Source organism: Caballeronia sp. INML1, assembly GCF_023631085.1.
Classification (GTDB): domain Bacteria; phylum Pseudomonadota; class Gammaproteobacteria; order Burkholderiales; family Burkholderiaceae; genus Caballeronia; species Caballeronia turbans.
The window spans coordinates 56,856-111,888 of record NZ_JALQDT010000008.1 but is presented as its reverse complement, the minus strand read 5'-3'; the positions used below and the strand labels follow the sequence as shown (position 1 = coordinate 111,888).

Annotated in this window: 55 protein-coding genes and 5 tRNA genes (2 of these 60 only partly in view); 29 read left to right on the top strand and 31 right to left on the bottom strand. The window is 63.6% G+C overall.

Annotated features, from left to right (window positions below; translation table 11 throughout):
• Window positions 1–538, top strand: the final stretch of a protein-coding gene (gene guaD / locus NCR38_RS03635) for a guanine deaminase (protein WP_061118866.1). Its footprint begins 791 nt before the window's first position; the window shows 538 of its 1,329 coding nt (coding positions 792–1,329); its start codon lies beyond the left edge, outside the window; it ends in the stop codon at window positions 536–538.
• Window positions 539–684: 146 nt separating this feature from the next.
• Window positions 685–1,122 (top strand): hypothetical protein, encoded by a 438-nt coding sequence (locus NCR38_RS03630; protein WP_061118865.1) that lies wholly within the window; start codon window positions 685–687, stop codon window positions 1,120–1,122.
• 12 nt (window positions 1,123–1,134) lie between these two features.
• Here the strand turns inward: NCR38_RS03630 and NCR38_RS03625 are convergent, their stop codons facing one another.
• The 8 genes from NCR38_RS03625 to NCR38_RS03590 form a co-directional block, all read right to left on the bottom strand.
• Entirely contained in the window at window positions 1,135–2,199 is a 1,065-nt protein-coding gene (locus NCR38_RS03625; protein ID WP_061118864.1) for a 2-aminoethylphosphonate aminotransferase, read from the bottom strand.
• Complete coding sequence (gene aepY / locus NCR38_RS03620) at window positions 2,199–3,356, bottom strand: phosphonopyruvate decarboxylase (protein ID WP_061118863.1); 1,158 nt, start codon at window positions 3,354–3,356, stop codon at window positions 2,199–2,201. The genes NCR38_RS03625 and aepY overlap by 1 nt, the downstream gene beginning before the upstream one ends.
• Window positions 3,349–5,046: a phosphoenolpyruvate mutase gene (gene aepX / locus NCR38_RS03615; protein ID WP_061118862.1), complete on the bottom strand. Its 1,698-nt coding sequence runs from the start codon at window positions 5,044–5,046 to the stop codon at window positions 3,349–3,351. Before aepX ends, aepY begins: the two co-directional genes overlap by 8 nt.
• On the bottom strand, window positions 5,043–5,819 hold the full coding sequence (locus NCR38_RS03610; RefSeq protein ID WP_061118861.1) for an NTP transferase domain-containing protein: 777 nt from the start codon (window positions 5,817–5,819) through the stop codon (window positions 5,043–5,045). Before NCR38_RS03610 ends, aepX begins: the two co-directional genes overlap by 4 nt.
• 23 nt (window positions 5,820–5,842) lie before the next feature.
• Window positions 5,843–6,859, bottom strand: coding sequence for a flippase-like domain-containing protein (locus NCR38_RS03605; protein ID WP_250476431.1), 1,017 nt, complete (start codon window positions 6,857–6,859; stop codon window positions 5,843–5,845).
• Entirely contained in the window at window positions 6,856–7,668 is an 813-nt protein-coding gene (locus NCR38_RS03600) for a 2OG-Fe(II) oxygenase (RefSeq protein WP_061118859.1), read from the bottom strand. The genes NCR38_RS03605 and NCR38_RS03600 overlap by 4 nt, the downstream gene beginning before the upstream one ends.
• Window positions 7,665–8,363, bottom strand: coding sequence for a CDP-alcohol phosphatidyltransferase family protein (locus NCR38_RS03595; RefSeq protein WP_061118858.1), 699 nt, complete (start codon window positions 8,361–8,363; stop codon window positions 7,665–7,667). The genes NCR38_RS03600 and NCR38_RS03595 overlap by 4 nt, the downstream gene beginning before the upstream one ends.
• A 208-nt stretch (window positions 8,364–8,571) precedes the next feature.
• On the bottom strand, window positions 8,572–9,288 hold the full coding sequence (locus tag NCR38_RS03590) for a DUF4136 domain-containing protein (protein ID WP_061118917.1): 717 nt from the start codon (window positions 9,286–9,288) through the stop codon (window positions 8,572–8,574).
• Between the two features lie 221 nt (window positions 9,289–9,509).
• On the opposite strand from NCR38_RS03590, the gene pepN reads away from it, so the two are divergent.
• The 5 genes from pepN to NCR38_RS03565 all read left to right on the top strand — a co-directional run bounded on the left by pepN (window position 9,510) and on the right by NCR38_RS03565 (window position 15,139).
• Window positions 9,510–12,227 (top strand): aminopeptidase N, encoded by a 2,718-nt coding sequence (pepN, locus tag NCR38_RS03585; RefSeq protein WP_250476430.1) that lies wholly within the window; start codon window positions 9,510–9,512, stop codon window positions 12,225–12,227.
• 136 nt (window positions 12,228–12,363) lie between these two features.
• The gene (locus NCR38_RS03580) at window positions 12,364–13,383 is read left to right on the top strand and encodes a class 1 fructose-bisphosphatase (RefSeq protein ID WP_061118856.1); all 1,020 of its coding nucleotides are present in this window, start codon (window positions 12,364–12,366) and stop codon (window positions 13,381–13,383) included.
• 53 nt (window positions 13,384–13,436) lie between these two features.
• A tRNA-Thr gene (locus tag NCR38_RS03575) sits at window positions 13,437–13,512 on the top strand.
• Between the two features lie 621 nt (window positions 13,513–14,133).
• On the top strand, window positions 14,134–14,283 hold the full coding sequence (locus NCR38_RS03570; protein WP_250476429.1) for a hypothetical protein: 150 nt from the start codon (window positions 14,134–14,136) through the stop codon (window positions 14,281–14,283).
• A 253-nt stretch (window positions 14,284–14,536) separates the two neighbouring features.
• Window positions 14,537–15,139 (top strand): chorismate mutase, encoded by a 603-nt coding sequence (locus tag NCR38_RS03565; protein ID WP_061118855.1) that lies wholly within the window; start codon window positions 14,537–14,539, stop codon window positions 15,137–15,139.
• Window positions 15,140–15,146: 7 nt separating this feature from the next.
• On the opposite strand, the gene NCR38_RS03560 is transcribed toward NCR38_RS03565, so the two are convergent.
• The gene (locus NCR38_RS03560; protein WP_250476428.1) at window positions 15,147–16,292 is read right to left on the bottom strand and encodes an exonuclease domain-containing protein; all 1,146 of its coding nucleotides are present in this window, start codon (window positions 16,290–16,292) and stop codon (window positions 15,147–15,149) included.
• A 1,415-nt stretch (window positions 16,293–17,707) separates the two neighbouring features.
• Here NCR38_RS03560 and NCR38_RS03555 point away from each other — a divergent pair.
• Entirely contained in the window at window positions 17,708–18,850 is a 1,143-nt protein-coding gene (locus tag NCR38_RS03555) for a porin (protein WP_061118853.1), read from the top strand.
• 73 nt (window positions 18,851–18,923) lie between these two features.
• Here the strand turns inward: NCR38_RS03555 and greB are convergent, their stop codons facing one another.
• On the bottom strand, window positions 18,924–19,475 hold the full coding sequence (greB, locus tag NCR38_RS03550) for a transcription elongation factor GreB (protein ID WP_061118852.1): 552 nt from the start codon (window positions 19,473–19,475) through the stop codon (window positions 18,924–18,926).
• A 173-nt stretch (window positions 19,476–19,648) separates the two neighbouring features.
• Here greB and NCR38_RS03545 point away from each other — a divergent pair.
• Together NCR38_RS03545 and NCR38_RS03540 are read left to right on the top strand one after the other, a co-directional pair.
• A tRNA-Arg gene (locus NCR38_RS03545) sits at window positions 19,649–19,725 on the top strand.
• A 100-nt stretch (window positions 19,726–19,825) separates the two neighbouring features.
• Window positions 19,826–19,902 (top strand) — tRNA-Arg (locus tag NCR38_RS03540).
• Between the two features lie 61 nt (window positions 19,903–19,963).
• Here the strand turns inward: NCR38_RS03540 and NCR38_RS03535 are convergent.
• From NCR38_RS03535 to NCR38_RS03515, 5 genes are all read right to left on the bottom strand, one after another.
• Entirely contained in the window at window positions 19,964–20,455 is a 492-nt protein-coding gene (locus NCR38_RS03535; protein ID WP_250476427.1) for a phage protein NinX family protein, read from the bottom strand.
• Between the two features lie 62 nt (window positions 20,456–20,517).
• A complete protein-coding gene (locus NCR38_RS03530) occupies window positions 20,518–22,914 on the bottom strand; it encodes a bifunctional (p)ppGpp synthetase/guanosine-3',5'-bis(diphosphate) 3'-pyrophosphohydrolase (RefSeq protein ID WP_250476426.1) in 2,397 nt (798 codons plus the stop codon).
• Window positions 22,915–22,986: 72 nt separating this feature from the next.
• Entirely contained in the window at window positions 22,987–23,190 is a 204-nt protein-coding gene (gene rpoZ, locus NCR38_RS03525) for a DNA-directed RNA polymerase subunit omega (RefSeq protein WP_006999799.1), read from the bottom strand.
• A gap of 70 nt (window positions 23,191–23,260) precedes the next feature.
• The gene (gene gmk, locus NCR38_RS03520) at window positions 23,261–23,935 is read right to left on the bottom strand and encodes a guanylate kinase (protein ID WP_061118850.1); all 675 of its coding nucleotides are present in this window, start codon (window positions 23,933–23,935) and stop codon (window positions 23,261–23,263) included.
• A gap of 9 nt (window positions 23,936–23,944) precedes the next feature.
• Entirely contained in the window at window positions 23,945–24,895 is a 951-nt protein-coding gene (locus NCR38_RS03515) for a YicC/YloC family endoribonuclease (RefSeq protein WP_061118849.1), read from the bottom strand.
• A gap of 243 nt (window positions 24,896–25,138) precedes the next feature.
• Between NCR38_RS03515 and rph the strand changes: the two genes are divergently transcribed.
• The 6 genes from rph to NCR38_RS03485 all read left to right on the top strand — a co-directional run bounded on the left by rph (window position 25,139) and on the right by NCR38_RS03485 (window position 29,871).
• Window positions 25,139–25,897, top strand: a complete 759-nt coding sequence (gene rph / locus NCR38_RS03510) for a ribonuclease PH (RefSeq protein WP_061118848.1) — start codon at window positions 25,139–25,141, stop codon at window positions 25,895–25,897.
• Entirely contained in the window at window positions 25,890–26,507 is a 618-nt protein-coding gene (rdgB, locus tag NCR38_RS03505; protein WP_061118847.1) for an RdgB/HAM1 family non-canonical purine NTP pyrophosphatase, read from the top strand. The genes rph and rdgB overlap by 8 nt, the downstream gene beginning before the upstream one ends.
• Window positions 26,504–27,727, top strand: coding sequence for a radical SAM family heme chaperone HemW (hemW, locus tag NCR38_RS03500; RefSeq protein ID WP_061118846.1), 1,224 nt, complete (start codon window positions 26,504–26,506; stop codon window positions 27,725–27,727). Before rdgB ends, hemW begins: the two co-directional genes overlap by 4 nt.
• 11 nt (window positions 27,728–27,738) lie before the next feature.
• The gene (locus NCR38_RS03495; RefSeq protein WP_250476450.1) at window positions 27,739–28,947 is read left to right on the top strand and encodes an MFS transporter; all 1,209 of its coding nucleotides are present in this window, start codon (window positions 27,739–27,741) and stop codon (window positions 28,945–28,947) included.
• 45 nt (window positions 28,948–28,992) lie between these two features.
• Window positions 28,993–29,082: transfer RNA gene (locus NCR38_RS03490), tRNA-Ser, on the top strand.
• A gap of 489 nt (window positions 29,083–29,571) precedes the next feature.
• Window positions 29,572–29,871, top strand: coding sequence for a hypothetical protein (locus tag NCR38_RS03485; RefSeq protein ID WP_250476425.1), 300 nt, complete (start codon window positions 29,572–29,574; stop codon window positions 29,869–29,871).
• Window positions 29,872–29,895: 24 nt separating this feature from the next.
• On the opposite strand, the gene NCR38_RS03480 is transcribed toward NCR38_RS03485, so the two are convergent.
• Complete coding sequence (locus NCR38_RS03480) at window positions 29,896–30,066, bottom strand: hypothetical protein (RefSeq protein WP_250476424.1); 171 nt, start codon at window positions 30,064–30,066, stop codon at window positions 29,896–29,898.
• A gap of 77 nt (window positions 30,067–30,143) precedes the next feature.
• Entirely contained in the window at window positions 30,144–30,302 is a 159-nt protein-coding gene (locus NCR38_RS03475; RefSeq protein ID WP_250476423.1) for a hypothetical protein, read from the bottom strand.
• A gap of 140 nt (window positions 30,303–30,442) precedes the next feature.
• Between NCR38_RS03475 and NCR38_RS03470 the strand changes: the two genes are divergently transcribed.
• Together NCR38_RS03470 and NCR38_RS03465 are read left to right on the top strand one after the other, a co-directional pair.
• Complete coding sequence (locus NCR38_RS03470) at window positions 30,443–30,922, top strand: TonB family protein (protein ID WP_250476422.1); 480 nt, start codon at window positions 30,443–30,445, stop codon at window positions 30,920–30,922.
• A 301-nt stretch (window positions 30,923–31,223) separates the two neighbouring features.
• The gene (locus NCR38_RS03465) at window positions 31,224–32,528 is read left to right on the top strand and encodes an MFS transporter (RefSeq protein ID WP_250476421.1); all 1,305 of its coding nucleotides are present in this window, start codon (window positions 31,224–31,226) and stop codon (window positions 32,526–32,528) included.
• A gap of 19 nt (window positions 32,529–32,547) precedes the next feature.
• Here NCR38_RS03465 and NCR38_RS03460 read toward each other — a convergent pair whose 3' ends face one another.
• Window positions 32,548–33,732, bottom strand: a complete 1,185-nt coding sequence (locus tag NCR38_RS03460; RefSeq protein ID WP_061118915.1) for an OpgC domain-containing protein — start codon at window positions 33,730–33,732, stop codon at window positions 32,548–32,550.
• Window positions 33,733–33,993: 261 nt separating this feature from the next.
• Here NCR38_RS03460 and NCR38_RS03455 point away from each other — a divergent pair, with 261 nt between their 5' ends.
• Window positions 33,994–34,173 (top strand): hypothetical protein, encoded by a 180-nt coding sequence (locus NCR38_RS03455; protein WP_061118914.1) that lies wholly within the window; start codon window positions 33,994–33,996, stop codon window positions 34,171–34,173.
• A 292-nt stretch (window positions 34,174–34,465) separates the two neighbouring features.
• A complete protein-coding gene (locus tag NCR38_RS03450) occupies window positions 34,466–35,812 on the top strand; it encodes a chloride channel protein (RefSeq protein WP_250476420.1) in 1,347 nt (448 codons plus the stop codon).
• 134 nt (window positions 35,813–35,946) lie between these two features.
• On the opposite strand, the gene NCR38_RS03445 is transcribed toward NCR38_RS03450, so the two are convergent.
• Window positions 35,947–36,258: a YXWGXW repeat-containing protein gene (locus NCR38_RS03445; RefSeq protein WP_061118841.1), complete on the bottom strand. Its 312-nt coding sequence runs from the start codon at window positions 36,256–36,258 to the stop codon at window positions 35,947–35,949.
• On the opposite strand from NCR38_RS03445, the gene NCR38_RS03440 reads away from it, so the two are divergent.
• Window positions 36,257–36,532 carry a hypothetical protein gene (locus tag NCR38_RS03440; protein ID WP_143756352.1) on the top strand — a complete coding sequence of 92 codons (276 nt, stop codon included), beginning with the start codon at window positions 36,257–36,259 and terminating at the stop codon, window positions 36,530–36,532. The genes NCR38_RS03445 and NCR38_RS03440 overlap by 2 nt on opposite strands.
• A gap of 34 nt (window positions 36,533–36,566) precedes the next feature.
• On the opposite strand, the gene minE is transcribed toward NCR38_RS03440, so the two are convergent.
• The 5 genes from minE to map all read right to left on the bottom strand — a co-directional run bounded on the left by minE (window position 36,567) and on the right by map (window position 40,128).
• On the bottom strand, window positions 36,567–36,821 hold the full coding sequence (gene minE / locus NCR38_RS03435; RefSeq protein ID WP_006999197.1) for a cell division topological specificity factor MinE: 255 nt from the start codon (window positions 36,819–36,821) through the stop codon (window positions 36,567–36,569).
• Between the two features lie 9 nt (window positions 36,822–36,830).
• Window positions 36,831–37,646 (bottom strand): septum site-determining protein MinD, encoded by an 816-nt coding sequence (gene minD, locus NCR38_RS03430; RefSeq protein ID WP_035505288.1) that lies wholly within the window; start codon window positions 37,644–37,646, stop codon window positions 36,831–36,833.
• Between the two features lie 87 nt (window positions 37,647–37,733).
• Window positions 37,734–38,519 carry a septum site-determining protein MinC gene (gene minC / locus NCR38_RS03425; RefSeq protein WP_061118839.1) on the bottom strand — a complete coding sequence of 262 codons (786 nt, stop codon included), beginning with the start codon at window positions 38,517–38,519 and terminating at the stop codon, window positions 37,734–37,736.
• A gap of 143 nt (window positions 38,520–38,662) precedes the next feature.
• On the bottom strand, window positions 38,663–39,187 hold the full coding sequence (locus NCR38_RS03420) for a GNAT family N-acetyltransferase (RefSeq protein WP_061118838.1): 525 nt from the start codon (window positions 39,185–39,187) through the stop codon (window positions 38,663–38,665).
• A 158-nt stretch (window positions 39,188–39,345) separates the two neighbouring features.
• Window positions 39,346–40,128 (bottom strand): type I methionyl aminopeptidase, encoded by a 783-nt coding sequence (gene map / locus NCR38_RS03415; RefSeq protein ID WP_061118837.1) that lies wholly within the window; start codon window positions 40,126–40,128, stop codon window positions 39,346–39,348.
• Window positions 40,129–40,375: 247 nt separating this feature from the next.
• Here map and NCR38_RS03410 point away from each other — a divergent pair, with 247 nt between their 5' ends.
• Complete coding sequence (locus NCR38_RS03410; RefSeq protein ID WP_061118836.1) at window positions 40,376–40,726, top strand: hypothetical protein; 351 nt, start codon at window positions 40,376–40,378, stop codon at window positions 40,724–40,726.
• A 107-nt stretch (window positions 40,727–40,833) separates the two neighbouring features.
• Here the strand turns inward: NCR38_RS03410 and NCR38_RS03405 are convergent.
• The 3 genes from NCR38_RS03405 to NCR38_RS03395 form a co-directional block, all read right to left on the bottom strand.
• Window positions 40,834–40,924, bottom strand: a tRNA-Ser gene (locus NCR38_RS03405).
• A 116-nt stretch (window positions 40,925–41,040) separates the two neighbouring features.
• Window positions 41,041–42,339 carry a serine--tRNA ligase gene (gene serS, locus NCR38_RS03400; protein ID WP_061118835.1) on the bottom strand — a complete coding sequence of 433 codons (1,299 nt, stop codon included), beginning with the start codon at window positions 42,337–42,339 and terminating at the stop codon, window positions 41,041–41,043.
• 127 nt (window positions 42,340–42,466) lie between these two features.
• On the bottom strand, window positions 42,467–43,783 hold the full coding sequence (locus NCR38_RS03395) for a replication-associated recombination protein A (RefSeq protein ID WP_061118834.1): 1,317 nt from the start codon (window positions 43,781–43,783) through the stop codon (window positions 42,467–42,469).
• 177 nt (window positions 43,784–43,960) lie between these two features.
• Here NCR38_RS03395 and cytX point away from each other — a divergent pair, with 177 nt between their 5' ends.
• Window positions 43,961–45,289 carry a putative hydroxymethylpyrimidine transporter CytX gene (cytX, locus tag NCR38_RS03390; protein WP_061118913.1) on the top strand — a complete coding sequence of 443 codons (1,329 nt, stop codon included), beginning with the start codon at window positions 43,961–43,963 and terminating at the stop codon, window positions 45,287–45,289.
• A 104-nt stretch (window positions 45,290–45,393) separates the two neighbouring features.
• Here cytX and speB read toward each other — a convergent pair whose 3' ends face one another.
• The gene (speB, locus tag NCR38_RS03385) at window positions 45,394–46,410 is read right to left on the bottom strand and encodes an agmatinase (protein ID WP_061118833.1); all 1,017 of its coding nucleotides are present in this window, start codon (window positions 46,408–46,410) and stop codon (window positions 45,394–45,396) included.
• Between the two features lie 115 nt (window positions 46,411–46,525).
• On the opposite strand from speB, the gene NCR38_RS03380 reads away from it, so the two are divergent.
• On the top strand, window positions 46,526–47,446 hold the full coding sequence (locus NCR38_RS03380) for a LysR family transcriptional regulator (RefSeq protein ID WP_061118912.1): 921 nt from the start codon (window positions 46,526–46,528) through the stop codon (window positions 47,444–47,446).
• A gap of 31 nt (window positions 47,447–47,477) precedes the next feature.
• Here the strand turns inward: NCR38_RS03380 and lolA are convergent, their stop codons facing one another.
• Window positions 47,478–48,158: an outer membrane lipoprotein chaperone LolA gene (lolA, locus tag NCR38_RS03375; protein ID WP_061118832.1), complete on the bottom strand. Its 681-nt coding sequence runs from the start codon at window positions 48,156–48,158 to the stop codon at window positions 47,478–47,480.
• Window positions 48,159–48,186: 28 nt separating this feature from the next.
• Window positions 48,187–50,502: a DNA translocase FtsK gene (locus NCR38_RS03370; RefSeq protein WP_061118911.1), complete on the bottom strand. Its 2,316-nt coding sequence runs from the start codon at window positions 50,500–50,502 to the stop codon at window positions 48,187–48,189.
• A gap of 378 nt (window positions 50,503–50,880) precedes the next feature.
• On the opposite strand from NCR38_RS03370, the gene trxB reads away from it, so the two are divergent.
• From trxB to NCR38_RS03345, 5 genes are all read left to right on the top strand, one after another.
• A complete protein-coding gene (gene trxB / locus NCR38_RS03365; protein WP_284502126.1) occupies window positions 50,881–51,876 on the top strand; it encodes a thioredoxin-disulfide reductase in 996 nt (331 codons plus the stop codon).
• A 218-nt stretch (window positions 51,877–52,094) separates the two neighbouring features.
• Entirely contained in the window at window positions 52,095–52,922 is an 828-nt protein-coding gene (locus NCR38_RS03360) for a Smr/MutS family protein (RefSeq protein WP_061118830.1), read from the top strand.
• Between the two features lie 22 nt (window positions 52,923–52,944).
• A complete protein-coding gene (locus NCR38_RS03355; protein WP_250476448.1) occupies window positions 52,945–53,532 on the top strand; it encodes a trimeric intracellular cation channel family protein in 588 nt (195 codons plus the stop codon).
• A gap of 131 nt (window positions 53,533–53,663) precedes the next feature.
• Window positions 53,664–54,317, top strand: coding sequence for a protein-L-isoaspartate O-methyltransferase (locus NCR38_RS03350; protein ID WP_061118828.1), 654 nt, complete (start codon window positions 53,664–53,666; stop codon window positions 54,315–54,317).
• 54 nt (window positions 54,318–54,371) lie between these two features.
• A complete protein-coding gene (locus tag NCR38_RS03345; protein WP_061118910.1) occupies window positions 54,372–54,695 on the top strand; it encodes a rhodanese-like domain-containing protein in 324 nt (107 codons plus the stop codon).
• Window positions 54,696–54,737: 42 nt separating this feature from the next.
• Here NCR38_RS03345 and NCR38_RS03340 read toward each other — a convergent pair whose 3' ends face one another.
• Window positions 54,738–55,033, bottom strand: partial view of a GDSL-type esterase/lipase family protein gene (locus NCR38_RS03340; protein WP_250476419.1) — the end only. 1,282 nt of this gene lie beyond the right edge of the window; only the last 296 of its 1,578 coding nucleotides appear in the window; its start codon lies beyond the right edge, outside the window; it ends in the stop codon at window positions 54,738–54,740.

Genomic DNA, 55,033 nt, shown 5'->3' with positions numbered 1-55,033 from the left:
GGTGTACGGCCACTGCATTTATCTCGATGACCGCGATCGCGAGCGCATGGCGGAAACGGGCGCGGTGGCATCGCACTGCCCGACATCGAATCTGTTCCTCGGCAGCGGCCTGTTCGACTTCGAGAAGGCGGGCGCGTCGAACATGCCCGTGGCGCTCGCGACGGACGTGGGCGGCGGCACGTCGTTCTCCATGCTGCAGACGATGAACGAAGCGCACAAGGTCGCGCGCCTGACCGGCCATCATCTGACCGCGACGCGCATGTTCTGGCTCGCCACGACGGGCGCCGCACAAGTGCTCGAACTCGACGACAGGATCGGCACGCTTCGCCCCGGCAGCGAAGCGGACTTCGTCGTGCTCGATCCGAACGCGACGCCGCTGCTCGCGCGCCGCACCTCACGCACGGAATCGCTGGAAGAACTGCTGTTCGCGTTCGCGCTGCTCGGCGACGATCGCGCGGTGTTCGAAACCTACGCAGCCGGCAAGCGCGTGCATTCGCGCGACACGCGCAACACGGCGAAGCTGGAGCTGGCGGCCTGACGCGCCCTCGACGCTTCATCCGATGAGCGGCCTGCGGGCCGCTTTTTTCGTTGGATCGACCACGCGCCACGACGATTCGCTCGATGTTTCGTGCAGATTTATTGCAATCTCGTTAAAGTGCAAGCTGTCCTGAACATCGTGTCAACATGAAGCACGTCGCCCGAACCTCCCGAATCGCGCTGACCGTGACGCTCGCGTCGCTCGGTGCGCTCGCGCATGCGAAGCCGATCGATGCGCAACTCGACTGCAAATCGACCGCGCATGATTTCGTCGCGCCGTTGCAGCGAGACGGACTGCTGGAAACCAGGCCGATGCGCGTGGAGCCGAACTCCGTCAACGCGTTCAAGCCCGTGAAAGGCGCGACGCTGACGGCTTATGGCTTCAAGGTCTATGTGGTCGTCGCCTACCAGAAGGACGACCCGATCTTCAGGCCCGGCAAGGGCGAGCCGATCGCCGATTCCGCTTACGGCGCGGTCGTGTGGGGCGGCGATAAAGAGGTCGAACAGCAGGTGCGCGCCGCGGGCAGCGACGCGGATGTGCACCACGTCGCGCCCTTCATTACGGCGATTTTTTGCAAGCAGTGAGCGGCTCGCGACTCAGCGCAGCAACTCGACGAACGACGAGATCAGCCGGTCCATGTCGTTGGCATCGACCGCGCCCATCGTCGAAATGCGGAACAGTTCCTTCGACAACCCGCCCTGCCCCGCATAGATCACGAAGCCTTTCGCCTTGAGCGCATCGTGCAGCTTGTCGTACGTGACGCCCGCAGGCAGCCGGTACGCCCGCAGCACGACCGACGACTCCTCGGGCGACAACGCGCTGTCGATGCCGAGCGCAGCCAGTCCCGAGCGGACCTGCTCCGCGAGCTTTGCATACCGCGCGTGACGCGCGCGCCAGCCGCCTTCCTCTTCGAACTCGCGCAACGCTTCGACGAGCGCGTAATACGCATGCACCGACGGCGTGAACGGCGTATTGCGCTCGTCCTGCAACTTTGCGAGACGCGCGATGCCGAGGTAGTAGTTGCGGCTCGCCGACTTCGCCAGCGCATCGCGGCGCGCGATGACGAACGCCGCGCCCGGCACGCCGTGCAGGCACTTGTTCGCGGTCGCGGCGATCGCGGCGATGCCGCCGCCGTCGAAGTCGATCGCTTCGGCGCCGAAGCTGCTCACCGCGTCGAGCAGCAGGCCGAGGCCGCGCTCCTTGCACGCGCGGGACAACTGATCGATCGCGTTCAGGCGGCCGGTGGTCGTTTCGTGATGGATGATCGCGACGTTCGTGAACGGCTTGCTGTCGAGCAGCGCGATGATCGCGTCGATATCCGGCGCCTGCATCCACTCGTATTTGGCGACCTCGTACTCGATGCCGTATTGCTTTGCGATCTGCGCGATGCGATCGCCATACACGCCGTTTTCGACGACGAGCAAGCGCCCGCCTTCCGGCACGAGACCGGCGATCATGCTTTCGACCGCGGCGGTGCCCGAACCCGTCATCAGCACGGCGCTCCAGACGGACGGATCGAGTTCGTAAGCGGCGACGAGACGCTTGCGCGCCTCATCCTGCAAGTCGAAAAACTCCGGCTCGCGATGGCACAAGTCGGTTTGCAGCAGGCTCTTGCGCACGCGTTCGCTCAGCGTGACAGGACCGGGATTGAGCAGCAGCATCAACGGCCTCCAATGTGTTGTTGCAAGCGCGCACGCACGTCCTCGGGCGTGATCTTCGGGCGCGGCAAATCGCCCGGCGTGCCCGTCCTGATCGACAGACGCGCGAAACGCGCGCCGTTCACATCTTTCGCATCGAAAAGACGATCGATCACGCCGATATCGTCACCGTCGAGCGCGAGCGCGTAGCCGCACGCCGACGCGATCGATGCAAAATCGACTGCGCGCGAAACCGTCGCCTGGCCGCCCGTCGATTCGTGCGCGCCATTATCGAGCAGCAGGTGAACCAGATTCGACGGACCGTACGCGCCGAGCGTCGCGAAGACGCCCATGCGCATGAGCGCCGCGCCGTCGCCGTCGAGCGCGACGACGCGCAGGTCGGGACGCGAGAGCGCAAGGCCGAGCGCCATCGGCGTGACACAGCCCATCGAGCCGACGAGATAGAGCTGGTTCTCGCGGTCGTCGATCGCGTAGAGCTCGCGGCCGCAGAAGCCGGTCGATGCGAGCACGACCGTCGAATCCTTGGGCGTGTTGGCGATGACCTGGCGCAATGCCTCGTGGCGCGTCACGCGCTCGCCTTCGAAGCGCTCCACCGTTGCGGGATGCGCGTTGACGCGCACGCCCGACAAACCCGTGTTCTTCAATTCGAAAGGCGCGACGCTGCCCTTCTGCATGACGAGCGCATACGGGCGGCCGGTGCTGTCCATGTACTGCGTCGCGCGATCGAGCGCCGGGCCGATCTGGTCGGCTTCCGTCGGGAACAGCTCCCACGGAATCTCCATCGTCTCGAGCATCTGCGGGGTGATCGGGCCCATCAGCGCGTGCTGCGGCTCGTCATGAACGCCCGGCTGGCCGCGCCATGTGACGATCAGCAATTGCGGCAGACGGAACGTCCATGTCAGCGACGTCAGCGGGCTCACCGCATTGCCGAGGCCGGAGTTCTGCATCATCGCGATGCCTCTGCGCTTGCGACTTGCGCCCAGTTCGACCCCCGCGATCAGCGCGACCGCATCGCCCTCGTTCGCCGCCGACACATAGTGCAGCGATTCGTCCTGCAACACGTAATTGATGAAGGGCGTGAGAAACGAGCAAGGCACGCCCGCGTACCAGTCGAAACCGCGCTCGCGCGCGGCCTCGACGAACTGGGCGGCCTCAATCACGGGCGTTCTCCGTTCCTTCCGAGCCGATGGGGCTCTGCCCGTGGGCGAAATCGCCCGCGCGACGGAAATCGTCGAGGTCGTTGACGCCGCGCCAGTGGCCGTGCACGTATTGCACTTCGATCTTCTGCCCCGCGGCGATCAGCGCGTTGAGCAGCGCGGCCATGTCGAGTTTGTCGAAATCCGGGCGCTGTTGCAGCGTGCCGAGCGTCGCGAGCAGGCGTTCGCGCGCGCCGGCGCGCACCTTGATGAGGCCCATCCAGCGGCCTTGCGGCGCGCGGCCGTCCGTGAGCGCCTGCCCCGCGCCGACCACGCCGTCGAGCCACACTTTCTGGCCGAACAGCGCGCGGTCGTCGGCGGTCGAGCAGTACGCAAAATCGGTCGCGGCGGCGCCCGCCTCCGGCGCCTGCGACGAATCGACGACCACGCAGAAATCGCTGTCCGATTCGGTCAGGTCGCGCAGGATGTAGCTGCGAAACAGCAGGTCGCCGTAGGAGATCACGGTGTCGCCGTTCATGTGCCCGACGGCGCACGCGAGCGATGCGAGCTCGCCCGTGGTGTCATGGCGCTCGTTGACGACGAGACGGATGCCGCCCTTCTCGATCGCATCGGCCCGATAACCGCCGACCACGGTGATGTCGTTGATGCTTTCCTTCTTGAACGCCTCGACGAGATGCCGCAGAAGCGGCTTGCCGGCGACTGGCAGCATCACCTTCGGACGCGCTTCGGTCAGCGCCTCGAGGCCCGCGCCCCGGCTCGCCGCGAGCACGATCGCGCTGCGCTTTTCGTTGGCCGCGCTCAGGTAGATGTTTTCGGCAGCCGAATACTCGTCGGCGTCCTGCAGACGGAAGATCTCGTTCACCGACGCGATGCGGTCTTCCACGTTCACGAGCGTCTCGCTGTCGTGGATTTCCTTCGCGATCGCCTGCATCGCGGATACGGCGCCGCGGATCAGATGGTTCGCCCAGATCACGCAGCTGATACCGGCCTGACGGAACGCGTCGGTCGGCGTGCTGTAGTACTTCGTCGGCACGATGACGAGCGGACCGCGGCCCGCCCACTCGCGCGCGAAGGTCAGAATCTCGTCGGGCTTCGACAGCTTGCTGTGGATCAGGATCGCGTCCGCGCCCGCCAGGCGATACGCCTCGGCGCGCTTGAGCGCTTCTTCCATCCCCCAGCCGGCGATCAGCGCTTCCACGCGCGCGACGATCGAAAAGTTCGGATCGCTCTGCGAATCCTTGCCGGCCTTGATCTTGCCGCAGAACTCGTCGATGTCGGCGAGCGGCTGCGCTTCGCCGTTGATGAAGCTGTTGGTCTTCGGAAACTGCTTGTCCTCGATGCACACGCCCGCGATGCCGCGCTGCTCCAGCTTCCTCACGAGACGGCGCACGTTGTTGAAGTTGCCGTAGCCGGTGTCCCCGTCGAGCAGGATCGGCAGATCGCTGGCGTCGGCCATGAATTCGAGGTTGTCGACGACCTGCGTCCAGCTCGCTTCGTTGTTGTCGCGCACGCCGAACTGCGCGGAGATCGACAGGCCCGAGCCCCAGATCGCCTTGAAGCCGGCTTCCTTCGCGATGCGCGCCGAAATGCCGTTGTGCGCCTCCATCAAAAATTCGAGGCGATTGCTTTGCAGCATCTCGCGCAGGCGCATGGTGCGCGAATAGCCGACGGGAATGTTTCCGGGTGCGTTCATTGTTGAGAGGCTCCTGCAAACTGACGCAGCGCGTTCAACTGCGGCAGCACTTCATCGGCCGCGCGCTTCACGTCGTTCTGAAAATCGATTTCGATCCACGGTGCGCCGGTCACGTCGGCGATATCGAACACGTGGGACTTTTCCAGCAACAGGTCGCGCACCGCTTCTTCGTGCGGCATCTTCGCACGGCCCGTCGCCACATAATCGGCGCAGATTTCGGCGAGGCGCGTGGCCGCTTTCTCGTCGAAGCGGAAGAAGCCCACCGATTCGCCGATGGTGTCGTACTTCAGACCCGCCGCGACCTGCTTGCGCAGTTCGACCGGCACGCCATTCTCGACGCACAGCTTCACCGGTTCGTCGCCGGCTTCGAAGTCGCGATCGATCAGCAGGCGATTCACCGCGCCGCCCGCGACGAGCGGATCGAAGATGCGTTCGTCGTAGAGCACGTCGGCGTCCATCAGCAGGACATCGCCGCCGCGCGTCATCGCGTCGCGCGCGGTATGCACGGATAGCACGCTGCCGAGCGTGAATTCCTCGTTGACGACGATCTCGGTCTTCGGCTTCCAGTCGATGGATGCGAGCTCCGCTTCGATCTGCTCGCTCTTGAAGCCGGTCACGAAGACGACTTCATCGACGCCGGCGGCTTTCAAAAAGTGCAGATGACGTTCGAGCAGCGATGCATCGCCAAAACGGAGCAGACATTTTGGCTTTTGCTGGCCTTCGGGCTGAACGAGGCGCAAGCCCATCCCGGCCGCAAGAATAATTGCGCGCATGCTTGGTTCCCTTCGTGGGTGGGTCAGTCGATATCCGGCACGCGCGCGAGACGGCGGCGCTGCCAGCCTTTTTCAACGAAATGCAGATAGACGATGCCCGGCACGCCGAGCAGCAGTTCGCGCGCGCGCTTGGCGAGCGACAGCGCGAGCGCCGCCTCGGGCGGCAGGCCGACCAGACGCGCGAGCAGCAGATAGCCGCCTTCCTGCACGCCGAGCGAGCCGGGAATCGCGAAGGCCGCGCCGCGGATCGCCTGGCCGAGACTTTCCAGCAGCAGGGCTTCCGTCCAGCCGACCGGATGGCCGAGCAGATGCAGCGCGAGCCACACTTCGCCCGTGCCGACGATCCAGCCGATGAAACTCAACCCGAAGCTCGACGCCACCTTGCCGCGCTCGCGATACATCTCGTGCACGGCGGCATCGACGGCTTCGGCGCGCGTCACGAGCGACGACCAGTCGCGTTTGGCCGAGAATTTCGCGGCGATGCCCGACGCGAAGCGCATCGCGCGGCCGAAGAGACCGCGCCGCTGCGCGAGATAGAAACCGAAGATCATGAGGCCGATCACGCCGATCACCGACAGCACCGCGATCGTCACGGTCGACGACGAGCCGCCCGCCGCATAACCCGTCAGCAGGACGACGCCGATCAGCGCGAAGATCAGTTGCGCGACGGTCTGCATCGTCGTGCTGACGGTGATGACCGCGGCCGCGTCTCGCGCGCGCATGCCGCGCTGCGCGAGATAGCGGACCATCAGCATCGGCCCGCCGATCTGGCCTGCGGGCATCAGGCTGTTTACCGATTCGCCGGCCCAGCGCGCGAGCAAGGCGTCGAGCAGTGACACGTCGCGCTGACGGTCGGCGAAGAGCACGCTGATCGCGACGGCATCGATGACGAGCGGCACGAAGTGAAAGGCCGCGACCGCGACCAGCCCCCAGCCCGCCGCGGCAAGCGTCGATGCAACGGAGCCGAAGCCTTGCCAGCCGAGCAGCGCGATGAACAGCACCACGCCGACCGACAGCAGGAATGTGCCGGCGCGGCTCATGCCTGTCCGTTCGTGCCGCCCTTGCGGCGAAAGACCTGCCTGAACCCGAAATACGCGATCGAGTCCTTCATGTTCGAGATGAAGCGCTGGAACGGGCGCATGGTCGGATTCGTCACGTACTCGAACGTGAGCGACACGCGCATCTCGTTCTCGCCGAGCGGCGTGACGCGATGGCGCAGCTTGTCGCCATCGAAGAACACGAACGCGCCGGGCGGATACTGCACCGAGCCCGGCTGATCCGGAACCCCGGGCGTCTTCGTGTGCAGTTCGTAGTCGAGCTTGCAGGACGAATCGTCGATCACGCCGAGCAGGAGCGTGTAGCGCCGGCCGTCGTAATACGACGTGTCGTAATGCCAGCCGATGTGGTCGCCCGGACGTGTGTAGAAGTACAGCGCGTAGGCGTGCGGATCGTCTTCCGGCGAAAGTTGCAGCTTGTCGCCGGTGATCGTCTCCAGCCACTTGATGAGCGCTTCCGAACGATACAAATCCGCGATGAACGGCGCGAGCTTGTCGAGCGTATGGCGGCTCACGCTTCCGCCCGCCTTGTGACCCGGCAGATAGTTGCGGTTCACGGACGGCATCACGTCATGCACGGCGGCAATCAGCCGCTCCGTGTAGTCGCGCGGCAAAAAATCTTCGATGTAGAGAAACGAGCCTTGCTGGCCGTATTCGTCGCGCAGCTTCGGCGTTTGCAGCGCGGCGAGCCGCGCGTTCATGGTCGAATCGATGTCGCGCTTCGACGGGCGGGTCGCCGCAGCCCCATGCGCCGGTTGCGTCAGCGTGCTGTCCGGAGTTGCCGTATCGCTCATCTCACCGCCTGAAAATCTTTGTCGTCTTTTGCGTGGGTGGCCTGCGCACGGCGTTTCAACTGCGCGGTCACGCGCTGATAGTCCACCGCCACATAAATGGCGAAGAGCGGCGCGCCGATCGCCGACGCGACCAGAAACGGCGTCATGCCATTCAGGATGGTCACGACCGGCAGCAGATACAACACGTCTTCCGTTTCGAATCCGCCCATCGACGCCTGCTTCGTGCCGGACTTGCCGACCATCGACTCGACACGCATGCGCAGAAAAAAGATCAGCGCGACCGCCACGCCCGCAATGCCGCCGAGCCATTGCGCGGGCACGATCATCGACGGATGGTGCACGGCGACATAAAACCCGATGCCGAGAAACAGCAACACGGTCACGAGCGCGTCGCACGCGAGGTCATAGAAGTGGCCGATCTTGCTGGACTGTCCGCTGATGCGCGCGAGTTCGCCGTCGGTGTGATCGACGAGATTCGACAGTGCGATCAGGAGCGCGCCTAGCGTGCACATCCAGAACTGGCCGAGCGACAAATAGTACGCCCCGGCCAGACCGATAACGAGGCGCAGCGTGGTCAGGTGATTGGGCGTTACCGGCGTGCCGACGAGCGGCGTGACGAGGCGGCGTGCGAGCCGCGCGTCCCATGTGGTGGGCTCGGGAACGGTTTTAGGATCGGGCGGACACGATTTTGTCATCCCGGAAATATATCGCTAATTCGCCGAAGCTGCATATATTGCGGCCCAGCATCGAGGCGATGATTCCCTGTTTGGTCAAGGCTGACGGGCGATTCTGAAACTTTCGCTGACATCGTGAGCAGCACCGAGTCGCCACACGTCGCGGCAATATTTTCCGATGCGATCTTCGACGTTGCGACGGCGCGTGGCCGTCGCATTCGCCTCTCGATCAATCGACGGCCTTGGTTGCGGGCGCGGGCGCCGCGCTGCGTTCGTTCGAGCCGGCTGCCGCCGTTTCGTTGGAGATGCCGCCATGCTGGTCGACCGGCAGCGTCACCGTGCGAACCGTGCCGTTGCCGAGCGGGAAATTCGCGAGCGCGCTGCGCACGAGGTAGGGCATCGCCTGATAGAGCGAAGGGTCGCCGGTCGAGTTGACCGCCGTCACCTTGTAGGTCTCGCGACCGGTCTTGCGATCGTTCATGCGGATTTGCAGCGCGTGGATGTAGATCGGATAGCTCTGGTCGACGTAACCCGCCGGGCCCCATGGTCCGTACGGCCCCCACGGACCCCACGGTCCGCCCCCGAACGGACCGCCCCAGGGGCCGTACATCGGCCACGGATCGTAGTAGACCGGCTGGCGCACGGTCATCATGTCGCCGCGAACCGAATAGGCGAGCGCGACCTGATAGTTCGCGCTCGCCTCCGGCACTTGCCGGAAGTTGTATTTCGAGAGCTCGCTCGCGACGAGCGTCTCGTAGGTCGTCTGCTCGATGCTGTTTTGCTGCTCGCCCTTGCGCGCGAACGCATACGTGCGCGCCGAGTCGCTGCCGCTCCAGTCGGAGAATGCGGTGACCTGCGTCTGGACGTAGGTCGTGCAGCCCGTGAGCCACATCGCCATCAATATCAGCGCCGCCCATCTGGCGAGCGTCCTGATCGGAACATTCATGGTCATCCTCACTTCGTTCGGCACCCTTCCCAGTTATAGATAGCACCGCCGCGGCTTGCACGGCGGCGTCCTGTTTTGTGGGGTCCACGACGCGCTGCGCCGCCCGATTCGCGATCTCCGGACGGCTTGTACAATGATTCGACCAGGCGCGCACGCGTTGGTGCTCGAAAGCACACACGCCCGACGCCCCCGCCGTTCAATCCAAACATGAAGATCTTGCCATGTCTACCACGACCGCATCCGCTGTGATTCGCCGCCAGGACTACACGCCGCCCGCCTTCCTGATCGACTCCGTCGCGCTCGAGTTCGATCTCGTGCCGGCACGCACGGTCGTCAAGAATACGATGAAACTGCGCCGCAACCCCGACGCCCATGGCGACGCGTCGCGGCTCGAATTGATGGGCGAACAGCTCGAATTCGTGAGCGCGGCGATCGACGGCGTCGCGAACGCGGATGTCCGTGTCCACGAAAACGGACTGTCCATCGGCAATATTCCAGCGGATGCGTTCGAGCTCAGCATCGAGAGCATTTGCAATCCGGCGGAGAACACGACGCTCTCCGGGCTTTATGTTTCCAGCGGCAACTTCTTCACGCAGTGCGAAGCAGAAGGCTTTCGCCGCATCACCTACTTCCTCGATCGCCCCGACGTGATGGCCACCTACGTCGTCACGCTGCGCGCCGACAAGACTGCTTATCCGGTGCTGCTGTCGAACGGCAATCTGATCGAGGAAGGCGATCTGCCCGATGGCCGCCACTTTGCCAAATGGGAAGACCCGTTCAAGAAGCCGAGCTACCTGTTCGCGCTCGTCGCGGGCAAGCTCGTGTGCATCGAGGAGCGCATCCGGTCCGGATTGGGAAAGGAAAAGCTGCTGCAGGTCTGGGTCGAGCCGCAAGACCTCGACAAAACCCGCCACGCGATGGACTCGCTCATCAACTCGATCCGCTGGGACGAAAAGCGCTTCGGGCTGGAGCTGGATCTGGACCGCTTCATGATCGTCGCGGTGAGCGACTTCAACATGGGCGCGATGGAGAACAAGGGTCTCAACATCTTCAATACGAAGTATGTGCTCGCGAATCCCGAAACCGCGACGGACACGGACTTCTCGAATATCGAGGCGGTGGTCGGTCACGAGTACTTCCATAACTGGACGGGCAATCGCGTGACCTGTCGCGACTGGTTCCAGCTCAGCCTGAAGGAAGGCCTCACGGTGTTCCGCGATCAGGAATTCTCGGCCGACATGGCCGCAGGCGATGCCGAAGGCGCGGCGAGCGCCGCGGCGCGTGCGACCAAGCGGATCGAGGACGTGCGCGTGCTGCGTCAGATGCAGTTCGCCGAGGACGCCGGCCCGATGGCGCATCCGGTGCGCCCGGAAAGCTACGTCGAAATCAACAACTTCTACACGATGACCGTCTACGAGAAAGGCTCGGAAGTCGTGCGGATGTACCAGACGCTCTTCGGCCGCGACGGTTTCCGGCGCGGCATGGATCTTTATTTCCAGCGGTTCGACGGCCAGGCCGTGACCTGCGACGACTTCCGTCAGGCGCTCGCCGACGCGAACCATCGCGATCTTGCGCAGTTCGAGCGCTGGTACAGCCAGGCGGGCACGCCCCGCGTGTCGGTCCGCGCGAACCACGACGCGGCGAACAAGCGCTACACGCTGACGCTCACGCAAGGTTACGGCGACGCATCCGAAGCGGCGCGCGCCACGCAGAAAGGTCCGCTGCTCATTCCGTTCTCGGTCGGTCTGATCGGGCAGAACGGCGCGGATTTGCCGCTGCGTCTCGAAGGCGAGAAAGAGCCGAACGGCACGACGCGCGTGCTCGAATTCACGGAGCGCGAGCAGACCTTTACTTTCGTCGACGTGAACGAGAAGCCGCTGCCGTCGCTTCTGCGCAATTTCTCGGCGCCGGTGATCGTCGAATACGACTATACGAACGACGAGCTCGCGTTCCTGCTCGCGCACGACAGCGATCCGTTCAACCGCTGGGAAGCCGGCCAGCGTCTCGCCACGCGCGAGCTGCTCGCGCTTGCCGGGCGCGCGGCCAAGGGCGAGCAGCTTGCCATCGACGATCAGGTGATCGCGGCATTCGCCCGCGTCCTCGAGGACACCACGCTCACGCCCGCCTTCCGCGAACTCGCGTTGATGTTGCCGTCGGAAAGCTATCTCGCCGAGCAGATGGCCGTGTCGGATCCGGCCGCCGTGCACGCGGCGCGCGTCTTCATGAGCCGCCGTCTCGCGTCGCAATTGCGCGACAAGTGGCTCGCGACGTATGAAGCGAATCGCACACCGGGCGAATATCGCCCGCTGCCCGAGGATGCCGGCAAGCGCGGGCTGAAGAATCTCTCGCTCGCCTATCTGAGCCAGCTCGACGATCCGCGCGAAGCCGTCAAGCTCGCGCAGGCGCAATACGATGCCGCCAACAACATGACGGACCGCTCGGCGGCGCTCTCCGCGCTGCTGCTCGCCAGCGCGACGAAGGGCGCGGACCCGAGCGTCGCGGACGCGGCGCTTGCGGACTTCTATCGACGTTTCGAGAACGAGGCGCTCGTCATCGACAAGTGGTTCGCGCTTCAGGCGACGCAGCGCGGCGGCCCGGATCGCAAGGTGATCGAGATCGTGCGCAAGCTGATGCAGCATCAGGCGTTCAACATCAAGAACCCGAATCGCGCACGCTCGCTGATTTTCAGCTTCTGCAGCGGCAACCCGGCGCAGTTCCACGCCGCCGACGGTTCCGGCTACGCGTTCTGGGCAGAGCAGGTGATCGCGCTCGACGCGCTCAATCCGCAGGTCGCGGCTCGTCTCGCACGCGGACTCGAACTGTGGCGACGCTTTACGCCGCAGTTGCGCGAGAAGATGCACGCGGCGTTGAGCGAAGTCGCGTCGAAGGCGAAATCGCGCGACGTGCGCGAGGTGGTCGAGAAGGCGCTCGCGGCTTGAGCGCCGTGTCATCGTAGCCTTTCGCTGTGTAGCGACGGCCGCGCGAAGTTTTCGCGCGGCCGTCGCTGTCACATGGAGTGGCCGGGGCGAGCGGTTAGAATCGTGAATATTCGTCTAACGCTCACGGAGCCCAAGCATGTCCTCCATCTCCAGCCGCACCACGCTATCGAAATACCTCATCGAACAGCAGCGTGAACACCAGAACCTGCCGGCCGACCTGCGTCTCTTGATCGAAGTCGTCGCGCGCGCGTGCAAGCAGATCAGTTATCACGTGAGCAAGGGCGCGCTGGGCGAGGCGCTCGGCTCGGCCGGCAGCGAGAACGTTCAGGGCGAAGTGCAGAAGAATCTCGACGTGCTCTCGAACGAAATCCTGCTCGAAGCCAATGAATGGGGCGGCAACCTTGCCGCGATGGCATCGGAAGAAATGGAAAAAATCTTCCCGATTCCGAATCGCTATCCGAAGGGCAATTATCTGCTGACGTTCGATCCGCTCGATGGCTCGTCGAACATCGATGTCAATGTATCGATCGGCACGATTTTCTCGGTGCTGCGTTGCCCGGACGGCGTCGAGCCGACCGAGCAGGCGTTCATGCAGCCGGGATCGCAGCAGGTCGCGGCGGGTTATGCGGTGTACGGCCCGCAGACGGTGCTCGTGCTGACGACCGGCCACGGCGTGAACTGCTTCACGCTCGATCGCGAACTCGGTTCGTGGGTGCTCACCCAGCGCGACATGACGATCCCGGTCGAGACGCGTGAATACGCCATCAACGCGTCGAACAGCCGGCACTGGTACGAGCCGGTGCAGCGTTATGTCGACGAACTGAATGCCGGCAAGGACGGCGCGCGCAAAGAAGACTTCAACATGCGCTGGATTGCATCGATGGTCGCGGACGTGCACCGTATCCTGAATCGGGGCGGCATCTTCATGTATCCCGCCGACAAGCGCGATCCGTCGAAACCCGGCAAGCTGCGCCTCATGTACGAAGCGAACCCCATGTCGTTCATCGTCGAGCAGGCCGGCGGCGCCGCGACCAATGGCGAGGAACGCATCCTCGATATCGTTCCCACGAGCCTGCATCAACGCGTGGCCGTGTTCCTCGGCTCGAAGAGCGAGGTGGATCGCGTGACCCGCTACCATCTCGAAAACAAAAATTGATTCAGGGTATTGCCAAATCGAGAATGTGGTCGCTATAATCTTGTTTCTCTGATGCCGGAATAGCTCAGACGGTAGAGCAGCGCATTCGTAATGCGAAGGTCGGGGGTTCGATTCCTCTTTCCGGCACCATCAAGATTTAGCAATGTCAGAAACCCGCGGTCACGCAAGTGATCGCGGGTTTTTGCTTTTGTGCTTCGTGTTTGCGATTTGCTCCGCGATTCAGCGACGTGTTTTCCCGCTTTTGCAACAGCCGCAGAGTTCGTACACAGTATTGCGACAGGAACCGAAATCGGCTTCATCGATTTCACAAGCTGCCGCTCTGAGCACCTGATTTGCCCTATATGTGCGCTTTCGTACAACAACAAGCCATTTTCCGCCCCGCACCATCGAGCGTCAACGCTGGTTTCCCGGTATCGTTATATCCATAGAGGAAAAGCTAGAGTTTAAGTACACGGTTGGCTGCTCCACGCCGAGCCATGCTGGACGTGGCCTGCGAGGCGGTCATGACCAATAGGGAAAGCTGTATCTTTTGCGTCGGATTCGGCAGAAGGAAGGCAAAGAATTACCGCTTTGACCCGTTCTAACGAACGGTCATGCGCAAACAATGAATCTGCTTAACCGGCTCAAGCCGAAGCGGCTGCGATCCGATAACGCATTTATAGAGAGACCCGTTTTCATGTCGCATGCGGCGGCGCAAAAACCGCATCGACCAGGTTGTTGCAAATGTCGTAGTCACCGAGGAGAGAAAACATGGACGCAAAACCGACCAAAATCCCGACGCCCGACACGGTGCATTGTCCGGATCCGGAGCCGGTTGGCGTCGAGTTTCTCGCGACCGAATTGCCCGAACACGTGCGCGCGTTCTTCGACGAACAGCGCAAATCGGCGCAGTCGAAATAGGCGAACAGGCTGATCACGCCGTCGTCGTGAGAACGACGCCCGCTGCGCGCGGCGCACTCGGACCATCCGGTCCGGACGTGGCTGAAGCCAGGACGCCTCGCGCCCCTCGTTCATGACCGCATTCAGGCGCGTCGTGCGTTGCGACTCGTCGAATCCTTTCCCGTCAGTAGGCTGCGCTCATTCCGATGCGAAGGCGCTGCGCTATTCTGGCGCTTTTGCCCGCGCTTTTGCCCGCGCCTTTGCCCGCATACCGATGCGCCGCCGATCGAATTCATCCCTCCTCGCCTTTGCCGCAGTTACCTGCGTGCTCGCACTCGCCGCGCCCGCGTCCGTTCACGCGGACGGCGACGACACACCCTTCACCAACGTCATCGCGCTCGTCTCGCAACGGCTCGCGCTCGCGGAACCGGTCGCGCGCTGGAAGTGGGCCCATCACGAGCCGATCACTGACGCGCCGCGTGAAGAGGCGTTGCTCAAACACGTCGAGGAAAAGGCGTCGGCCGCGCAAGTCGATCCTGAATTCGCGCGGCAGTTTTTCCGCGATCAGATCGAAGCCAGCAAGGATGTACAGAACGCACTCTTCGCCAACTGGCGCGCGCTGAAGGCGGCGCCGGAAGCGTCGCCGCCCGATCTCGTCAACGAGACGCGACCGAAGCTGGATCGGCTCACGCAATCGCTCATGTCGGCGCTTGCGCATGTCGAGCCGATTCGTCATGCGGAGGACTGCCCGGTGCGACTCGCCGAGAGCGTCGCGCGATGGAAGCATTTGACGCGCTACAACTCGTCGATGAACGCCCCGCTCATGCGCGCGCTTTCGCACGTATGCGCGTCGGGCGGCGTGGGCGCGGTCGGGTGATCGCGCGTCAGACTGTGGACGCGAGCGTTGCGCAGGCGAGCGGCGTCACGACGAGCCCGCGCGCGAGACGCTCGCTCAAGATGCGATAGGTCGACAGCTCGAATGCGGGCGAATCGACGCTCGCGTGCAGTGCGCCAGCCTGGCCGAGCGCGTCGATGGTGCCGAGATAGCACCAGTTGTCGATGACATGCCATGCGGGTTGCCCCGACGCTTCGTCGCGTTCTTCGATGGCGATCGCGCCCGTGTAAGGCCACGACGCGCCGCGAACATCGCCCGGACGCGATTTCAGCGCGCGATTATGCGCCGGACGCGCGTTTGCGATCCATTGCGCCTCGGCCAGCAGCGCGCCGATTTCGCCGCCCGTCGCCCTCCACTCGAGGCGGCGCACGAGCGCCGCCAGCCGCAGATCTTTTGCCGAGCGCCGCGGCCCGACGAGATGCGAGCGCACGCGCTGCCGCAATCGCACGCTTCTGCCGGCATAGAGCGGCGTGTCGTCGTCGCCATAGAACATGTAGACGCCACAACCCGCGGCGATCTGCTCGATCGTGTCTTCGTCGATATGCGCCGCGAGCTGGAACCGGCGCGTCACGCGTTCGAGGTGCGCGCGCATGGCATCCGGCGCGATCGCGCGATGCAGATGTTGCCAGAATTGCCAGAGCAGATCGGCGTCGGCGAGCGCTCGGTGCCGCGCCGAAGGCACGAGCGCGTGACGCTCGATGAGCGCATCGAGTCCGTGACGGCTTTGCGCCGGATAGACCGCGCGGGAAAGCTGCACCGTGCAGAGCACGTCGGGTGCGAAGCGAAGCCCCATGCGCCTGAATTCGCCCTTGAGGAAGCCGTGGTCAAAGTGCGCGTTATGCGCGACGAAGAGCCGGCCATTCAACCGCTCTAGCAGACCGGATGCGAGTTGTTCGAACGTCGGGGCATCGCGCACCATCGCGTCGGTGATTCCGGTCAACTGCTGCACGAACGCGGGAATCGGCCTTTGCGGATTGACCAGCGATGTCCATTGCGAAACGCCCAATGGCCCCACTTCCACGATGCCGATTTCAGTGATGCGGTCCACGCCGAACGTTGCGCCGGTCGTTTCAAGATCGACAAAGACGATGGGCTCGGAGGGAAAGGCAAGACTCGTGGGCAGTTCGGGATGCATCGTGGACGACGGTGGCGGCTCTGGCCTGGAGCGTTGGCGGGATTGCCCATTCTAACGCAGCACAGGTTGGCGGGCTTGGCTCAGGGAAGCTGCTTCGCGGCTTACTTGCCGCGATGCGATGATTTGAAGCGAAGGAGCTCTATAAAACTGCGGTCTTTCAGTCTTTTATTATTAAGCACGCGCTGATTTATTTTTGTCGCAATAGCGGATAACCCGTAAAGGCATTTGCTGATTAACAAAATCGGATCTTTTACGAGCAAGGTGGATTGATCCGATCGGCGCTGCAAGTTCAGGCATCGCGGCTGGACACTCGGGCGCACCGGTGCCGGGCTTGGCGCCGCGCCGGACGGCTGTCGCGAGTAGTGTTCGCCGCTCGCGGGTTTTAGGCTCGGCAGAACGAAAATCCGGCTATTAGAACTGAATAATTTTCAGCGCAGCTTCGGCATAAACTAAATCATCCGCTCCTCAGTAGATATCACGTCGTACTCGAAACAAGATCCTTTAAAAGGATTGTCGAGCAATATCCGCACTCCCAGTTTCTCGGACAATATTTCACCGTACATGGACTCGCCAAATGCAATCAAACAGGATTATTCGATTCGTAAATGTTTGCTCGTCTTGCCCGATCCTCCAGCGTTAAGCAACATGAAACTGACTCACCGGTTGAATGTAACGGAGGCGACCAACAATATTTAACTGGGTCGATTCGCGCAATGGTTGAGATCGCTTGCCGCGCCCTCGATCACAGAGGCGGCTGAGATCCGTTCGTCGCTTGATTAAAATCCCGCCCGGCAGGGCGATCACTGGCAGGACCTCCTCTCGTCGCCCATGGATGCAACGCACCCCGTGGTGAAGGACCGGGCGACGCCGCCTCACAGCGACCTTCTCACGAACGACGACGCCCGACTCGATCGAGCAAAAAAAAGCGCGACCGGGAAGTCGCGCTGACAAAGTTTGGAGATCTTTTCCGTCAACGAAAAAGTCTGCTTCGGAAAGCAGAAACGACAGTATAGCGATGCGGCCCGCATTAATTACCCGCAAAACTCGCAAACTTCTGTTTCAAATATCTCAACAATCCCGTTTTAGAAATTTTCCGTTATTTACTGTCACGAATCATGTCGCGCAAGCGCAACGTCGTTTGGTTGACACCTTCGCCCGTACGACTTTATTCGCCGATAAATCATTGTATATAAAGAAAAATATACGCCGCGGCGATCATTGCCGCATCAACAATGGTTTATTGTGGAAATTGGAAGGCCCCGCCTGTAACGCCGTCTTTACACTTCGTCTGGTCCGGAAACAAATGTATCGCATCTCGATGCATTGCTCATCCGCCCGCGCCTCTCGCAGCGCGCCGGAGCGAGGTTTCCTCAAAGCCTGGGTCCCCGGCCCAATCTGCTCTCGGAGTTACAAAGATGAAAAAGACTCTTATGGTCGCTGCCCTGACGGGCGTTTTTGCTACCGCCGCCCACGCGCAAAGCAGCGTCACGCTGTATGGCCTGATCGATGCGGGCATCACCTACACGAACAACCAGCAAGGCCACAGCAACTGGAAGGCGACGAGCGGTTCCGTGAACGGTAGCCGTTGGGGCCTGCGTGGTTCCGAAGACCTCGGCGGCGGCCTGAAGGCGATCTTCACGTTGGAGAACGGCTTCAACATCATGAACGGCACGAATGGCCAAGGTGGTCGCGAGTTCGGCCGTCAGGCATTCGTCGGTCTGTCGAGCAACCAGTTCGGCGCGGTGACCCTGGGCCGTCAATATGACTCCGTCGTTGACTTCCTCGGACCTCTGGCTCTGACGGGCACGCAATACGGCGGCACGCAGTTCGCCCACCCGTTCGACAACGACAACCTCGACAACACGTTCCGCGTCAACAACTCGGTCAAGTACACGAGCGCGAACTACGCCGGCTTCAAGCTGGGCGCGATGTACGGCTTCTCGAACGAAGCAGGCGGCTTTGCGGATAACCGTGCATACAGCGTCGGCGCGTCGTACAACTACGGTCCGTTGAACGTTGCGGCCGCGTACATGCAGTTGAACAACGTCGGCTCGCCGACCAACAACGTCGGCGGCGCGATCACGACCGACAACACGCCGTTCGTCGCTGGCCGTCAGCGCATCTTCGGCGGTGGCCTGAACTACGCGTTCGGCCCGGCAACGGTCGGCTTCGTGTTCACGCAGACGATGCTGGACAACGCTTCGTCGATCACCAACGTCGGCTCGCAAGGCGCTGGCTCGATCAACTTGACCGACGGCCACGTTCGCTTCACCAACTACGAAGTCAACGGCCGCTACAACCTGACGCCGGCTCTGTCGATCGCGGGTGCTTACACCTACACCGACAGCCGTATCGACGGCGAGAAGCCGAAGTTCCACCAGGTCAGCCTGCAAACGGCGTACGCGCTGTCGAAGCGTACCGACGTGTACCTGCAAGGCGAATACCAGCACATGACCGACCAGGACGGCCTGCCGATCGGTGCTGTGATCAACGGCGTGGGCATGTCGTCGAACGGCAACCAGGTTTCGGCTACGGTTGGCATGCGTCACCGCTTCTAAGCTTCACAGGCAGTCCTGCTGTAGAAAAGCCGCTCTTCGGAGCGGCTTTTTTTGTCTGTACGCCGACTTCAGATCAATGCGGATACCGCACATCCAGAATGTCGATCTGCTGCACGCCCGCCGGCGTATGCAGCGCGACCGTGTCGCCGATCTTCGCCTTCAACAGCGCCCGCGCGACCGGCGAGATCCAGCTCACATAGCCGACCTCCAGATTCACCTCGTCCACGCCGACGATCGTCACCGTCTTCACATCGCCGTCTTCGCCCGCGTAGTCGACCGTCGCGCCGAAGAACACCTGATCCACGTTCTCCTGCTTGCTGCTGTCCACGACTTCCGCCAGATCCAGGCGCTTCGTCAGAAAGCGGATGCGGCGATCGATCTCGCGCAGCCGCCGCTTGCCGTAGATGTAGTCGCCGTTCTCCGAGCGATCCCCGTTGGAAGCGGCCCAGGAGACGAGCTTGACCACTTCCGGGCGCTCCGTATCCAGAAGCTGCAGGAGTTCGTCACGCAGCCGCTTGTGTCCCGCCGGCGTGATGTAGTTCTTCGTGCCCGCCGGAACGTCCGGATGGCCGAGTTCGAGGTCGTCGTCGGTGTCATCCGACTCTTTCACAAATGCCTTGTTCATGATGCTGCTCGATGCCGGATGATGTCGAATTTGGTAAGGGACTTGGCTTTCCACTCAGCAACTTACCACGCCGGAAGCCCCTTTCGTAGAAAGCACGCTGATAGATAATTCGATAGATTGGCCAAAACCCCTTCCATTTCGGAACAGGCTTGGCTATAATTCCGCTTCTGCGTGCGGCTGTAGCTCAGTTGGATAGAGTACTTGGCTACGAACCAAGGGGTCGTGGGTTCGAATCCTGCCAGCCGCGCCACCTATTCTGATCTTTTCACGTTCGGCGGTCGCGCCGCTCGATGAAAAGATCAAGCGCTTAACCAGAAGCGCAGTGCAGTTTAAGCAGTACCGTTTTGCGTGCGGCTGTAGCTCAGTTGGATAGAGTACTTGGCTACGAACCAAGGGGTCGTGGGTTCGAATCCTGCCAGCCGCGCCATCTTTCGAAGGGCCTTCCATACGGAAGGCCCTTTTTGTTTGCCGCGAAGCTAGGAAGTCGTCTATTGCCGCGGTACAGAGCCGATATCGCCGATATGCAACTCAGGCCTCGGCACATCCTCCACCGACGCCACCGCGCTCGATTCCCCGATCGGCTCCGCCCGCGTGCCGAGCAAAGTCTGCGAACGGCGCAGGAACTCATCGTCGACGGTATCGCCGAATGCGTGCCGGACAAAGGCGCGCAGCAGCGCGATGCGCAACGACGCGCCCCGCCCTTCCACAGGCTTGCCGTCCTTGCCGAAGCTCACGGTGCAGATCACCTCGCCGCGCCCGTGATCGTGCATCTCGAGTTTGCAGGCGCGCTCCAGAACGACGGCCGCCGCGTCCCACGACGTCGACGGCAGGAAACGTCCGTCCCACGGTTTGCCGCGGTCGTTGCCGCGTATGGAAAGCGTCTCTCCGCTGTCGGTGAAATGAATTTCTCGGATGAATTCGTGCAGTCCGCGCGCGACCCAATAGTCGAGCGTGGCGCCTTCGAGATCGGAAGTGTTCATTGCGGCGCTCTCTCCTGTTCGTCAGTCGACGACAGGCATGCACGCCGCATACCCGCGCCGCGTCAGTAATCGGCGCGCTCGCGGTCGATGCGCATGCCGCCGTCCTGATTGCGGTGATGCGGTTCGTCGCTCGGGCGCTCGCGCGCAATGCGCATGACGTCCGGATTGGTGCGTACGCGGCGCATGACGTTCGCCAGATGCACGCGGTCGCTCACCTGGATCACGAAGCGCAAGAGTTTCGCTTCCTGCGACACGTCTTCGTCCATGGCGATATGCACGATGTTCGCGTCGGCCGACGTGATATCCGCCGCCACGCGCGCGAAGACGCCCTTCGTGTTCTTCACGAGTACCTTTACGGCGACATCGAACAGACGTCCGGGCTGCGGCGCCCACGCGACATCGATCCAGCGGCCCGGATCGCGCCGGTGAATCCGTTGCGCGACGCGGCATTCCGTCGTGTGAATCGCCATGCCGAGCCCGATGCCGATGTAACCCATGATGTCATCGCCGGGAATCGGGCGGCAGCACGGCGACAACTGCACCGACATGCCCTCCGTGCCCGTGATGACCACCGGCGGCGCGGTATTGGTGTTGTGATGCTCGCGATGAGGATGCTCGTCGTCATCGGCGATGCCGTTCATCAACACTTCGATGCGCTTCGCCATGACCGCCGCCACGCGCCGGCCGAGACCGATATCGGCGAAGATTTCCTGCCGCGTCTTGTTGCCGGTCCACTGCACGAGCCTTTCCCACACTTCCGGCGTGACGTCCGAGAGCGCAAGACCGTAGCCCTTGAGACTCTGATCGACGAGCCGCTCGCCCAACTGGACGGACTCGTTCAGGCGCATCGTCTTCAGATAGTGACGGATCGCCGAGCGCGCCTTGCCGGTGCGCACGAAGCCGAGCCACGCGGGATTGGGCTTCGAATACGGCGCGGTGATCACTTCGACGATGTCACCGCTCTTCAGCTCCGTGCGCAGCGGCAGGAGCTCGTTGTTGATCTTCACCGCGACGCACTGGTTGCCGAGGTCGCTGTGGATCGAATACGCGAAGTCGAGCGCGGTCGCGCCGCGTGGCAGCGGCATGATCTTCGACTTCGGCGTGAATACATAGACCGCGTCCGGGAACAGGTCGATCTTGACGTGCTCGAGGAATTCGCTCGAATCGCCCGCTTCGCTCTGGATATCGAGCAGCGATTTGAGCCATTGATGCGCGCGCTTCTGGACGTCGTTCAGATCCGCGCCGCCGTTCTTGTAGAGCCAGTGCGCCGCGACGCCCGCCTCGGCGATCTCGTGCATCTTGCGCGTGCGGATCTGGAACTCGATCGGCGCGCCGAAAGGACCGACCAGCGTGGTATGCAGGGACTGATAGCCGTTCACCTTCGGAATGGCGATGTAATCCTTGAACTTGCCCGGCACGGGCTTGTAGAGCGCATGCAGCGCGCCGATGCACGTATAGCATTCCAGCGCGCTTTCGACCACGACGCGAAAACCGTATACATCGAGCACCTGTGAAAACGACAACTGCTTGTCGCGCATCTTCTTGTAGATGCTGTAGATCGTTTTCTCGCGGCCGGTGACTTCCGCGTTGATCTTGGCATCCGCGATGGTGCGCTGCACCGTCTCGAGAATCTTGCCGACCACTTCGCGCCGATTCCCGCGCGCGGCCTTCACCGCTTTTTCGAGCGTCGCGTACCGGTTCGGATTGAAGTTCGCGAAGGACAGATCCTGCAGCTCGCGATACGTGTTGTTCAGGCCGAGCCGGTGGGCTATCGGCGCGTAGATATCCAGCGTCTCGCGCGCCACACGCCGGCGCTTCTCCGGCGGGACCGCGCCGAGCGTGCGCATGTTGTGTAGCCGGTCAGCGAGCTTGACCAGAATGACGCGCACGTCGCGCGCCATCGCGAGCAGCATCTTGCGGAAGTTCTCCGCCTGCGCTTCCTCGCGATTGCGAAATTCCATCTTGTCCAGCTTGGACAAGCCGTCGACCAGTTCCGCGACCTTCGCGCCGAAGCGCTCCGCGATCTCGGTCTTGGTCACACCCTGGTCTTCGATCACGTCGTGCAGCAAGGCCGCCATGATCGATTGCGCGTCGAGCTTCCAGCCCGCGCAGATTTCCGCGACCGCGACCGGATGCGTGATGTACGGCTCACCGCTCTGGCGATACTGCCCGAGGTGCGCTTCGTCGCTGAAGTGGAAAGCCGCCTTGACTTCCTTGATCTCTTCCGGGGTGATGTAGCTCGCTAGCGCGTTCGTCAGTTTCGCGATGGAAACGACGTCGTGCTTGCGCGGCTGCTCCGGCGTGGCGGTCGGGCCGAACAGATGGCGGAAGGACTGTTCGAGGACCGCGTCGATGTACTTGCGCGCCGCATGCGGCTTGTCCGCATCGAGCAGGGAATCCTGATCGATTTCGAGGTCGGGGTCCACGGCGGCGGAGATGGGCAACGGTGTCTGACTCATCTTCCCCTCCGTGGTGATGTGGCGCGCTGGGTTGTCGGTTGCAAAAAATGAAACCGTGCGGAAAGGCGGCCCTTAGACGGGCACCTTCTTCAACATTTCGATACCAACCTGGCCCGCGGCGATCTCGCGCAGCGCGACGACGGTCGGCTTGTCGCGGCTCTCGATTTTCGGCGTGTGGCCCTGCGCGAGCTGGCGCGCGCGATACGTTGCCGCAAGCGCGAGCTCGAAGCGATTCGGGATTTGTTTCAGGCAGTCTTCGACGGTGATGCGGGCCATGTTTGTTTCCTTCTCAATATGGGTTTTATTCTACCTTATGTGACCGAACGACCCGGCCACTGCAGGCGCGTCATGCTTGCGGCGTGGAGTGGATGCCGAGGTCCACGAAAAGCTGTGTATTGCGCGCGTATTGCGACGTGAAGCGCAGGCGCGTCGCGGCAACGAGACAGCGTAGTTCGGTCAGCGCGCGATCGAAGTTCTCGTTGATGACGACATACTCCGCTTCCGAGGCATGCGCCATCTCGCTACCGGCCGCGAGCAGGCGTCGCACGATCACTTTCTCGGAATCCTGGCCGCGTTTCTTGAGGCGGTCTTCGAGCGCTTCGAGCGACGGCGGCAGGATGAAAATTTCCACCGCGTTGCGGAACTGCTTCTTCACCTGCTGCGCGCCCTGCCAGTCGATCTCCAGCAGCACGTCATGGCCCTGCTTCATCTGCTCCGCGATCCACAGCTTCGACGTGGCGTAGTAGTTGCCATGCACCTCGGCGCTTTCGAGAAACTCACCCTTTTCCCGCCGCTCCATGAATTCGTCGACGGACACGAAGTGATATTGCACGCCGTTGGTTTCCTTCGAACGCGCTTCGCGCGTCGTGTACGAAACCGACAAGAGGATGTCCGGATCCTCGGCGAGCAGCGCGTTCACGAGCGTGGATTTGCCCGCGCCCGAGGGCGCGACGACCATGAACAGATTGCCGGGATAGATGCCTGTGTAGTGGCTGTGCGAGCGGTGTGCGGTGTTCGGCATGATGTTGCGTTACTCCAGATTCTGTACTTGCTCGCGCATCTGCTCGATGAGCAGCTTGAGCGTCATCGATGCATCCGCGAGTTCCTTCGCGGCCGCCTTCGAGCCGAGCGTGTTCGCTTCGCGGTTCAGCTCCTGCATCATGAAGTCGAGCCGCTTGCCGACCTTGCCGCCCTTTTGCAGCACGTGGCGCGTCTCGGCAAGGTGCGCCGTGAGACGCTGCAACTCTTCCGCGATGTCGATGCGGATGCCGTACATGGTCACTTCCTGGCGGATGCGTTCGGCGATTTCCTCGCGCGGCACGCTCGTCGCGACCGTTGCGCCGCCTTCGGTGGTCGCGATACCGAGCGCGTCCTGCAGGCGCTCGACGATCTTCTGCTGATGCTTCGCGATGAGTTCCGGCACGAGCGGCGTGATGCGCGCGACGATCGCTTCCATCTCCGTCACGTTGTCGATGAGCACCTTACCGAGGGCCGCGCCTTCACGCGCGCGAACTTCGATGAGATCGGCAATTGCCTGCTTGCCGCACGCGAGCACCGCTTCGCGCAGCGTGTCCTGCGACACCGCGCTTTCCGCGAGCACGCCGGGCCAGCGCAGGATTTCGCCGGTGCGCATGCGCTCGGCGTCGTGAAAGACGTCGAGCACGGCACGCTCGAGCGTGGCGAGCTGCGTGAGCGCCTCGCGATTCAGCGCGCCCGCATTCGCGGTCTGCTCGACACGATTCAGGTTGATGCGGATATCGACCTTGCCGCGCGAGAGCTTCGTCATCAGCATTTCGCGCAGTTGCGGTTCGGTTGCGCGCACGTCTTCGGGCATGCGGAAGTTCAGGTCGAGAAAGCGCGAATTCACCGTGCGCAATTCCACCGATACACCGACGCCCGAACCGCCTGCGCCATTGGGTCCCGCGCCATCCGCGACGACTTCGCGTGTCGCGCTGGCATAGCCTGTCATGCTGTAGATCATGGTACGTCTCGCGATTGAGAGCCTTCGTTGCGAAGGCCTGTCTGATACGAGCGCCCGGCGCGCTCGAAGTGCTTTGGGATTGGCACGCGTCTGGCCGCCGGGCGAGGAATCCGCATTATCCCATTTTTGATGCGAAGCCCGCCCGGACGGCACGTCCAGCGCCGTGACGCGCGCGCAACGCCGGCAAGTGAATAACGATAAAATCGCTGGGTTCGCTGGTTCCACTCTCTTCTTTCGATACCCATGACCGACTCTCCCCTGCTCAAGCCTTCTCCCCCGCGTCCGAGCGGCCGCCGCGGGAACCAGTTGCGCGACGTGCGCATCACGCGCAATTACACGAGGCACGCGGAAGGCTCGGTGCTCGTCGAATTCGGCGATACCAAGGTGATCTGCACCGCGAGCGTCGCCGAGCGCGTGCCCGAGTTTCTGCGCGGCCGCGAGCAAGGCTGGCTGACCGCCGAATACGGCATGCTGCCGCGCGCGACGCACACGCGCAGCGACCGCGAAGCCGCGCGCGGCAAGCAGACGGGCCGCACGCAGGAAATCCAGCGCCTGATCGGGCGCGCGCTGCGCTCGGTGTTCGACCTGAACGCGCTCGGCGCACGCACGCTGCATATCGATTGCGACGTGATCCAGGCCGATGGCGGCACGCGCACGGCGAGCATCACGGGCGCGTTCGTCGCCGCGCACGACGCAGTCGGCAAACTTCTCGCGGCGGGCAAGATCACGAAGACGCCGGTCAAGGACTTCGTCGCGGCGATTTCGGTCGGCATCTTCGAAGGCTCGCCCGTGCTCGATCTCGACTACGAAGAAGACTCCCAGTGCGACACCGACATGAACGTCGTGATGACGGGCGCGGGCGGTTTCGTCGAAGTGCAGGGCACGGCGGAGGGCGCGCCCTTCACGCGTGAGGAGATGAATGAACTGATCGCGCTCGCCGACAGTGGCATCCGCGCGCTGATCCTGAAGCAGAAGGAAGCGTTGGGGATTCAAGGTGTCTGACGCACAGGGTCTCGGCCGCGTAGTGCTCGCGTCGAACAATGCGGGCAAGCTGCGCGAACTCGCATCGCTGCTGGATGCGGCGGGCATCGAACTGATCGCGCAAGGCGAACTCGGCGTGCCCGAAGCGCCCGAGCCGCACGTGACCTTTGTCGAGAATGCGCTCGCGAAGGCGCGGCACGCATCGAAGCTCACCGGCCTGCCCGCGCTCGCCGACGATTCCGGCTTGTGCGTGCGCGCGCTGAACGGCGCGCCGGGAGTGTATTCGGCGCGCTATGCGTCGATGAGCGGCGGCGCGAAGAGCGATGCGGCAAACAACGCGCGCCTCGTCGCCGATCTCGCCGGGCAAGCCGATCGCCGCGCGTACTACTTCTGCGTGCTCGTGCTCGTGCGTCACGCGGACGATCCCGAGCCGCTCATCGCGGAAGGCCGCTGGCATGGCGAAGTGATCGACGTCCCGCGCGGTGCAAACGGCTTCGGCTACGATCCGCACTTCTTTTTGCCGACGCTCGACGCGAGCGCCGCCGAGCTCGATCCGGCGCGCAAGAACGCGCTGAGCCATCGCGCGCTCGCGCTGCGCGACCTGCTGCAACGACTGAAGGAACTTGCGTGAGCGCCGGACCGAAGACAATCAACGTGGTGCAGGCTTTCACGTCGCCGGGAAGCGTTCGGCTGACGTCGTTGCCGCCGCTCTCGCTGTACGTGCATTTCCCGTGGTGCGTGCGCAAGTGCCCCTATTGCGACTTCAACTCGCATGAATGGAAGGACGGCACGTTCCCCGAGGAACGTTATCTCGACGCCTTGCGCGCCGATCTCGAAAGCGCGTTGCCGCTCGTGTGGGGACGGCAGGTGCATACGATCTTCATCGGTGGCGGCACGCCGTCGCTGTTGTCGGCCAAAGGTCTCGACCGGCTGCTCTCCGACGCGCGCGCGCTGCTGCCCGTCGATGCCGACGCCGAGATCACGCTCGAAGCCAATCCCGGCACGTTCGAAGCCGCGAAATTCGCGTCGTTCCGTGCGAGCGGCGTGAATCGTCTGTCGATCGGCATCCAGAGCTTCAACGAAGCGCATCTTAAGGCGCTCGGCCGCATCCACGACGCGATGCAGGCGCGCAAAGCCGTCGAGATCGCCGCGAAGCACTTCGACAACTTCAATCTCGATCTGATGTTCGCGCTGCCGCAGCAATCGCTCGACGAATGCAGGCATGACATCGACACGGCCATTTCCTTCGCGCCGCCGCATCTGTCGCTGTATCACCTGACGATGGAGCCGAACACGCTCTTCGCCAAATACCCGCCCGCCCTGCCCGACGACGACGCCTCCGCCGACATGCAGGACTGGATACACGAGCGCACGCGTGAAGCCGGTTACGCGCGCTACGAAGTGTCGGCGTATGCGAAGCCGCATCGCCAGAGCAGGCACAACCTGAATTACTGGCGCTTCGGGGACTATCTCGGCATCGGCGCGGGCGCGCATACGAAGCTGTCGTTTCCGTCGAAGATCCTGCGTCAGGCGCGCTTCAAGCATCCGGCGACGTATATGGATCAAGCGCTTTCGCCCGGCGAAACCGCCATTCAGGAAGAACGCGACGTCGGCCCGCGCGATCTGCCGTTCGAATTCATGCTGAATACGCTGCGCCTCGTCGAGGGCTTTCCGGTGCATGCGTTCGTCGAGCGCACGGGCCTGGCGCTGTCCGCGATCGAGCCGGCGCTCGTCGAAGCGGAGCGGCGCGGGCTCATCACGCGCGACATCGAGCGCATTGCGCCAACCGAGCTCGGCCAGCGCTTTCTCAACGATCTGCAGGAGCTGTTCTTGAAGGATCCGCAAAATTGAGCGCGCCGACGATGGCGCAGGACTCGGTAATGCGGCATCGTCCGTTCGCGCTCTTCTGGACCGCGCGGGTGATGTCGTCGGTCGCGTTTCAGATGATGTCGGTCGCGATCGGATGGCAGGTCTATTCGATCACGCATAGCGCTTATGCGCTCGGTCTCGTCGGCCTTGCGCAATTCCTGCCGATGTTCGTACTGACGCTCGTCGTCGGGCACGTCGCGGATCGTTACGACAGGCGCACGATCGCGTACGTGTGCCAATCGATCGAGGGCATCGCCGCGCTCGTGCTGTGTCTCGGCGCATGGCACGGCTGGCACGATGTCGCGCCGATCTACGCAATCGCTGCGATCACCGGCGCGGCGCGCGCGTTCGAATCGCCGTCGATGGCCGCGCTCTTGCCGAATCTCGTCGCGCGCAATCAGTTGCAGCATGCGAGCGCGTGGTCGACCTCCGCGAACCAGACCGCGCAGATCCTCGGCCCCGCGATGGGCGGCGTGCTCTATGGGCTGGGCGCGCTGACCGTGTACGGCGCGGTGACGGTCGCGTTTCTCGTCGCGGCGTGCGCGGTGGGCGCGATCAAAATCGACGAAGCGGTGCGCATGCGCGCGCCGTTGTCGCTGGAGGCGCTCTTTTCCGGCATCGGCTTCATTCGCGGCAAGCCGGTGATTCTGGGCGCGCTGTCGCTCGATCTCTTCGCGGTGCTGCTCGGCGGCGCGACCGCACTGCTGCCGGTGTACGCGCATGACATCCTGCACACCGGGCCGTGGGGACTCGGTATTCTGCGCGCCGCGCCCGCGGTCGGCGCGCTCGCCGGATCGATCTGGCTCGCGCATTTTCCGTTGCGACAGCGCGCGGGCAATGCGCTGTTCGGCGGCGTGATCGCGTTCGGCATCGCGACCATCGTGTTCGGGCTGTCGCGCAACATCTATGTGTCGCTCGTCGCGCTCGCGGCGCTGGGGGCATCGGATGTAATCAGCGTCGTCGTGCGCATGTCGCTCGTGCAGTTGCAGACGCCCGATGAAATGCGCGGGCGCGTCGGCGCGATCAATTCGCTGTTCATCGGAACGTCGAATCAGCTCGGAGAGTTCGAATCGGGGATGACGGCGGGATTGTTCGGTGCGGTGCCCGCGGTGCTGATCGGCGGAATCGGCACGATCGTCGTCGCGATGGTCTGGATGCGCCTTTTCCCCGCGCTCAAGGCGACGAAATCGCTCGAAGGATGAGCGTTTCTCCACGACGATGACTTGCGCTACAATACGCGCCTTGCTGGAGGTGTGGCCGAGCGGTTTAAGGCACCGGTCTTGAAAACCGGCGAAGGAGCGATCCTTCCGTGAGTTCGAATCTCACCGCCTCCGCCAAAAACGAAAGAAAGCCTCGTAAGTTCAAACGCTTACGGGGCTTTGTTGTTTCTGGAGGTACTCGGGGAAATCAGATTGAGTTATCGGACGGCCGTCGGTGCCAATTTCTATGGCTGCAACGCGGTTCCCCCTCGCAGCGCTGTGGTGAAAGCGCAAGTACCTCGCTGCATTCGTTCGTTTCGACATCCTTATGGTTAGCAGGAAGCCGCCACCGCGTTGCGTTGAAATTCAGACGATACGCGTAGCCCACGCGCCGCGCGCCACGTATCTTCGCCCTTCCTCCTTCCCGAGTCTCCCCATCTCGGTCGAAGGGGGCCCTCAATGGGTAAGCTGGACTTGGGCCTCGCAGCAAGCGAGGCCTTTTTTTGCTCTTCCAGCAAGCCCAATCACGCGCTTGGCAAAAAATCGATGTGAACACAATGGCCCGCACGCCATCTAACCGCCTCGTCGATAACAACGCGGAGAACCCCCATGAAGCCAGGCCGCATCATGCCGATCCTCTTCGGCTGCGTCGTCGCCGCAAGCCTGCCGGCGCATGCCCAGCCCCAACCGAACGCGCAATGGCGCGCGACCGAGGCAACGCTCTTCGACCTGATCCAGAACGGGTATGGAATCGTCGCAGTGACGAGCGTGGCCGCGCGCAACTCCGGGCTCTTTGAAGACACGTACGTGCTTCAGAAAAACAATAGCCTCTATCGCTGCGTGGAAACGCGCGCGGCAGAGACGGGAACGACCCGTTCCACCGCGCCGGTGCGCTGCGCCGAGCTCGTCAAACCCTACACAGACTGACGATGAGACCGTCAACGACGCGCATCAATTGTCGTCGGACCTGACCGGCGGACGAACGTGTGGAACCGGCTCCGCCTTGGCCGCATCCGGCTTGGGCGCGGCACGTTTCGATTCACTCTTCGAATGTGCGGCCGTGGCCGGTTGCTGCTGCCGCGCGGGCGCGCCCGACGGTGCCGGATGGTTCTTGCGTGACATGGCATCCTCCCGTTAGCGGGGATATCCCCTATCTACGATAGCACCGCCTCGCCGATGCCGTACACGCGCTGCGCGTCTCAGCCGACCGGCGCCTCGCCCTCGCCCGTCTGCTTGCCCGGCCTGTCGTTCGGGCCTTGCTTGCGGTTTTCATCGTCGCGCTCCGGCAGCTTGCTTTTCTCGTTGTCGCTGTGCTCGGCGGCCTTGCCGTCGTCCGGACTATTCGTTTCGCTGTTCATGGCGCCCTCCTCGAGTGTCGTCGAATGAAATCATCGGCAGCAAGTCGCGCGCCCGAGCGCGCGCTACCGCACGCATTTGTTCCACTTACGGCCTTTGCAGCGACTACCATATAAGTAACGCCAGTTCGTCTTTACCTGCGATGTCCGCGTCACGTTCCTGCTCTATCGCCATTGCGCTCATCGGCGCGTTTGCGATGAGCGCCTGCACGATCACGCCGCCGCCGAGCGTCGTCGCCGCGCGCGCCGCCGCGCCGGCCGTGCCCGTCCTGACGCTCGACGAATACAAGGCACGCATCGCCCAGCGCATCTTCGAGCGTAATCCGTCGCTCGTTCTGAAAGGCGCGCCGCAGGCGATGCTGCGCTCGTTCGTGCTCGTGTCGTTCACGGTGGACCGCGGCGGGCGGCTCGTCGAATCGTCGGTGTATCGCACCAATGGCGACGACGAAGCCGAAGCCACCGCGCTCGCCTCGCTGCGCCGCGCGTCGCCGCTGCCCGCACCGCCCGCGCGTCTTTTGAACGGAAAAGATCAGCTGGAGCTTTTCGAAGGCTGGATGTTCAACGACAACGGCCAGTTCCAGTTGCAAACCTCGCACTCGCCGCAGGCGACGACCATCGATTGATCAGCGCGCACCCCGCACGCTCGTTATAATTTTCGGCACCCCTGCCGGACCGGTTCCGGCGGCCTTCGCCTCGCGCCCATCCCGCGCGCCGCGCGAAGCGCCTGAGCGCAGCCCGACTGCGCCGCGACATTGCGCGTTACTCGTGCGCGCCGTCAAAGCTGGCTTTCCTGCCATCGCATCGCAATCCCTACAAAAAGCTGACTCGCGTCGCGCGACGACATCGCTCGTCATTCCGATCGCTCTCACCCGGCGATGCGCGCGACAATGCTTCGCACCACGGCAACACGACAACGGAGACAACATGGCCTCACCCTCGCTTTCCGCCGCAAAGCCCGGCGACGGTTCCCAAAGCGCTTCTCGCGTTATCTTCGCGAGCTTCATCGGCACCGCGATCGAGTTCTACGACTTCTATGTCTATGCGACCGCCGCCGCGCTCGTCATCGGACCGGTGTTCTTTCCGCACGACTCGCCCGCCGCGCAGGCGCTCTCCGCATTCGTCACGTTCGGCATCGCGTTTTTCGCGCGACCGATCGGCTCGTTCCTGTTCGGTCACTTCGGCGACCGCATCGGCCGCAAATCCACGCTCGTCGCTTCGCTGCTCGTGATGGGCGTCTCGACGACACTCATCGGCTTCGTCCCCGGCTACGATTCGATCGGCAGCCTCGCGCCGATCCTGCTGTGCGTCCTGCGCTTCGGGCAGGGCATCGGCCTCGGCGGCGAATGGGGCGGCGCCGCGCTGCTCGCGACTGAATACGCGCCAAAAGGCAAGCGCGGTCTCTTCGGCATGTTTCCGCAGCTCGGACCGTCGATCGGCTTCCTCGCGTCGAACGGCCTCTTCTTCGGTCTCGCGCTGTCGCTCTCCGATGAGCAGTTCCGCAGTTGGGGCTGGCGCGTGCCGTTCATCGTGAGCGCCGTGCTGGTCGCGCTCGGCCTCTACGTGCGCCTGAAGATCGCGGAGACGCCGGCGTTCCGCGCGGCTGTCGAGCGCGAGGAGCGCGTGAAGGTGCCCGTCGCGACGCTGCTGTCGAGCCATCTCGTGCCGACGCTGCTCGGCGCGTTCGCGATGGTCGTCTGCTACACGCTCTTTTACATCTCGACGGTGTTCTCGCTGTCCTACGGCGTCGCCAAGCTGCATTTCGCGCGCGAGACGTTTCTGGGACTCCTGTGCTTCGCCGTGCTGTTCATGGCGATCGCCACGCCGATTTCCGCAATCGCGAGTGACCGCTTCGGACGCAAGCCTGTGCTGATTGTCGGCTGCCTGCTCGCGATTCTGTCCGGCTTCGCGATGGCCCCGCTCCTCGGCAGCGGCGATACGATCCAGGTCGCGCTCTTCCTCACGATCGAGCTGTTCCTGATGGGCGTCACCTTCGCGCCGATGGGCGCCCTCCTGCCCGAGCTTTTTCCGACGAACGTGCGCTACACGGGCGCCGGCGTCGCGTACAACGTGGGCGGGATTCTGGGTGCGTCGGTCGCGCCGTATATCGCGCAACTGCTCGCCAATCGCGGCGGGCTGACGTGGGTGGGCGGCTATGTGTCGGCCGCCGCGGCGGTGAGCCTCATCGCGGTGCTGTGCATGCGTGAGACGCGCAACATCACGCTCGAATGAGAGTGGGCAACCGGCGCGCCTAGCGATCGCGCTGGTTCGTGACATGGGCAGGCACCGGCCTGCCCTTGATTACCGGAATGCGCGGCGCCGGCCGTTCGACGCCGTTCGCGCGCGCTGCCTTCGCCGCCTTGCGGTCGGCCCAGAAGCGCGCAAGCACGAGCAGACTCGCGATGGCGATGCCATCTGCGATGAGCCCCAGAATCCAGTGCGACGGGTAGCGCCCGAGCCCGAGCACGCCCATTGCGCGCAGTGCCGAATCCAGCACGAGCGATACGCACGTTCCCGCGATGAAGCACACGAGCCCCTGCTGGCCGATCGTCACGATGCCGGGCAACTTGCGCGCGAGTCTGCCGACCCATCCCGAATACACCCCGCGCGCGACGATCCACGCGATCGCCGCAAAGCTCACGATGCGCAGCGTCGCGAGGTTCTGCTTCATGTATCCCGGCGGCGCCTGGGTTTCGAGGAAGAGCTTGAAAAACGCGAACGTCAGCGCGAGGGCAATCGCGCCTGCGGTCAGCCAGCGCGCGGCACGGCCGGCATGAAATGCGTCGCTGATTGGCTGGACGCGCGACAGGATGCCGGTCATGAACATCAGTTGCCAGGCGAACGGGTTGAACGACCACGCTTCGCCGTAGGTACCCGGCAAAAAGCGCAAGAGCGGCATGGCCGCGAGCCACACGAGCAGACTGCCGAACATCGCGATGACCGGCTTTTTCTGCGCGAGCGGAACGATGACCGGGACGGCGAGCGCGAAAACCGAGTACATCGGCAGCACCGCGGAAAGATAAGGCTGCTGACGCAGCAGAGCGATATCGACGGTCAGGCCGAACGGTCTCACGAGGAAGTTCGGCCACTCGGTGTACTGGACCATCGGCGTATCGACCTTCAGCGCCATCAGGAGCGCGCCGCCGATCAGCATCAGAAACGCCGTGAACAGGTACGCGCGATAGATTTCCCAACTGCGTTTGAAAAAGCGTCGGCGCGCGGCTGAATCGCTACGGCGAGTCGCAAGCGCCGTATAAGCCGCCGCCGACGCATAACCCCCAAGAAACACGAAAACTTCTGCGGAATCGCAGAATGCATATTGATGCAGCGTAAAGCGCGAAAGCACGCTTCCCGTTATATGGTCCACCGCGATAATGAGCAGCACGATTCCTCGAAAGAAATCGACTTCGAGAGAACGTGTCGTCGGGGAAGTCATCTGGCGAATGCTCCACGGACTTGCGGTTTCGGCGCCGCCGGGAATGGCGCGGCGCACATACGGGGTTTGTACCTAGGCTGAAAAGAAAATTCCCTGAATCAACGCGTATTTCAAAGTAACACTCGATGGCAGTCGGCAAGCTGGCGGCAAAATGACTTTTTTGTCCGCTTTCCAGTCAATATGCCGCTGCCTATACTCGAGCAACTTCGACAAAAACAGGTCGCGGAAAACAATGCCGCGAGACCAGAACCGGAGGCCGACATGCGCATTCATCTGCAGAGTTCCCACCTCGTCGCGATAATTGCAATCGCACTAATCGCGGCACTGCTGCTCGCGGTGAAGTTTCGTCCGGCGACGTGGCGAGGCATGCTCTTCGAAGCGGTCATCGCGAATGTGGGCGCGCTCCTCGCGGTGCTTGCTTTCGAAGTCCTCACCGCCTGATACCGAGTGCCGGCGTCGCACACCGGACCTACAAATAAATTTCAAGTCGAGTGAACTTTCCACTGCGCGCTTGCTCTGAGCACTTAATGCTGTTCGTGCGGCTCGCTTTCCGGGCTGACCTGACGGCTCTTCTCTCCTCTCCGCTCCTGCTTATGGCGGGAGCGTTTCTTGGGCGCCCGGCGAAAGCCTCGCGCCTGTTCTTTTTTCTGGCCTCCGCAGTACCCTGCGCATCCACCGCTTCGCCGACGGCCATCGCATGATCCGCGTGCTGCGTTCCTTCTCGGCCGTCACCATGCGACGCACACGCAGCCTGTGGCGCCGTTACGGCATCTTCTGGCTCGGTGCGATCCTGGTCGGGCTCGTCGCCGTCTACTACGCCCGGCTGATCGACTGGGGCTTCAGCGTCTTTTCCGCTATCCGCAGTGAGCATGCCTGGCTGCCGCTCGTGATCACGCCCGCCGCCGCGGCGCTCTGCGTCTTCGTCACGCGGCGATTCTTCCGTGGATCCGAAGGCAGCGGCATTCCGCAGGTCATCGCCGTGCTGGACAGCCCGACATCGGCGGCGGGCGGGCGACTGCTCACCTTGCGCATTCTCGTCGCCAAGATCGGCGTCTCGCTCGTCGCGATACTCGGCGGACTGACCATCGGCCGCGAAGGTCCGACTGTGCAGATCGGCGCGGCGCTGATGTTCAACATGCGGCGCTTCTACCCGCGCTCAAATTCGCTGATCGAACGGCAACTCGTGCTCGCGGGCGCGGCGGCCGGCCTGTCGGCGGCATTCAACACGCCGCTCGCCGGCATCGTGTTCGCGATCGAGGAGCTCACGCGCAGCTTCGAAGTTCGCACAAGCGGCGTGCTCATTACGGGCATCATCATCGCGGGTGTCATCGCGCTCGGAGTGAGCGGCAATTACACGTACTTCGGCACGATCCGGGCCGGCGCGCAGTTCCCGAGGTTCTTCGCTGTGGCGGTCGTCGTGACGGGCATCGTCACCGGTATTGCGGGCGGCGTCTTCTGCTGGCTGCTGCTCAACACGAGCAAATGGATTCCCGCGTCGCTGAGACACCTCCATGCGTCGCGGCCGGTCGCGTTCGCGGCGCTCTGCGGCTTCATCATTGCCGTCGTCGGATTGCTGGCCGGCGGCACGACCTTCGGCAGCGGATACGCCGAGGCGCGCGGCCTGCTCGAAGGGCGCGAGCATCTGTCGATGCTCTATCCGCTCCTCAAAATGATCTCGATGATCGGTTCGTACCTGCCCGGCATTCCGGGCGGGATCTTCGCGCCGTCGCTGTCGATCGGCGCGGGTTTCGGCAACGTCCTGCACGTGCTCTTCCCGCAGATGTCCTTGCCCATGCTGATCGCGCTCGCAATGGTCGGCTATCTCGCCGCCGTCACGCAGTCGCCGATCACCGCGTTCGTCATCGTGATGGAGATGATCGACGGCCACGCGCTCGTGATCTCGCTGATGGCGGCGGCGCTGATCTCGAGCCGCATGTCGCGCCTCTTCGCGCCGCCGCTCTACGAAGCGCTGTCGGCGAGATACATGACGCCGCTGGAAAAGCTCGCGCCGTCGCCGGAACTGCCCGAGGGCGGCGAAGCGGCGCCCGCCGGAACGAAGGACGAAGCGCCGCTGAAATAGGCCGTCAATACACGTAGACGTGCGCCGGCCGATACGCGTAAGGATGCGCCGGCACGACGATGCAGCCCGCGAGCGCATCGGCGAGCACGACAGCCATGAGGACGAGCAGGAGCCGCTTCATCTGCGTCCTCCCATCACGCCCAGTGCGCCGGCACCCAGCGATACCGCGCGCCGTGTCCGACCCATTCGCCCGGTACCCATCGATGACCGACACGCTCGGCTTCCCAATGACCGCCGACCCACACGTAGCGGCCATGCTCCCAGTTCCAGTGACCGCGATCCCACACATATCCCGCACGCGCTGGCGGCGCGGCCTCGTAGCGCGGCGCGGGCGGCGCACTCGGCGCAACGATCACGACTTCGGCGGCAGACGCAGCCGTTACGGTGATCGCGCCGGCGACGACCAGCGCGGTTCGGGCGAGCAGCGTGCGGAGGGATGTTTTCATGACGTACCTCTTCTTCGTTCGAGACATTGAGCGCCACATGGCGCGGATCGATGCAACCGGCGACGCAGCGCGCCGCCGATACGCACTCAATGCGCGGGAACGTCAGAAGGAGGACAAAGCGAGCATTACAACGACACCCAATGTGCAACCGAATATTGATGAAAGGCGCGCACTGGTCGAACGAATCGCGCGCGCAAACGATAGCGCGCAAAAACAAAAGCCAGGATCGTCGGATCCTGGCTTTGCTCCTTTCCGCGATGCTCGCGCGGCCTGAGCCGACGCGATGCCGCGCGCGCAAGCGCTACGCGTTACGCCTGCGGAATCTCGATCTTCACTTCCAGCACTTCGAGGTCGTCCTGACGCTCGAGGCTCACTCGAATATCGTCATCGGAAATCTTCACGTACTTCGAAATCACCGCAACGAGTTCTCGTTGCAACGCCGGCAGATAATCGGCGGCGGCTTTGCCACCCGCGCGCTCGTGCGCAATGATCAACTGCAAGCGTTCCTTCGCGACCGAAGCGGACTTTCTTTTCTCGCCCAGCAAAAACGAAAGAATCGACATTGCGTCCCCTTACTTGGTGCCGAAGATGCGTTGCAGCAGACCAGGCTTGTGATAGTCCGTGAAGCGCAGCGCCGTTTCTTCCCCGAGGAAGCGCGACACCACGTCCTTGTACGATTCGGCGACATCCGTGCCATCGAGATGCACGGCCGGCAAGCCCTGGTTCGACGCATGCAGCACCGCTTCCGATTCCGGAATCACGCCGATCAGCTCGATGCGCAGGATTTCCTGAATGTCGGAGAGCGACAGCATTTCGCCCTCGCTGACACGCTTCGGGTTGTAACGCGTGATGAGCAGATGCTCCTTGACGGGCTCCTTTCCTTCGATCGCGCGCTTGGTCTTCGACGACAGGATGCCGAGAATGCGGTCCGAGTCGCGCACGGAAGACACTTCGGGATTCGTCACGATGAGCGCTTCATCGGCGAAGTGCATCGCCATCAGCGCGCCGGATTCGATGCCCGCCGGCGAATCGCAGACGATGTACTCGAAATCCATCTTGATCAGTTCGTTGATGACCTTCTCGACGCCCTCGAGCGTGAGCGCATCCTTGTCGCGCGTCTGCGACGCCGGCAGGATGTAGAGGTTCTCGCACTTCTTGTCCTTGATGAGCGCCTGATGCAGATTGGCTTCGCCCTGAATGACGTTGATCAGGTCGTACACCACGCGGCGTTCGCAACCCATGATGAGGTCGAGATTGCGCAGACCGACGTCGAAGTCGATCACGGCCGTCTTGTGGCCGCGCAATGCGAGCGCCGATGCGAAGCTCGCGCTGGTGGTCGTCTTGCCGACGCCGCCCTTCCCCGAAGTCACCACAATGATTTTTGCCATACAAGTACCTTGTGTTCGTCAATAGGTCCGCTCGCGTTGCTTTCGGGCGCGCGCCGGGGCATCGGGCGCGCGAGTCGATCCAACCCGTCAGGTCAGTCGCAGCGGTTCGATCATGAGTTTTTCTTCGTTCAGCCAGATTTGTACGGCCTTGCTGAGCACGTCGGCCGGCAGCGGGTTTTCAGTCGTCCGATAGATGCCCGCGATGGAGATGAGTTCCGGCTCGAGACAGGTGCAGAAGATCCGCGCCTCGAGATTGCCGTGCACGCCCGCGAGCGCGCGGCCGCGCAACGGCGCATAGATATGGATATTGCCTTCGGCGATCACTTCGGCCCCGTACGACACGAGTCCGAGCACGATGAGATCGCCCTTCGCGTAGACCTGCTGGCCCGAGCGCAGCGGCCGGTCGATGATGGTCGCGGGTGCGGGCAGCGACGCGGGCGCCGGCTCCTTCGCGACGGCCGCCTCGATCACCGCAGCGGCTTCGGTGTTCGGCTTCGCCTCGTCGACCGAAGGCTTCGGCGCGCCGCGCCGGTCGCGCGCTTCGAGAATCGGCAGGCCGCCTTCGTTCGCCCATTGAATCGCCCACGTCTGCGCGGGAAGCGCGACGATGCCGATCGGACGCATGCGCACGCTCTTCAGCAGCGTCTCGAGCGCGGCGAGCGACACGCGCTCGCCTTCGCCGCCCTTCGCGGAATCAGCGAGACGACGCACGTCGATTGCGACGACATCGCCTGCGAAGAATTCGGGAGTTGCTTCGAAGCGCCGCGTGAGTTCGTTACGCAGGGCATCGAGGTCGGAAGTCTTGACGACGAAGAGAAGCGTGTCGACGGAGCCGCTGCGCAGTTCGAAGAAGGGCGTTTTGTTGAGCGACATAGGAACGGCCAAAAATTTTGCGTATTTTACAGGCGTTGTCGCACACGGCCATAATTTTTAGGACCGATTTCAGCTATCGAAAACGAGAAGTGTGTGCCACGCGGGCACGCGAGAAGCGATGACAGAGCGAGAACTAACGGGAGTTAGGCGTGCTCTTCGGGGTGCATGTGGCGCACGAAGAGCGACTCGGCTTCTTCTTCGTGAGACGGCATTGCGCGACGATCGCCGGTGGGGCCAAAACCGAGACGCTCATAGAAGCGCACCGCGGTGCGATTCTCCTCGGAGATCCACGCATGCACCTCGGCGACGCCCTGTCCGACGAGCCACTGCGACGCGACGTTCACGAGCAACTCGCCGCCGCGCAGATGCCGCACAGCCGGCGCCACCCACAGCGCGTTCACGAACGCGCGCGCGCTCGGCGCCTCTTCGATGTACGCGTGCACGAGACCGCAGGGATGACCTTCGGTGTAGAGCAGAAACGTCGCGAGTCGGGGCGAATTCGCATGCAGCGCCGCGGTATCGTCGAACAACGACGGGTCGACGAGCAGCGCGTCTTCCAGCGTTTCGCCGAATGCATACGGCGCTTCACGCAGCGATGCCGTGCGAAGCTCGCGCAAAACCGATCCTTGGTGCGCACCGATGCGGCTGACGGTCAATGAGGGACTCATGCGGGCTATTTCTCTCTGGCTCTCTGGCTGATGCGCTAACGGCTCTGTCGGCCGGTGCGGCGCTCGTGCCATGGACATAGCTTCAACCGAACGGGCGACCCCGTCAATTCCTAAATCCTGGAAAGTGCTTTACAGCGCACACGATAAGGCGACCGCGCTCATGGCGTCGCATAGCTTCCCGTGCCGTCCGGCCACGGCGTAAGCAGTTCGAAGCCGTCGTCGGTGACGGCGACCATGTGCTCCCATTGCGCGGAAAGCGAGCGATCTTTGGTCGTCACGGTCCAGCCGTCGCGCGACTGCTGCGTGGCGGCGCGGCCGGCGTTGATCATCGGTTCGATGGTGAAGACGAGTCCCGGCTTCAGGCGCATGCCCGCGCCGCGCTGGCCGTAATGCAGCACCTGCGGGTCCTCGTGATACACCCGGCCGATGCCGTGGCCGCAATACTCGCGCACCACGGAAAAGCCCTCGCGATGCGCGACGCTCTGAATCGCGAAGCCGACATCGCCGAGCGTCGCGCCCGGGCGCACTTCGCGCATGCCGGCAACCATCGCTTCGTAGGTCGTTTCCGTGAGACGGCGTGCTTCGGCGCTCGGGGTGCCGGCGTAGTACATGCGGCTCGTGTCGCCGTAGTAGCCATCCTTGATGATCGCGACATCGATGTTGATGATGTCGCCGTCTTTCAGTTCTTTCGGCCCGGGAATGCCGTGGCACACGACGTGATTCACCGAGGTGCAGACCGTCTTGGGAAAGCCCATATAGCCGACGTTGGCAGGAATGGCCTTCAATTCGTCGACGATGAAGCGATTGCAGATGGCGTCGAGTTCGTCGGTGGTGACGCCCGGGCGGACGTGTTCGGCGATCATCGCGAGGACTTCGGCGGCCATGCGGCCGGAGATGCGCAACTTTTCGATGTCGGCGGGTGTCTTGAGCGTGATGGCCATTGAGCAATGCGATGGGTTCGTGCCGCCTCGCGCGCATGTTTTAACCGGTGTTCGAGGCGGGCGGCGCGCGAGGACAATGGGCCCGATGATAGCACTCCCGCGTAGGGCCGCTGCTTGGAAAGCCCCATGGGCACTGCATCTGTGGGCTTCGAGCGCGCGTTTTGCGATGCGCCGCGATCGTCGCTCGGCCTTGTGATGAAAGCGCGTTTGTGTTTTAGTGGCCCGATTTCGAACCTGTCGGAGCGTTATGAACCTGTCTCGATTTGCGCTGATTTCCGTTCTGTCGTCGGGCATCGCCGCCCTCGCCGCCTGCAGTTCGACGAGCGGTCCCGAACTGCGCGCGTCGAAGCCCGTGATACACGTTTCGTCGGCGCGGCCTGCCTCGGATATATCGAATTGCTTGCAACGCATGATTCCGTCCGCGCAAACGCGGCTCGATCAAGGCACGACGGAGTTGCTGGTCGGCTCCAATGCGTGGCTGGTGACGCTGACGCCTTCGGCTTATGGATCGATCGTGAAGGTGCAGCAGTCGTCCAGTGACGATGGCGGAGTGCCCGAGCCGGAGCTGCGGTTCGATATCGCGCGATGTACGACTTGAGGTGAACCGAGCAAGCCGTTCCGTCAACCGGAGCGGCGCTTCTTCGCGGAAGCGGCAGTCCAAAATCAAAACCCCGCAGTCTTGCGACTTGCGGGGTTTTTGTGTCTTGGCGGAGAGGGTGGGATTCGAACCCACGGTACGGGAAAACCGTACGCCTGATTTCGAGTCAGGTACATTCGACCACTCTGCCACCTCTCCGTCTACCAACCGCGTTTTACTTCGATCGGCCCTCGCTGAGCGGGTCGTTGCTCAACGAAGAACGAAAGTATATCGAACTCTTTCGTGCTTTCCAAGAGCCTTTTTGAAAATAAACGTCACGCCGATGCGGAAACTTCGATTCTTTCCACACCGCGCATGTACGGACGCAAGACCGCCGGAATCGTCACCGAACCGTCCGCGTTCTGGAAGTTCTCGAGCACCGCGACGAGCGTGCGTCCGACCGCCAGCCCCGAACCGTTCAGCGTATGCACGAACTCGGGCTTGCCCTGCGCATTGCGAAAGCGCGCCTGCATGCGACGCGCCTGGAACGCCTCCGTATTCGAGCAGCTCGAAATCTCCCGATACGTGTTCTGTGCAGGCAGCCACACTTCGAGATCGAACGTCTTCGCGGCCGAGAAACCCATATCGCCCGTGCAGAGCGTAATCACGCGATACGGCAGTTCCAGCTTCTGGAGGATCGTCTCCGCTTGCCCGACCATCTCGTCGAGCGCGGCATAAGAATGCTGCGGAGACACGACCTGCACCATCTCGACCTTGTCGAACTGATGCTGGCGAATCAGGCCGCGCGTGTCGCGCCCGTATGAGCCCGCTTCGGAACGGAAGCACGGCGAATGCGCGGTGAGCTTCACCGGCAGCGCACTGGCTTCGAGGATGCTGTCGCGCACCGTGTTGGTCAGCGAGATCTCGGACGTCGAGATCAAATACTGCGTGACCGTGTTCTCGTCGCCGCCCTTCTCGACTCGGAACATGTCGTCGGCGAACTTGGGCAATTGGCCCGTACCGTAGAGAATCTCCGGATTCACGATATACGGCGTGTACGCCTCGGTATAGCCGTGCTGCTCCGTGTGGGTATCGATCATGAACTGCGCGAGCGCGCGATGCAGCCGCGCAATCGGCCCGCGCAGCAACGTGAAGCGCGCGCCCGAAAGCTTCGCGCCCGTTTCGAAATCGAGGCCGAGCGGCGCGCCGACATCGACGTGATCCTTGATCTCGAAGTCGAACGAACGCGGCGCGCCCCAGCGCCGCACTTCGACGTTCTGCGTCTCGTCGTTGCCGACCGGCACGCTCTCGTGCGGCAGGTTCGGCACGGTCAGCATCAGGTCCGACAGACGCTTCTGGATATCCTCCAGCTTCGCCGCCGATTCCTTCATCGTGTCGCCGATGCCGCCCACTTCCGCCATCACCGCAGACGTGTCCTCGCCGCGGCCCTTCATCGCGCCGATCTGTTTCGACAGGCTGTTGCGGCGCGCCTGCAGTTCTTCGGTGCGGGTCTGGATCTCGCGGCGCTCGGCTTCGAGCGCGGCGAAAGCGGCGACGTCGAGCGTATAGCCTCGATCGGCGAGGCGCTTCGCGACGCCGTCCAGGTCTTTGCGGAGGGTTTGTATGTCGAGCATGGCGGGGCAGCTTTGTTAAGTAATCGGAAAGACCGATTTTAGCGCACGGTCATTGCGCGCCGGGGGCGATCGGCCGTCCGCCCGGCGAAACGCAGTTTGCCCGCGCGCGAAACGAACGCCGTGGATTTCATCGCTTCTTTTCGTCGCGATGTTCGCGCCGCCAGGCTTCGTCGAGTTCCGCAAGACGCGCGAGCTTTTCACCGATCTTGCCTTCGAGTCCGCGCGGCGTCGGCTGATACCAGTACGGGTCGCGCATGCCGTCGGGCAGATACGTTTCGCCCGCCGCGTAGGCGTCGGGCTCGTCGTGCGCGTAGCGGTACTCGTGTCCGTAGCCAAGCTCCTTCATCAGCTTGGTCGGCGCGTTTCGCAGATGCACCGGCACGCCGCGCGACTGATCCTTGCCGACGAAGCGCCGCGCCTCGTTGTACGCGTTGTAGCCCGCGTTCGACTTGGGCGCGACCGCCAGATAGATGAGCGCCTGTGCGAGCGCCAGTTCACCTTCCGGCGTTCCGAGCCGCTCGTACGTCTCGGCCGCATCGAGCGCGATGCGCGCGGCGCGCGGATCGGCCAGACCGATGTCCTCCCACGCCATGCGCACGATGCGCCGCGCCATATAACGCGGGTCAGCGCCGCCGTCGAGCATGCGGCAGAACCAGTAGAGCGCGGCGTCCGGATTGCTGCCGCGCACGGATTTGTGCAGCGCGCTGATCTGGTCGTAAAACGCGTCGCCGCCCTTGTCGAAGCGCCGCAGATTCTCGGCGAGCGCGCTGCCGAGGAGCGCACCGTCGATGTCGGTCTGCTTTTGCTGCGCCGCCGCGCGCGCGACGATCTCCAGATTGTTCAGCAGCTTGCGGCCGTCGCCGTCGGCGGAGCCGATCAGCGCGTCGCGGGCTTCGTCGGTGAACGTCAGTCCGCCGAGTTCCTTCGTCGCGCGTTCGAGCAGCTCTTTCAGTTCATCGGCGTCGAGACTTTTCAGCACGTAGACCGCCGCCCGCGACAAGAGCGCGCTGTTCACCTCGAACGAAGGATTCTCGGTCGTCGCGCCGACGAACACGAACAGGCCCGACTCCACGTGCGGCAAGAACGCATCCTGCTGACTCTTGTTGAAGCGATGCACTTCGTCGACGAACACGAGCGTCTGGTGCCCGTTCGCGCGATGGATCTGCGCCGTCTCCACCGCCTCGCGGATGTCCTTCACGCCCGAGAGCACCGCCGAGAGCGAGATGAACTGCGCGTGGAACGCATCGGCCATGAGGCGCGCGAGCGTGGTCTTGCCGACGCCGGGCGGGCCCCAGAGAATCATCGAATGCGCCTCACCCGATTCGAACGCGACGCGCAGCGGCTTGTTTGGACCGAGCAGATGTTTCTGGCCGATCACGTCGTCGATGGTGCGGGGGCGCAGGCGCTCCGCGAGCGGAACGTTGCCACGGTTTTCTTCGAACATGTGCTGTGCGATGCGGATTGACGCAGTTGGGTGGATCGCGGCGATAATCTCGCCCTTCAGGGAAGGCGCGGCGCGGTCGCGGAATCGGGTCATTATGACAGCCTGACAGCGGCGGACTCGCACGAAGCGGGCCGCGCGCCCGGAAACCACGCTACGACACGACAAGGACGCAATCCGATGGGGCAAGAGCACACCACGAACGCCGCGGCGCACGGCGAAACCTCGACCTACGCGCCGCTCACGCCGGTTCCGCCGGAACGGCGCGCCTTCGGCACGGGCGATGCCTTCGCGCTGTGGTTCTCGCTCGGCATCGGGCTGCTGGTCGCGCAGGCGGGTGCGCTGCTCGTGCCGGGATTGTCGTTGCCGCACGCGCTGACGGCGATCGTCATCGGCACGGTGATCGGCGTCGTGCTGCTCGCGCTGGCGGGTGTCGTCGGCACGGATACGGGGCTCGCGGCGATGTCGTCGCTGCGCCCGACGCTCGGCGTGCGCGGCGCGTCGGTGCCGGCGGTGCTCAACGCGGTGCAGCTCGTCGGCTGGGGCTCGTTCGAGATCATCGTGATGCGCGATTCCGCCGATGCGCTCGCGAAGCAATCCTTCCACCTTTCGATGCCGCTCGTCTGGACGCTCATCTTCGGCGCACTCGCGACGCTGCTCGCGGTCAGCGGGCCGCTTTCGTTCGTGCGGCGTTTCCTGCGAACCTGGGGCATCTGGCTGCTGCTCGGCGGCGCGGGCTGGCTCACGTGGAATCTGCTCGCGCAGCACGATCTCGCCGCGCTGCTGTCGCGCCCCGGCACGGGCGAGCTGGCGTTCGGCGCGGGCATCGACCTCGTCGTCGCGATGCCGCTCTCGTGGTTGCCGCTCATCGCCGATTACACGCGCTTCGGCAAAAGCGCCGGCGGCGCGTTCCGCGGCACGCTGCTCGGCTACGGCATCGCGAATCTGTGGTTCTATGCGCTCGGCGCGATCTACGGACTCGCGGCGGGCGGCGGCGATGCGCTTCTCACGACCGCGTTCGCGCAGGCCGGCGGCGGCATCGCGCTCTTCCTCATTCTGATCGACGAAATCGACAACGCCTTCGCCGATATCCACTCCGCGGCCGTATCGACGGGCACGTTCTGGGCGCGCGCCAGCGTGCCGATGCTCTCATGCGCGTTCGGCGCGCTGTGCACGCTCGTCGCGCTCGTCGTCGCGATGGGCAAGTATCAGAACTTCCTGTTGCTGATCGGCTCGGTGTTCGCGCCGCTCTTCGGCGTCGTGCTGGCCGATCACTTCATCGTGCGCAAGCGCCGCATCGACGCCGCCGCGCTCGGGTCCGTCGAAGGACGCTACGGTTTTTCCGGCGGCTGGCATGTGAGCGCGTTCATCGCGTGGGGCATCGGGATCGCGGCGTATCACGCGATCAATCAATGGCTGCCGAATCTCGGCGCGACGCTGCCCGCGCTCGCGCTCGGCGCGGTGTGCTATCTGCTGCTCGTGTCGGGGCGACGCCGCGCTTACGCGTGACGCCATACGAAAAAGCCGCCTGTTTCTGGCGGCTTTTTCACATCGACTCGCGTACCTCGGCCGCTGCGGCACTGAAGCGCGCGTCTCGCCGCGCGATCCGCGTCTTATCTCGCCGCGCGATACTCGACGCCCGGCAGCACGCACAGCAACTCGAACGCGAGGTTCGCGCCCAGCAGCGCCGTCGTCCCGAACGGGTCATAGGGTGGCGCAACCTCCACCAGATCCGCGCCGACGATATTCAGCCCCCGCGCGCCGCGCACGATCTCGAGCGCCTGCGGCACCGTCAACCCTGCGATTTCCGGCGTGCCGGTGCCGGGCGCAAATGCGGGATCGATGCCGTCGATATCGAACGTGATGTAGACGGGGCCATCGCCCATTTGCGCGCGCACTTCGTCCATCAGCGGCGCGAGCGATTTGTTCCAGCACTCTTCCGTCTGCACGACGCGGAAACCCTGGTCGCGGCACCAGTCGAAATCGCCGGCTTCGTAACCGGTGCCGCGCAGGCCGATCTGCACGACGCGCGAGCAATCGAGCAAGCCCTCTTCCACCGCGCGCCTGAACGGCGTGCCGTGCGCGATCTTCTCGCCGAACATCGTGTCGTTGACGTCCGCGTGGGCGTCGATATGAATCAGCCCGACCTTGCCGTGCTTCGCATGGATCGCGCGCAGGATCGGCAGCGCGATGGTGTGATCGCCGCCCAGCGTGAGCGGCTTGCAGTCGTGTTTCAGGATCTCGCGGTAAGCGCGCTCGATGCGGCCGATCGAATCGAGCAGGTTGTACGGATTGATCGCGACATCGCCGATATCCGCGACGCGTAGCGAATCGAAAGGTGCTGCGCGCGTCGCCATGTTGTATGGGCGCAGCAGCACCGATTCGCTGCGCACCTGGCGTGGACCGAAGCGCGCGCCGGTGCGGTTCGACGTGCCGAGATCGAACGGCACGCCGACGAAACACGCATCCAGCCCTTCTGCCGACTGGACGTGCGGCAGGCGCATCATTGTCGTGATGCCGCCGCAGCGCGGCATCTGGTTGCCCGACAGCGGCTGCGGGCGCTCGGCGCGCTGTTCGATGAAGTGCGAATCGAAGTGTTCGGCGGGCGCGAAAAGCGATGATGTATTCATGGCGTGAGATGGGTTCCCGTTGTCTTACGACGATTAATAGCCGCTTTTCGGTGAAGATAAAATGGCGCCGAAATTAACTTAACATCGATAATTATCGATGTATCCGGCGGCGCCCATGTTCACTCACCTTTCCGATCTCGACCTGCGCCTCATCCGCGTGTTCCTCGCCATCGCCGATGCGGGCGGCGTCTCGTCGGCGCAGGCGACGCTCAACGTCGGGCAATCGACCATCAGCACGCAGCTCGCGACGCTCGAAACGCGGCTCGGCTACCGGCTCTGCGAGCGCGGGCGCGGCGGCTTCGCGCTGACCTCGCGCGGCGAACGGTTCGTCGAGGCGTGCCGGACGCTGCTCGCCGCCATCGACACGTTCGATTCGACCGCGCGCAACGTCGGCAAGAAGCTCGTCGGTACGCTCACGCTCGGCATGATCGGCAACACGCCCGTCAGCGCAAATGCGCGCGTCAGTCAGGCGATCGCGCGGTTCCGGCAGCGCGACGAATCCGTGCGCTTCGCGGTGCTGGTGCGCTCGCCGGGCGAGCTGGAGGAGATGCTGCTGGCCGAGCGTATCCAGGTGGCGATCGGCTACTTCTGGCATCGCGTGCCGTCGCTCGAGTACACCGAGATCTTCGCGGAGGATCAGCTTGCATACTGCGGACGCGGGCATCCGCTGTTCGCGCAGGCGGGCGGCGTCGGCCTTGCGCAGGCATTCGAGCACGACTGGGCATGGCGCAGCTATCCGCTGCCCGAAGCCGGCGAGCTCACGCCGCGCAATATCGGCGCGGTCGCGGACAACATGGAGGCCGTCGCGATGCTCGTGCTATCGGGCCGGCATCTCGGTTATCTGCCCGAGCATTTCGCCGCGCCGTATGTGAAAGACGGCGTCCTCGCGCCGCTGAATCCGCACGCGATGCGCTATCGCGTCGCGTTCCAGATGGTCACGCGCGCGGAACGCCTCAGCGGCGCGCGGGGCGCGAAGCGCGAGATCGTGGAAGCATTTCTCGAGGACATGGCCGCGGCGCACGCGGCCATCGAATGAAAAAGAGCGCGTTCGTCGCGCCCTTTCTGGATCAGCCGTTGATCACGTCCGCGCCCTTCGGCACGGTGAACTTGAAGGTATCGCTCTTGATCGGCGGATTCTTCTGGATGTTCGAGAACGTGAGCAGCGTGACGTTGCCGAACACGTCGTGCAGTTCCATCGCCTGCAGATTGCCGTCCTTGAAGCCGATGCCGACCGTCTCGAATTGCGTGTCCTTCGCCTTCGGCGTGAGCTCCAGCCAGTCGATGCCGCCCTTCTCTCCGGCATCGCGCAGGTTGAAGTTCTTTTCCAGATCGTTGCTGCCGAAGAGGATCGCCGCCGGACTCGCGCCGAGCGCGCCGCCGAGCGTGCGCACGGTGACCTGGTTCAGGTCCTTGTCGTAGACGTAGAGCTTGTCGCCGTCGGCCTGGAGGATCTGCGAGTACGGCTTCTGATACGACCAGATGAACTTGCCCGGCCGCGCGAACATGAAGGTTCCGCTGGAGGTCGCGCCCTTGGTCGGCATCGCGTTCGAGGTCGCGCCATTGTTGGTCTTGCCGGGCGCCTTGATTTCCTGCTGCGTGAAGTCGCCGCGCGCCGCGCGGACTTGCGACACGAATGCCTTCAGCTGCTCCGTGCCGCTCGCGAATGCGTGCGATGCGAAGAGCATCGACGCCGAAAACATCGCCGCACCGAACGCCCTGGCGAGCGAATTCCCCGTAAATTGTTTCATCGTTATGTTCTCCAATTGGACGCGCACGTCACTCCGCGTCGCGGGCCGGCGTCAGGATTTCGCGGTTGCCGTTCGACGACATCGCCGACACGAGTCCCGAGTTCTCCATCTGTTCGAGCAGACGCGCCGCGCGGTTGTAGCCGATGCGCAAATGCCGCTGCACGAGCGAGATCGACGCGCGCCGGTTCTTGATGACGACCTCGACCGCCTGATCGTACAAAGGGTCCGACTCGCCATCGGCACCGCCGGTTCCGCCCGCGCCCGCCGAGCCTTCGTCGCCATCGCCCGCGAGCCCGCCTTCGAGAATGCCCTCGATATAGTTCGGCTCGCCGTGCTCCTTCAACTTGTCGACCACGCGATGCACTTCCTCGTCCGACACGAATGCGCCATGCACGCGCACCGGCAAGCCCGAGCCCGGCGGCAGATAGAGCATGTCGCCCATGCCGAGCAGCGACTCGGCGCCTTGCTGATCGAGAATCGTGCGTGAATCGATTTTCGACGACACCTGGAACGCCATGCGCGTCGGCACGTTCGCCTTGATGAGGCCGGTGATCACGTCCACCGACGGACGCTGCGTCGCGAGGATCAGGTGGATGCCCGCCGCGCGCGCTTTCTGCGCGATGCGCGCGATCAGCTCTTCGACCTTCTTGCCGACGACCATCATCAGGTCGGCGAGTTCGTCGATCACGACGACGATGTTCGGCAGGCGCGTGAGCGGCTCGGGCTCGTCGGGTGTGAGGCTGAACGGATTCGGAATCTTTTCGTCGCGCTTCTTCGCTTCGTCGATCTTCGTGTTGAAGCTCGCGAGATTGCGCACGCCCATCTTGCTCATCAGCTTGTAGCGGCGCTCCATCTCCGCGACCGCCCAGTTGAGCGCGTGGCCCGCCTGCCGCATGTCGGTTACGACCGGACACAGCAAATGAGGAATGCCTTCGTAGACGCTCATCTCGAGCATCTTCGGATCGATGAGAATCAGGCGCACCTGATCCGCGCTCGCCTTGTAGAGCAGCGAGAGGATCATCGCGTTGATGCCGACCGACTTGCCCGAGCCCGTCGTGCCGGCGACGAGCAAGTGCGGCATCTTCGCGAGATCGGCGCAGACCGGATTGCCGCCGATGTCCTTGCCGAGACCCATCGTCAGCGGCGACGCGCCGTTCGCATAGACCTCGGAGCCGAGAATCTCGGAGAGCTTGACCGTCTGACGGCGCTGGTTCGGCAGTTCGAGGGCCATGTAGTTCTTGCCCGGGATCGTCTCGACGACGCGAATCGACACGAGCGACAGCGAGCGCGCCAGATCCTTCGCGAGACCGACGATCTGGCTGCCCTTCACGCCCGTCGCCGGCTCGATTTCATAGCGCGTGACGACCGGCCCCGGATACGCGGCAATCACACTCACCTCGACGCCGAAGTCCTTCAGCTTCTTTTCGATGAGCCGCGACGTGTATTCGAGCGTATCGGCGGCGATGGTTTCCTGCGTCTTGGGCGGCGGATCGAGCAAGGCGAGCGGCGGCAATGTGGAATCGCCCGGCAGGTCCTTGAAGAGCGGCACCTGCTTTTCCTTCTCGGCGCGTTCGGAGCGCGCGGGCGTGGGCGCGGCGGGCACGATCACCACGGGTTCGTGATCCTCGCTCTTCTCTCGCGAGCGCACGACCTTGCCTTCGCGCTTCGACGCGGCCGCTTCGCCGAGCTTGCGGTCGCGTCCAGCCTCGCGGCGCAGTTGCGCGCCGGTGATCGCGTTGAGAATGCCGTCGCCGAGCTTCTCGCATACGGACAGCCACGAGAAACGGAAATAGAGCGACAAGCCGATCGCGAGCGCGATCAGAAGGAACAGTGTCGCGCCCGTGAAGCCGAGCGCATGCGAAACATGCCGCGCGACGAGATCGCCGACCACGCCGCCCGGTGCGCGCGGCAACTGCACCTTGAGCGACCACATACGCAGGGCCTCGATGCCGTCGCTCGCGATGAGCACGAGCACGAATGCGAACGCTTCCGCAAGCCAGGTGCGGTCGCGCGGCGCGTCTTCATCGACAACGGGCGGCTGCGTGATGCGCCTGTAATTCGCGACGATGCGCCGCGCGAGCAGCACGACCAGCCAGTAGGAAGACAGCCCGAAGACGAGCAGCAGGATATCGGACGTGTAGGCGCCGACGCGCCCCGCCCAGTTCCCGATGTGATCGACGCTCACCGCGTGAGTCCAGCTCGGATCCTTGCGGCTGTACGAAAGGAGCGCCATCACGAGGAACAGTCCGAGCGCGACCTGGAGGATCCAGCGAATTTCGGTGAAGAGCCGTGACATGCGGTGCGGCAACGCCTGCGGGCTCGCGGAATAGGTAGCTTTGGCCATTGATTCGGTGTCGCTGTGTGTCGCTTGCTTGCGGCTCGCGCCTTGGCGCAAGGGCCGCCTGGAACGGTGGCCTATTGTAAACGCTGCATTGCGGTGAAAGGCGCAAAACGGGCGCCTTCTTGCAACCTGTAACACTCGTCACGCGCACGTCATGCGGCCGTTTCTGCCCGCCGCGCCTATCAAACCGATTGAAAGGTTCACTCGGAAGGCTTTTCCAGCGGCCTTTATAATCCCCTTTTTGCACCTAAATTCGGTACATCGGGTGCGTCGCGGCGCGTTCTGCGGCCACGAGCCGCGTCGATATTGCTGCATTGCAGGCGATCGGCGTGACATGCCCGCGCGCACCTCCGAGCTGACCATCAAAAACGGACCATCATCATGTCTTCGCCCAAACACGCCAAAGTGCTGATTCTCGGTTCCGGCCCCGCCGGCTACTCCGCCGCCGTGTACGCCGCGCGCGCGAACCTGTCGCCGCTGCTCGTCACAGGCCTTGCGCAAGGCGGCCAGCTGATGACCACCACGGATGTCGAGAACTGGCCGGCGGACCCGTCGGGTGTGCAGGGCCCGGAGTTGATGCAGCGTTTCGAAGAGCATGCGCGCCGCTTCAACACCGAGATCGTGTTCGATCACATCCACACCGCGAAGCTCAACGAGCGCCCCTTCCGTCTGATCGGCGATTCCGGCGAGTACACCTGCGATTCGCTCATCATCGCGACGGGCGCGTCGGCGCAATATCTCGGCGTGCCGTCGGAAGAAGCGTTCATGGGCAAGGGCGTGTCGGCTTGCGCGACCTGCGACGGCTTCTTCTATCGCAACGGCGAAGTCGCAGTGATCGGCGGCGGCAATACGGCCGTCGAGGAAGCGATCTATCTCGCGGGCATTGCGAAGAAGGTGACGGTCGTGCATCGCCGCGACAAGTTCCGCGCCGAGCCTATCCTCATCGACCGGCTGCTCGCGAAGGAAAAGGAAGGCATCGTCGATATCAAGTGGAACCACGTGCTCGACGAAGTCACCGGCGATGCTTCCGGCGTCACGGGCCTGCGCGTCAAGGATACGCAGAGCGGCAAGACCACGGACATCGCGCTGCAAGGCGTGTTCGTCGCGATCGGCCACAAGCCGAATACCGATCTCTTCGTCAACCAGCTCGAGATGAAGAACGGCTACATCATCACGAAGGGCGGCACCACCGGCGACGCCACCGCGACGAGCATCCCCGGCGTGTTCGCGGCGGGCGACGTGCAGGATCACGTCTATCGCCAGGCGATCACGAGCGCGGGCACGGGCTGCATGGCCGCCCTCGATGCGCAGCGTTACCTCGAGACCATCGACGAAACGCCGACGCCGCATTCGATGAGCCACGAAGCGGATCGCTGATCGGACGCCGATCAGGCGCGGCAAGGCGCGGCGAGCCGTTAGAATGGAATTCGCCCGCTTCCGGCGCGCCCCATGATGCCGAGTCGCGCCGGCATGCAACGACAACGGGCCACGGTTCAAGCCGCCGGCCCGTTTTCGATTCGACGCGCGGCATGCGGTGATTCACGCGGCGCGCATCGCGTCGAGCCTGATTCCTGTCGATTTCCGCTGGCTGAACGATGCCGAAGAATCTCCCTCACCCGAACGAACCGAAAGTCCGGCGCAAGGAAGCGCCGCGCCCCGCCACGTCCGCTGAAACCAGGCCGGTCGATGCGCGCGACGTCGCCGCCGCCGTGAAACGCGACGGACTATCGGGTCTGTCGACGCTCAAGCGCGCGCTGAAAGCCGATGCCGAGAAGCGCGAAGTCCAGCGCGTCGCGGCGGCGCGCGCCGAACGCGAAGCCGTCGCCGATGCGGACGAATTTCGCCGCGCGATCGGCGAAGTCGAACCGCTCAGGACGCCGCCGCGCACGACCGTCACGCGACTGCCGCCTCCGCCCGTCGCGCTGCAAAGCCGCCGCGACGAAGAAGCCGTGCTGCAGGAAGCACTCTCCGACGAATACGATCCCGAAAGCCTGCTCGACATCGACGAAACGCTGTCCTTCCTGCGGCCCGGCATCAGCCAGGAAGTCGTGAGGAAGCTCAGGCGCGGCGCATGGATCGTGCAGGCGCAGCTCGATCTGCATGGCATGCGCCGAGAAGAAGCGCGCGAGGCGCTCGCGGAGTTCATCCGCGAATCGGTCAAGCGCGGGCTGCGGTGTCTGCGGGTGATTCACGGCAAGGGACTCGGCTCCATCGGCAAGGAGCCGGTGCTGAAGGGCAAGGTGCGCGCGTGGCTCGTGCAGAAGTCGGAAGTGATCGCCTTCTGTCAGGCGCGGCCGCACGACGGCGGCGCGGGCGCGGTGCTCGTGCTTCTGCAGCCGGGCCGCGCGCCGCGTCATCACGATCATCCGCAGGACAAGAGCCTCGGCAAGAACCGCGATCCGGGGCCGGACAGTGCATCCTAGACTCACCCTCGCCATCACCGTCATGGAGGCGCTCGCGATTTTCGCGTACGCGTTCTCCGGGCTCATCGAAGCGCGCAAGCGCCGGCTCGACGCAGTCGGCGCGTTTCTCGTCGCGCTCGTCACCGCGTTCGGCGGCGGCACGGTGCGCGACGTGCTGCTTTCGCGTCGACCGTTCTACTGGGTGGAGCATCAGGACTACGTGCTCCTCATCTTCGCGATGGCGATTTTCGCGCCCATCTTCCTGCGCGTCACATCGCGGCTCTTCGACCAGCGTGCGCTGCTCATCACCGATGCGATCGGGCTCGGGCTTTTCAGCGTGTCCGGCACCTCGATCGCGCTCGATGCGCAGATGCCCGCCTTCACCGCCACGATGATGGGCGTCGTCACCGGCGTGTTCGGCGGCGTCCTTCGCGACGTGCTCTGCAACGAGATTCCGCTGATCCTGCGCGACTCGCGCCCCTACGCGGTGTGCGCCTTCGCCGGCTGCTGGATCTATCTCGGGCTCGAGCGGCTCGATGTCGACACGATCTACAACGTGCTGATTTCGACGGCGTTCATCCTGATCGCGCGGCTCATCACCTTCAAGTTCGATATCCGCCTGCCGCACTAGCCGCAAGCGCGCGGCGCCGCCGCGCGCGAAACAGGCGGGAAAAACCGTCCATTTGCTACAATCGCGTAGTTTTCTAGCCCCGCATCCGGCCGCGATGCAGCCCGCTCCGGTCGCCATCACGCACACAGAACATGAACATCGAGCAAGCGCGTTTCAACATGATCGAGCAACAGATTCGTCCGTGGGAAGTGCTGGACCAGGACGTGCTGAACCTGCTCGCGATCGTCAAGCGCGAGAACTTCGTTCCCGCCGCGTACCGCAACATCGCTTTCGCGGACCTCGAAATTCCGCTGCCGGGCGGCGAGCGCATGCTCTCGCCGAAGGTCGAAGCGCGCGTCCTGCAGGAACTGGCAGTCCACAAGGGCGAAACCGTGCTGGAAATCGGCGCCGGCTCGGGCTACATGGCGGCGCTGCTCGCGCATCGCGGCCGCAACGTGACGACAGTCGAGATCTCGCCCGAACTCGCCGATTTCGCGAAGCAGAACCTCGCTGCGAACGGCGTGACGAACGTGGAAGTGATCACCGGCGACGGCGCACTCGGCTGGGATCGGGGCGCGCCTTACGACGTGATCTGCGTGTCGGGCGGGCTGCCCGTCATGCCGCAGGAATTCCTCGAGCAACTGAAGATCGGCGGGCGCATCGCGGCGTTCGTCGGCGCGGCGCCGGTCATGAAGGCGCAGATCATCACGCGCGTGGATGAAAAGCAGTTCCGCGTGTCGGACGTGTTCGAAACGCTTGTCGCGCCGCTGAAGAACGCGGTGCATCCGTCGCACTTCAAGTTCTAAGCCGAAAGCGCGGTGCCGGTTGTGGCCGGCGTCGCGCGTCTTGCCAGGATCTCAATGCAAAACCTCACCGCACCCGAACTCGCCGCGTGGCTCGCGGATGCCTCACGCCCCGCCCCCGTTCTGCTCGACGTGCGCGAGCCGTGGGAAATCCAGACGGCGAAGATGGACAACATCGTGGCGATTCCGATGCGCGACATCCCTGCGCGCAGCGAAGAGCTCGATGACGAAGCGCAGATCGTCTGCATCTGCCATCACGGCGCGCGCAGCGCGCAGGTCGCGATGTTCCTGGAATCGCGCGGCTTCACGCAGACTTTCAACCTGTACGGCGGCATCGACGCATGGTCGCGTCAGGTCGATCCGTCGGTTCCCACGTACTGACCGCGCTTCGGGCCGCACATTGCGCGCGGCCCGCGCCCTTTCTCATCCCTCGCTCGACCACAGCGCCGTGCCGCGCGCCGAAAAGATCACGAGATATCCGTTCGGCAGGATAGTCGCATAGGCGCCCGGATTGCCCGAGGTGTGCGTCTGCCAGACCATCGCGCCATTGCTGTCGTACATCGCCAGATTGCCGTCCGGCTGCATGCGCACCTCGACACCCGGCGTGCCGCTCACGCGCGATGACCAGATCGTCGCGCCATTCCTGACGGCGACGAGGTAACCGTCGCTCTGCAAGTTCAGTTGCACGCTGCCGCTGCACGCTGTAAGCGATCCGCCCG

Excerpts from the sequence above, each read along its gene's own strand:
- NCR38_RS03475 (WP_250476423.1), bottom strand. The coding sequence starts at position 30,302 with ATGAACAGCGAAACGAATAGTCCGGACGACGGCAAGGCCGCCGAGCAC.
- cytX (WP_061118913.1), top strand. The coding sequence starts at position 43,961 with ATGGGGCAAGAGCACACCACGAACGCCGCGGCGCACGGCGAAACCTCG.
- NCR38_RS03625 (WP_061118864.1), bottom strand. The coding sequence starts at position 2,199 with ATGCTGCTGCTCAATCCCGGTCCTGTCACGCTGAGCGAACGCGTGCGC.
- NCR38_RS03440 (WP_143756352.1), top strand. The coding sequence starts at position 36,257 with ATGACGTACCTCTTCTTCGTTCGAGACATTGAGCGCCACATGGCGCGG.
- NCR38_RS03495 (WP_250476450.1), top strand. The coding sequence starts at position 27,739 with ATGGCGCAGGACTCGGTAATGCGGCATCGTCCGTTCGCGCTCTTCTGG.
- NCR38_RS03535 (WP_250476427.1), bottom strand. The coding sequence starts at position 20,455 with ATGAACACTTCCGATCTCGAAGGCGCCACGCTCGACTATTGGGTCGCG.
- pepN (WP_250476430.1), top strand. The coding sequence starts at position 9,510 with ATGTCTACCACGACCGCATCCGCTGTGATTCGCCGCCAGGACTACACG.
- NCR38_RS03345 (WP_061118910.1), top strand. The coding sequence starts at position 54,372 with ATGCAAAACCTCACCGCACCCGAACTCGCCGCGTGGCTCGCGGATGCC.
- NCR38_RS03370 (WP_061118911.1), bottom strand. The coding sequence starts at position 50,502 with ATGGCCAAAGCTACCTATTCCGCGAGCCCGCAGGCGTTGCCGCACCGC.
- NCR38_RS03380 (WP_061118912.1), top strand. The coding sequence starts at position 46,526 with ATGTTCACTCACCTTTCCGATCTCGACCTGCGCCTCATCCGCGTGTTC.
- NCR38_RS03515 (WP_061118849.1), bottom strand. The coding sequence starts at position 24,895 with ATGATCTACAGCATGACAGGCTATGCCAGCGCGACACGCGAAGTCGTC.
- NCR38_RS03610 (WP_061118861.1), bottom strand. The coding sequence starts at position 5,819 with ATGCGCGCAATTATTCTTGCGGCCGGGATGGGCTTGCGCCTCGTTCAG.
- NCR38_RS03470 (WP_250476422.1), top strand. The coding sequence starts at position 30,443 with ATGTCCGCGTCACGTTCCTGCTCTATCGCCATTGCGCTCATCGGCGCG.
- NCR38_RS03465 (WP_250476421.1), top strand. The coding sequence starts at position 31,224 with ATGGCCTCACCCTCGCTTTCCGCCGCAAAGCCCGGCGACGGTTCCCAA.
- NCR38_RS03600 (WP_061118859.1), bottom strand. The coding sequence starts at position 7,668 with ATGAGCGATACGGCAACTCCGGACAGCACGCTGACGCAACCGGCGCAT.
- NCR38_RS03350 (WP_061118828.1), top strand. The coding sequence starts at position 53,664 with ATGAACATCGAGCAAGCGCGTTTCAACATGATCGAGCAACAGATTCGT.
- map (WP_061118837.1), bottom strand. The coding sequence starts at position 40,128 with ATGGCCATCACGCTCAAGACACCCGCCGACATCGAAAAGTTGCGCATC.
- NCR38_RS03445 (WP_061118841.1), bottom strand. The coding sequence starts at position 36,258 with ATGAAAACATCCCTCCGCACGCTGCTCGCCCGAACCGCGCTGGTCGTC.
- trxB (WP_284502126.1), top strand. The coding sequence starts at position 50,881 with ATGTCTTCGCCCAAACACGCCAAAGTGCTGATTCTCGGTTCCGGCCCC.
- NCR38_RS03580 (WP_061118856.1), top strand. The coding sequence starts at position 12,364 with ATGTCCTCCATCTCCAGCCGCACCACGCTATCGAAATACCTCATCGAA.
- minC (WP_061118839.1), bottom strand. The coding sequence starts at position 38,519 with ATGTCGCTCAACAAAACGCCCTTCTTCGAACTGCGCAGCGGCTCCGTC.
- NCR38_RS03455 (WP_061118914.1), top strand. The coding sequence starts at position 33,994 with ATGCGCATTCATCTGCAGAGTTCCCACCTCGTCGCGATAATTGCAATC.
- NCR38_RS03590 (WP_061118917.1), bottom strand. The coding sequence starts at position 9,288 with ATGAATGTTCCGATCAGGACGCTCGCCAGATGGGCGGCGCTGATATTG.
- NCR38_RS03410 (WP_061118836.1), top strand. The coding sequence starts at position 40,376 with ATGAACCTGTCTCGATTTGCGCTGATTTCCGTTCTGTCGTCGGGCATC.
- minD (WP_035505288.1), bottom strand. The coding sequence starts at position 37,646 with ATGGCAAAAATCATTGTGGTGACTTCGGGGAAGGGCGGCGTCGGCAAG.
- greB (WP_061118852.1), bottom strand. The coding sequence starts at position 19,475 with ATGAACAAGGCATTTGTGAAAGAGTCGGATGACACCGACGACGACCTC.
- aepX (WP_061118862.1), bottom strand. The coding sequence starts at position 5,046 with ATGAACGCACCCGGAAACATTCCCGTCGGCTATTCGCGCACCATGCGC.
- lolA (WP_061118832.1), bottom strand. The coding sequence starts at position 48,158 with ATGAAACAATTTACGGGGAATTCGCTCGCCAGGGCGTTCGGTGCGGCG.
- NCR38_RS03560 (WP_250476428.1), bottom strand. The coding sequence starts at position 16,292 with ATGCATCCCGAACTGCCCACGAGTCTTGCCTTTCCCTCCGAGCCCATC.
- NCR38_RS03595 (WP_061118858.1), bottom strand. The coding sequence starts at position 8,363 with ATGACAAAATCGTGTCCGCCCGATCCTAAAACCGTTCCCGAGCCCACC.
- NCR38_RS03530 (WP_250476426.1), bottom strand. The coding sequence starts at position 22,914 with ATGAGTCAGACACCGTTGCCCATCTCCGCCGCCGTGGACCCCGACCTC.
- NCR38_RS03555 (WP_061118853.1), top strand. The coding sequence starts at position 17,708 with ATGAAAAAGACTCTTATGGTCGCTGCCCTGACGGGCGTTTTTGCTACC.
- NCR38_RS03605 (WP_250476431.1), bottom strand. The coding sequence starts at position 6,859 with ATGAGCCGCGCCGGCACATTCCTGCTGTCGGTCGGCGTGGTGCTGTTC.
- NCR38_RS03360 (WP_061118830.1), top strand. The coding sequence starts at position 52,095 with ATGCCGAAGAATCTCCCTCACCCGAACGAACCGAAAGTCCGGCGCAAG.
- rph (WP_061118848.1), top strand. The coding sequence starts at position 25,139 with ATGACCGACTCTCCCCTGCTCAAGCCTTCTCCCCCGCGTCCGAGCGGC.
- rpoZ (WP_006999799.1), bottom strand. The coding sequence starts at position 23,190 with ATGGCCCGCATCACCGTCGAAGACTGCCTGAAACAAATCCCGAATCGC.
- NCR38_RS03565 (WP_061118855.1), top strand. The coding sequence starts at position 14,537 with ATGCGCCGCCGATCGAATTCATCCCTCCTCGCCTTTGCCGCAGTTACC.
- NCR38_RS03485 (WP_250476425.1), top strand. The coding sequence starts at position 29,572 with ATGCCGATCCTCTTCGGCTGCGTCGTCGCCGCAAGCCTGCCGGCGCAT.
- NCR38_RS03450 (WP_250476420.1), top strand. The coding sequence starts at position 34,466 with ATGCGACGCACACGCAGCCTGTGGCGCCGTTACGGCATCTTCTGGCTC.
- NCR38_RS03460 (WP_061118915.1), bottom strand. The coding sequence starts at position 33,732 with ATGACTTCCCCGACGACACGTTCTCTCGAAGTCGATTTCTTTCGAGGA.
- NCR38_RS03420 (WP_061118838.1), bottom strand. The coding sequence starts at position 39,187 with ATGAGTCCCTCATTGACCGTCAGCCGCATCGGTGCGCACCAAGGATCG.
- serS (WP_061118835.1), bottom strand. The coding sequence starts at position 42,339 with ATGCTCGACATACAAACCCTCCGCAAAGACCTGGACGGCGTCGCGAAG.
- NCR38_RS03395 (WP_061118834.1), bottom strand. The coding sequence starts at position 43,783 with ATGTTCGAAGAAAACCGTGGCAACGTTCCGCTCGCGGAGCGCCTGCGC.
- gmk (WP_061118850.1), bottom strand. The coding sequence starts at position 23,935 with ATGCCGAACACCGCACACCGCTCGCACAGCCACTACACAGGCATCTAT.
- speB (WP_061118833.1), bottom strand. The coding sequence starts at position 46,410 with ATGAATACATCATCGCTTTTCGCGCCCGCCGAACACTTCGATTCGCAC.
- NCR38_RS03570 (WP_250476429.1), top strand. The coding sequence starts at position 14,134 with ATGGACGCAAAACCGACCAAAATCCCGACGCCCGACACGGTGCATTGT.
- minE (WP_006999197.1), bottom strand. The coding sequence starts at position 36,821 with ATGTCGATTCTTTCGTTTTTGCTGGGCGAGAAAAGAAAGTCCGCTTCG.
- NCR38_RS03355 (WP_250476448.1), top strand. The coding sequence starts at position 52,945 with ATGGAGGCGCTCGCGATTTTCGCGTACGCGTTCTCCGGGCTCATCGAA.
- NCR38_RS03480 (WP_250476424.1), bottom strand. The coding sequence starts at position 30,066 with ATGTCACGCAAGAACCATCCGGCACCGTCGGGCGCGCCCGCGCGGCAG.
- NCR38_RS03630 (WP_061118865.1), top strand. The coding sequence starts at position 685 with ATGAAGCACGTCGCCCGAACCTCCCGAATCGCGCTGACCGTGACGCTC.